Source organism: Vibrio rotiferianus CAIM 577 = LMG 21460, assembly GCF_002741985.1.
GTDB lineage: Bacteria > Pseudomonadota > Gammaproteobacteria > Enterobacterales > Vibrionaceae > Vibrio > Vibrio rotiferianus.
The window spans coordinates 1-52,525 of the sequence record NZ_APHW01000025.1 but is presented as its reverse complement, the minus strand read 5'-3'; the positions used below and the strand labels follow the sequence as shown (position 1 = coordinate 52,525).

Genomic DNA, 52,525 nt, shown 5'->3' with positions numbered 1-52,525 from the left:
AAACCGCTTGTTGCGCTGGTAAACGTCGTCGCCTAATACTTGCTTTAGATGTATCAAGCAAAGCTTGCTCTATCCATTCAAGTTGAATGGCATTAACTACAGACTCGTAGTTTTTACCATCCTCTATTGTTTCATGAGCCAAAACCAACTCTTGAGCAAACATAAAAAATCCCCACTAACGTTGTTAGTGGGGATTATCATACGATCCCAAGATCATTCAAGTCTCTAAACCGATCAGCATTAAGGCAATGGCCTCGCTTTTTTTATATCCCAATGTTCTAAAGTTCTAGCAGAGTGTTACTGCCAGCAAGGAGCAGACGTTTAAGTTCGCTACCTGCAAAGCCAAAGGTTAACTCGGGTAAACCTGGTGTATAGAGTAGCTCTTCATGTTGATAGAGTGCCGTATCGACAATGATGATGACGTGCTCCGGCAACCCTATCGGACACACCGCACCGGGTACACAACCTAGCTGCTCAATCATTTCATCGTCACTACAAATCGAAGGCCGCTTACCAGTTATGGCTTTGATTTGTTTGGAGTCTAATCGAGAGTCTTTGTCGGTCAGGTAGACTGCATAACCTTGCCCTTTTAGCTTGAGAAAAAGACTCTTAGTATGAGTGCCGGTCCAACCAAGTTGTGCGGCTACTTTGACGTCGGTTTCGAAGTCGAGAATGGCTTCGTGTTGCCATTCTCGAAAGGGGATAGAGAGCGCGTTGAATCGCTCTCGGTTGAGTTGATAGATTTTTTGCAGTGACTCCATGTCGTGTTTCTTTCCTATTTGTCTTTACCAGTATTTGGTGACTAACTCATTCGCAAGTACAAAAGCGATAGTAAACATCATAGTAGCAACGGCTATATCGATGCCTTTCTTAACTTTTGGTTTTGAGAGTGTTGGACCTAGTTTCGCTGCTCCTAATGATAAGGTGTAGAACCATACAAACGATGCCATGATAGTGCCTATTGCAAAAGCGATGCGATCGTTGCCTTCGAACTGACCACCGATCGAACCTAAGATCACCACAGTATCCAAGTAGAGGTGTGGGTTTAAAACGGTAACCGCCAGTGCGCCAAGAATCACGGTACGGCGACCGCGTGCAACCACTTCACCTTTCGACTCCGAAGCGTCAGCAGGTTTGAATGCACTCTTTAATGACAATAAGCCGTAAACGCTCAAGAAAGCAATGCCACCTAATGTCACCGATGTCAGCAGGATTTCATTTTGTGACAGAATCGCGCCGCCACCGAAAATGCCGAGCGAAATGAAGAGCATATCTAGGATGCTACAGATGGTGGCGGTCGTCAGGTGATGTTGGCGCTTAATACCTTGGTTAAGGACATATGCATTCTGCGCACCGATTGGAATGATCATCGTCGCACCTAAACCGAATCCTTGTAATAACACCCAAAAGCTCACAACACACCTCAAAAATTAGTTATAAAACAACAGAGGAAGGGAAGATAAAGCTTTTATTGAAATAAGTATAATTAATGATTTTAATATATTATTAGCTTTGCTTATCTCGTGGTTTTGGCGTTTATTAGGGAGGAAAACACGTGCGAGGATTGGACTATAAGTGGATAGAAGCTTTAGATGCGGTGGTACATCAGGGGAGTTTTGACCGAGCAGCGGAGCACCTTTTCGTTTCACAATCAGCCATTTCCCAGCGTATCAAGCAACTCGAAAAATATCTTGCTCAGCCGGTTCTTGTTCGCGAGCAACCCCCAAAGCCGACGCCTATTGGTAAGAAGCTGCTTGGACTTTATCGTCGTGTTAGGCTTCTTGAGCATGAAATTCTTCCTGAGCTGAAAAACGACACGTCGACACGTCCTGTCCAATTATCTCTTGCTACCAATGCAGATAGTCTTGCTACTTGGTTATTACCAGCATTACAGGATGTGATGAAACATCGCCAAGTGGAGTTGAAGCTAACTATCTATGGTGAATCGCGATCGATTGAAAAACTTAGAAGTGGTGAGGTAGCTGGGGCGATCAGTCTAGAATCTCAAGCAATACCAGGTTGCCGAGCAGATTATCTTGGACGTATCGATTATGTCTGTGTCGCCAACCCTGAGTTTTATCAACGCTATTTCTCTGAAGGTGTAAACAATCAAACCTTAGCAAAAGCACCTGCGGTGTCTTACGACCAATATGATGATTTACACAAGAAGTTTTTAACCGAACATTTCAATGTCAGGCCAGACAGCGTGATCCACCATAATATCAGTAGCTCTGAAGCTTTCCTTAAGATGGCGTTAGCGGGCGTGGCTTATTGTTTGATTCCCCGATTGCAGATCACTGACGAACTGGAGAAAGGTGAGTTGATCGATATTACGCCGGGCTTTTTGATGTCCTATCGAATTTACTGGCACCATTGGCAATTAGAGACAGGGGTTTTACAGGAAATCTCTAATGCGATTGTGTCATATGCACAGCAAAATTTGCCCCAGTAACATATTATTTACTGAGTCAGGATTGTGTTAGAAGTGATTGATGATGCTTGGATATTCGCCAGAATTACCTATGATGAAATCATATTAATATGGATGGATTTGTATAATGAAACTATCGTCTTACCTGCTCGCTTCAGCATTGAGCTTAACTAGTTTATCTGTCTTTGCGAACGCACCAGAGTTTGCTCACGTAACTACCACTGGATATGGTGAAGTGGTCGCCACCCCTGATATGGCGACTTTTTCGGTAAAAGTCGTTGATACGACAATGACGGCTGAGCAAGCAAAGCAGTCAGTAGACAAGTCGGTTGATGAGTTCTTGAAAAAGTTATCTGATGCAGGCCTTTCAAAAGACAATGTGACGAGTTCGAATCTATATTTGGCGCCGCAATATCATTACCCTAAATCAGGTAAAGCTGAGCTTGTTGGTTACCGTGCATCACGCAGTATCAATGTAAATGTCAATGATCTCGCAAACCTGAATAAGTACTTGGACATGGCGTTAGAGTCCGGTATCAACCAAGTTGATAATATTCAGTTGAAAGTGAGCAACCAGGCTGAGTATCAGCAAAAAGCACGCATGGCAGCAATTAAAGATGCGAAAGAAAAAGCGGCATCATTGGCTGTTGGGTTTGAAAAGAAACTTGGCGATGTTTGGCAGATTTCATATAACCAAATGAATGGACAGCCAATTTTAATGCGATCAATGGCGATGGATGCGAAGCAAAGTTCGAATAGCTATCAAGACTCGACTTTGGTTATTCGTGATCAGGTGGATGTGGTTTACAGACTGAAATAATACTGACCTCAGTAACGATGGCTAGAAAACAAAAGGCAGGGTAACCCTGCCTTTTGTGTATTTACTGGTCAGCAATTAGTGAAGAATACGAGCTCGAATGGTGCCTTCAATGCCCTTTAGTTTCACCAGCGCTTCTTCTGAGCGGTGAGTTTCAACATCAATAACTACATAACCGATATCTGCCGCTGTTTGTAGATACTGACCCGCGATGTTAATGCCTTCTTCTGCGAAGATGGTGTTAATTTGCGTCAAGATACCTGGGCGGTTTTTGTGGATGTGCAATAGACGTGAACATTCACGGTGCTCAGGCAATGATACTTCTGGGAAGTTCACGCTTGATAGCGTTGAGCCGTTATCAGAGTATTTCGCCAGTTTACCCGCAACTTCTATACCGATATTCTCTTGTGCTTCCTGCGTTGAGCCACCTACGTGCGGTGTTAAGATAACGTTGTCGAACTTTTGTAGTGGCGATTCAAATGCATCTTTATTCGTCTTCGGCTCTACAGGGAATACATCAATTGCAGCACCTGAAACATGGCCTGACTCTAGGCTATGGCATAGCGCTGGAATATCAACCACTGTACCGCGAGCTGCGTTGATAAAGATCGCTCCTGGCTTCATGCGAGCAAACTCCTCTTCACCCATCATATTCTTGGTTTCTGGTGTCTCAGGAACATGAAGAGAAATAACGTCACACTTGTTGAGCAATTCGCTCATTGTGTGAACCTGTGTTGCATTACCTAATGACAGCTTATTCTCGATGTCATAGTAGTAGACACGCATCCCCAAGTTTTCTGCAATGATACCTAGCTGAGTACCAATGTGACCATAACCGATGATGCCTAAACGTTTACCGCGCGCTTCGTATGAGCTGTCCGCACTCTTCTTCCAAATGCCACGGTGAGCTAAAGCATTTTTCTCTGGGATACCACGCAGAAGTAATAAAATTTGCCCAAGTACTAGTTCAGCTACGCTTCGAGTATTTGAGAAAGGTGCATTAAATACGGGGATACCACGTTTTGATGCCGCACCTAGATCAACTTGGTTAGTACCGATACAAAAACAGCCAATCGCAACCAGTTTATTTGCCGCATTGATCACTTCTTCCGATAGGTTGGTTCGGGAGCGGATACCGATAAAATGCACGTCTTTAACTGCTTCGATCAGTTCTTCTTCCGAAAGGGAGCCTTTGTGATATTCAATGTTGCTATAACCAGCTGATTGAAGAACTTCAACTGAAGAAGGGTGGAGTCCCTCTAATAAGAGGATCTTAATCTTTTCTTTTTCCAGTGAAACTTTGGCCATTTTTCTCGTCCTTAAATGGAAAGGTGGGCTAATGTGGCGCACATAAAGCAAAACTACTAAAAAGGGGATAATTAACAGTTTTGTCGGAAGACAAACGTTTCCTTGTGCGTCTTCTGTTCAATAAAGTAACAAAAAAAATTTACTTTGGGTAAGAAAATTACGGAATAAGGCATGCTTTTCTTAGAAAAAGGAAGAAAAAACGGCGCCCTAGGGCGCCGTCTGTAATGAAATAACAGAAAATTCAGATCATCTAATGATTTATTCTTCTATTTTCGCACCTTCTGGTGTTCCTGTGATAACCACATCTGCACCACGGTGAGCGAATAGACCAACCGTTACTACACCAGCAATGCCGTTGATCTTGTCTTCCATCTCTTTCGGGTTCGTGATTTGCATGTTGTGCACGTCTAGAATCACGTTGCCGTTATCAGTGATAACACCTTCACGGTATGCAGGATCACCACCGAGCTTCACCAACTCGCGAGCAACGTAAGAGCGTGCCATTGGGATAACTTCTACTGGAAGTGGGAATTGGCCAAGTACGTCAACTGCTTTTGTGCCGTCAACAATACATACGAATTTATCTGAGATAGCCGCCACGATTTTTTCACGCGTTAGTGCTGCGCCACCGCCTTTGATCATGTCACGAGCGGCATTGATTTCATCAGCACCATCAACGTAGACATCGAGTTTAGCTACATCGTTACACTCGTAAACTTCAATACCAAGTTCTTTTAGACGCTCAGTAGAAGCAACAGAGCTAGACACTGCGCCTTTAATATCGTCTTTGATGCTACCTAGGGCATCGATGAAGTGATTCACGGTAGAGCCAGTACCAACACCGACAATGCTGCCTTTTTCAACATATTTAAGTGCTGCCCAACCAGCCGCTTTTTTCATTTCATCTTGAGTCATGCCTATCTCCTGCATAGATGTTCTTTAACGTTTGCGGCGTGATTATAGCGGTAACGTGCTAGATTTCCCATTGCCAGATTTGGCTTGGTGTCACGATCTTTGGCAAAGGAATGTCCCAACTTTCAACTGGCAAGCGCTCAACATGCTGGCAATCGTGGGCGATACCGATAGGTTTTGCACCTTCGCCTGTGCTAAACCAGTGCGAAAGTGTTCGGTCGTAATAGCCGCCGCCCATTCCTAGGCGGTGCCCAACACTGTCAAAGCCTACCAAAGGCGTGCAGATTAAATCGAGTTCGCGAACTGGTTTGATATGGCGAATATCAAGTGCAGGTTCTAATATTCCGTATTTGTTGTACACCAACTGGTCATTATTTAAATACTGCAGGAAGAGTAATTGACCTTTGGAAAAAGGATGAATCACTGGCAGGTAAATCGACTTACCTTGCTGCCATAGCCATTCAATGAGAGGTTTGGTATCTAATTCACCATCAGCAGAAAGATAAATTGCGATGTGCTGTGCGCTTTGTATTTCAGACAATTGTGAGAATTGTTTAAGGAGATCAAGTCCAGCTTGGAACTGAGTATCACTGCACAGTGCGTTGCGTTTTTCGCGGATGAGTTTTCGAAAGTCTTGTCGTGATAGATCTGACATGGAGAGGATACCCCAGGGTGCCGTTGAGGATTGTGGCCCTTGAACCAGCTGGTTCAAGGCGGATCAGCAATGATAACCGTAGGCTTCTCGGTGCATGCCAAGCTTGCTCAATAGCTATCAAGTACTAACCCTTTGGTATTGCTTATCGGCTCAGGGACTTAAATCCTGCTGACGAACACCCCAGGGTAAATTTGGTAATTACTGCTGTCCTTGCTTTACTTTGCTAAGTGCATCGTCTAACGATGCAGTGAGCTCTTCCATTCGCTCAGTGATTTCTTGCTGCTGGCCATTAGCTTCATAGGATTTAGTTTGAAGTTCGTGGCTAATATTCAATGCAGCAAAAGTCAGTAGCTGAATTTCATTGCTTACCTTAGTACGTTCTTTCATCTCGTTCAATCGACGATCGAGATCTTTTGCCGCAGCAATGAGCGATTCTTCTTGTCCAGCAGGACAATTCACTCGTGTCATTTTGCCAAGAATTTCAACGTCGACCGCTTGGTTGCTCATGATGAATAAACTCTGTTATCACGCTATCTAAGGTATTGTTGTCTACAACTACCGAGGGGGAAACTATAGGAAAACCTCTATTAAGATTCAAGCATTTCCCTCGTTAGATTGTTAAATGATGAAGTGATGACACAGGAAATGGGCAAATTGGATAAATGGTGGTCAAATTTGAAATTGATTGCCGTTTCAGCGAACTATGCTTGATGGTAGGATATATCAAAACACGATTATGAAGAATGAGCCAAGATTATGAGTGAAATCACCCTCCCTGAATACCAATCCATCGCTGCTGAGCTAAGTTCCGCAAGTCTTGCAGTAACGCCGGCAGAATTACACGGTTTACTTGTTGGTATGCTAAGCGGTGGATTGGCGATCAACGACCAGACCTGGCAACCAATTTTGTTTGATTACACTAATGATGGCATGGGGTGGCCGACAACCGCACTTGCGTTAGCACAAAGTATATTCAAAGTGACTGTAGATGAACTCACTGGTACGTCAATGGAATTATCTTTGCTGCTTCCTGATGAAGTCGGTGAAGAGGGCTTGTTCGCTTTAGCGGATAGCGTATCAGATTTCGTTAATCACTTTATCTCTGGACTTGGCCTGGCTGGAATTGCCTTGAACAAAGCGTCCGATGATGTAAAAGAGGCATTGGCTGATCTAGAAGAAATCGCGAAGTTAGGCATTGATGAAGATGATGACCTAGGTGAGCAAGCTCAATTGCTAGAACAAGTGATTGAACACATAAAAGCGTGCGTACTTACTATTCATGCTGAATTCGGAGCTCGTCCAGAAAGTAATGAAAACAAACCAACGATTCATTAAACACATCGTTTCCAATCATCGAACAGCTTCTAGAGGTTAGCATGAGGCAATATGACGTTGTAATTGCTGGTGGTGCTATGGCAGGTGCTACGCTTGCATTAGCAATCGATCGTTTATCCAAAGGTGCGCTGCAAATAGCAGTAGTCGAGCCTTTTAAAGCCCTGTCGGAAGAACATCCGGGGTTTGATTCTCGCTCGATTGCCCTGTCTTACGGCACGGTCAATATTCTGCGTCACTTACAGTTGTGGTCTGCCATCGAGCCTTGTGCTACCCCAATTGAACATATTCATGTTTCTGACCGCTCTCATGCGGGAATGACCGAGATTACCAAGCAAGAAGTTGGCGTTGAAGCGCTTGGTTACGTAGTGGAACTCGCCGATGTCGGCCGTGTCTACCAAGATCTTTTAGATAAGAGTGAGGCGATCACTCTGTTTTGCCCTGATTCGGTTGCGAACATCGAGCGTGAGCAAGACAAAGCACACATTGAACTGAGCAGCGGTGAGAAGCTGGAAGCGAAGTTGCTGGTTGCTGCCGATGGCGCAGTATCACAATGTTGTCAGCAAATCGGTTTAGAGCTGTCTGAGCATGATTTCGACCAAGTGGCAGTGATTGCGAATATTGTGACGCAAGAGCCTCATCAAGGTCGCGCTTTTGAACGTTTTACCGAGAATGGTCCCGTCGCACTACTGCCGATGAGTGACAACCGTATGTCGTTAGTGTGGTGTTTGCGTCCTGAAGAGGCGCAAACCGTGGTGAACTTGTCCGATGCAGAGTTTCTTGAGCGCTTGCAGAGCGATTTTGGCTGGCGACTAGGAGCGATGCAAAAAGTTGGACAACGCGCGAGCTACCCACTTCTTCTGCGTCATCGTAAGCAAAACATTTCGCACCGCTTTGCTATTGTCGGCAATGCTGCACAAACGCTACACCCTATTGCAGGGCAAGGCTTCAACCTTGGTATTCGCGATGTGGCATCGCTAGCGGAAGAGCTCGTTAAGCAACGCCAAGATGTAGGCTGTTATCAAGGATTAATGCGATTTAGCCAACGCCGTGAAGACGATCGCAGCGAAACGATTTGGCTAACAAGCTCTCTGGTGCATATTTTCTCAAATGATTTACCTGCGATGCGAATCGGGCGTAACCTTGCCCTCGCAACGATGGATAACCTTTCTACTTTTAAGCAGCCGCTGCTACGCCATACACTTGGCTTAGTGAAACGATAAACGGCAACGAATTAGGTAACAAAAAGCAATGATGCAAAGTGTAGATATCGCCATCATCGGCGGTGGAATGGTAGGTTTAGCATTGGCTGCCGCTTTTAAGGATAGTGACGTGCGTGTAGCCGTTATCGAAGGCGCAGTACCAAACGACACCTTAAATGAACTGCCAGACGTTCGCGTATCGGCGTTAAGTCGTTCAAGTGAAACTATCCTTCGCAACCTTGGTGCATGGCAAGGCATTGAGCAGCGTCGAGCGTCACCGTACTACGCGATGGAAGTATGGGAGCAAGACAGCTTCGCCAATATCGCATTTGATGCGCAAAGCATGGCTCAGCCGGATCTCGGTCATATCGTTGAAAACCGTGTGATTCAGTTAGCGTTGTTAGAGCAAGTACAAAAGCTGGATAACGTAACGCTGTTTATGCCTGCTCGTTGTGCAACACTTGCGGTCGGTGAGCAAGAAAGCTGGCTAACGCTCGACAATGGTCAAGCTATGACAGCTAAGTTGGTCGTTGGTGCAGATGGCGCAAACTCTTGGCTACGTAACCAAATGGATATCCCTCTGACACATTGGGATTACGGTCATAGCGCACTTGTTGCGAACGTAAAAACCGCTGATCCGCACAGCAGCGTTGCGCGCCAGATCTTTACACCGCATGGTCCATTGGCGTTCCTTCCGATGTCTGACCCACACATGTGTTCGATTGTTTGGTCAACCGAACCAAATCGTGCAGAGCAACTGTTGGCGATGAACGAACAAGAGTTCAATAAAGCATTAACTAGTGAGTTTGATGTGCGTTTAGGTTTGTGTGAAGTGGTTGGCGAACGTGCGGCATTCCCACTTAAGATGCGTTACGCACGTGACTTTGTGGTTGAACGCGTGGCGTTGGTTGGCGATGCAGCGCATACCATTCACCCACTTGCAGGGCAGGGGGTAAACCTTGGTTTATTGGATGCAGCTAGCTTAGCACAAGAAGTGTTGGCGTTGTGGAAACAAGGACAAGACATTGGATCCAAACGTAACCTGCGTGGTTACGAACGCTGGCGTAAAGCTGAAGCAGCAAAAATGATAGCGGCAATGCAAGGCTTCCGTGACCTGTTCTCCGGTGAGAATCCTGCCAAGAAGCTGGTTCGTGGTATTGGTTTGAGCCTAGCAGGGCAACTGCCCGGTGCAAAAGACGAAATCATGAAACGTGCATTGGGGTTGAAAGGCAATTTGCCGGAACTAGCGCGTCAATAAACGCCTCTCTCGCTTGGCGAATAAAAGACACAAAAAAGGCTGGTTAATCCAGCCTTTCTTATTACATCGATGTTTTAAGCTAAGCGTATGCGCATCTGAGCTTCATAATCTCTTGGTTAATCTCTTTTACTGCCTGAAAGTGACGCTTCTCAGCTTTCTCTGGCAGTATCAATTTTCCGTTATCAAACTCGAACTTACCGACTCCGTAAATATAGATTCTTCCCTTAAAAAGACGACTTATGTGTTTAGCAATCATACCTGGTGTATAGCGCTTAAACAGTCTCATATTTACTCTTCCTTATCTCTTACCTAGCGTTAGTATTCTACTTTTCTGACGCAAAAATTATTGTGACAGCAATGGTATTAAGTACAGGTTAGAACGATGGCTTTAGATATTTGTGCTGTCATCGACAATTTGACAGTGTCATATCTTATTTAACGTGAGGATTACCCCAAAAAAATATGTACGCCGGAACCAACTTGTTCTCTTTTCTCCTTCAAGTGTGAGCATTAAGCAATAGCTTTGTTACAGAATTAAGAATAGAAGGAAAATGATTGTTTGCTGAAGGTTTTAAATTGGCCATTAGCGTGCACAAACTAAAAGGCTACTCACATAGCAAACGTTTCTTATTTATAGAGTTAGAGATAGAAAGCTGAGGTAAGTTCAAAAAAAAGCCCGCAATGGCGGGCGAATAGTCACAGATGCATTACACAAAAGTGGATATCTGACGTTATGAACATTGTCACTTGGTCAGCAGATTCACTTTACGTTGGCTGAGTTGTTGTTGAAAACTTAACCAACAAATTCAGCATATACGAGTTTTTCACTTGTGACTATTTATGTTTTAAAAATGACTAAAGATTCTCTGGTGTAATCGGAGAGATATGAGTGAGATCACGCAGGAGTGAGAATCCTGCGTTTGATTACATGTTAGCGGCAGATATCAGCCATGGTTGGTTGGCACAATTGGATTAGATCATCGATGGACAGCGCTAAGCCTGCCATGCGATCACCACTACTGATGGTGATTTCTGTTTCTTCGAGCAAGCTTGGGTCGAATACGATCGGCATATAGCGCTTCAATAGCAGTGGAGTGACAGTGCCAATCTTGTACCCTGTTATGGCTTCTACGTCCGCTTGATCAACACACGTCATACGACGACATTGCAGTAGGGCGCGTACTTTCTTTGGATCAACACTGCGGTCACCTGGCGCGCAGGCAAGTGCGTATTGGTTCCCCATATCGCGCAAAAGGATTGCTTTGACCATTTGAGAAGGGCGAATGCCGCGCTGTTGCGCGGCATCTTCAATGGTCATTGCAGGTCTTTGATGAGGAAGAAGGCGGAATTCGATGTTCTGGTCCGCTAAAAACTGCATCAAAGGGGTATGAATGGTATTACTCATCGTCAAGGCTGTACGGTAGCGCTGCGATTTCCCATTCACACTCTGGTTGAGCAACCAAGCGCAGACGAGTGTCATCGTCTAGGTTGTTTGGTAATACAATGAGACCCATCGCTTGGTTGTCGCTGAATTGGTAATGTGTGAGCAATGCGCCTACTGAACGCCAGTTTTCACCAACACTACGCTCCAATTCAATCGCACCTTCACCTAAGGCTTCAGCGGTTGCACCTTTAACAATGTACATTGCACGTTTGTTGGTGCCGCGGTATTTCGCACGTGCTACGGTTTCTTGACCTGTGTAGCAGCCTTTCGTAAAGCTGATACCACCGAGCACTTGTACGTTTAGTGCTTGCGGAATGTGCTCGTTTTGAGCGTCTGCTGCCACGTATGGTAGTGCAGCTTCAATATCGAAACGAGTCCAAAGCTCATTTGTGGTCAGTGTTGCTTGGCTGTTTTCAACTATAGATTGTGCTGCGTCTGCTGTAAGCGCAAGCAACCAACGGTTTGAAGCTACTTTGACAGCTGTGCCGCCTTCAATTGCAAGTACGTCGCCGGAATCAGCATTTAGTGTTGAGATGAACGCATCTGCATTCTCACCAGCAACACCCAGTACTACTTCGCTTGATTCTTCGATGGTCACCTTCGAGAATACCGCGTATTTTTTGATTTCTTTCAGTTCCACTTCAATCGCTGATTTCGGCTGAACCATTGCGTAGCCATCGTTATGGTGGAATAGGCGGAAAACACTCCATACTTTACCTTTCGCATCACAATGTGCACCCAATGTTGATTGGTCTTTCTCGAGAGAAACCACATCGCAAGTAACTTGACCGTGTAGGTAGGACTTCTTGTCGTCACCGACCATGGTGATCATGCCCAGGTTATCCAATAGCGAGATAGACAGCTTAGGTAGTGCGTCTTGTGTCGATAAGTTCAGCGGTGAAAAGCGAGTTTGCCATTCCATGATTACAATGCCTTTTGAAGATATTTTTCAGCTATGTTAATTGCAGAATCGGCATTTGTCAGCACTCAATATACCCACTCAATTTTGAGGTGTTTGACTCAGTTGAACGTTTGTTTACTAAATGCGATCAGGATTTGCAGTGACTTGGCAATATATTGTGACCCGCACACTAGTGACGTCGCACATCCCTTGTTACACTCCGCACTAAGAACTACACATCTATGAAGGAATACTGAATGTACACTGCGGAAGAAAAGGCGCGTATTAAATGGGCTTGTCGTCGTGGCATGCTTGAGCTTGACGTGGTGATTATGCCGTTTTTTGAAGAGTGCTTTGATGCTCTGAGTGAACAAGAGCAGCGTGATTTTGTCTCACTACTAGAATGTGATGATCCAGATCTATTTACGTGGGTAATGGGGCATGGTCGTAGTGAAAACCTAGGTCATGCGTCGATGGTTGATAAAATTGTCGCTCACAACCTCAGCAAAGTTCGTTAATTGCACCGTTACCTCCTCATTAAGTGCCCAAATCTTAAATCTGATGGTTTTATCTGGTTTGGTTTGGGCGACTGTCCTTTCTAATATTCCACTCTCATTATCTATTTATTTGTTATTACTGGTTCTTCAGTATCACTATCGTACTGGCTTTGTGGCAAAGCCTAGCTTAGGCCAGTGGTTTATCCATCGAAATGGCATTGTGAAATGTGAAAGGTTGACCTCTTCATTGATGAAAGTGGATCTATCGGCCAAAGCTCTTAAGGTTACGTTTGTCACTGAATGTGGTAGGCGGGTAAATGTGTGGCGAGATGGGTGTGACGACCGGCAATATCGGCAACTCTGCCTGATTCTCAGACAGTGGCAAAGGGGAGTCAAAGCTCCCGCTTAGTACTATTTGTTAGGAGTTAGGATCGTCGGGCCACTATTTTCTAACTGATTTGGATAATCCAAAGTGTAGTGCAGGCCTCGGCTCTCTTTTCGTTGCATTGCACAGCGCACCATTAACTCAGCCACTTGCAATAGGTTACGCAGTTCTAGCAAGTTGTTTGATACACGGAAATGGCTGTAGTACTCATGCGTCTCTTGTTGCAACATTTGAATTCTACGAAGTGCGCGTTCCAAGCGTTTATCAGTACGCACGATACCCATGTAATCCCACATGAAAAGTCGTAACTCATGCCAGTTGTGTTGGATAATGACTTCTTCGTCGCTGTTGGTTACTTGACTCTCATCCCAGCATGGGAGCTTAGTGGTGATCTGAACCTCGGTATGGTGTTTAAGAATATCTTTGGCTGCTGACCATGCGTACACCACACACTCTAATAGTGAATTTGAAGCCATACGGTTTGCACCATGCAAGCCCGTGTAGCTTACTTCACCAATCGCGTATAGGTTCTTTAGGTCGGTATGGCCGTTTTGATCAACCATTACGCCACCACACGTGTAGTGTGCGGCCGGAACAATTGGGATTGGTTCTTTGGTCATGTCGATGCCCAAATCCATCAATCGAGAGTAGATGGTTGGAAAGTGCTTGGTAATGAAATCAGCAGGCTTATGACTGATGTCTAGGTACATGCAATCGGCACCCAAACGCTTCATCTCAAAGTCTATAGCGCGAGCGACGACATCTCGTGGAGCAAGTTCTTTACGTTCATCGAAGTCCGGCATAAAGCGAGATCCATCTGGTCGACGTAAATATGCACCTTCTCCACGTAGAGCCTCGGTTAGCAGGAAGTTACGCGCTTCTGGGTGGTAAAGACAGGTTGGGTGGAACTGGTTGAATTCCATATTAGCTACACGACAACCTGCTCGCCATGCGATGGCAATGCCGTCCCCGGAAGATACATCTGGATTAGAGGTGTATTGGTAAACTTTTGAAGCACCGCCAGTGGCAAGTACCACAAACTTTGCTTTAACAGTTTCTACCTGTTCTTCGTTACGGTTCCAAATGTAAGCACCGATAACTTTGCTCTTGTCTCCCCCGACTTTATCTTCAGTGATCAAGTCGAGCGCGTTATGACGCTCAAAGACATGAATGTTTGGGTGATTGTGTGCGTTGTCTTGCAATGATGTTTGCATTGCCATACCAGTTGCATCGGCAGCGTGCAAAATACGGCGACGGCTGTGACCGCCTTCGCGAGTTAAGTGATAACGTGGTTCATCGTCGGAGTCATCATCTTCACGATCGAACGGCACGCCACCATCGATTAACCACTGAACGCACTCTTTGGAATTTTCGGCGATAAATTTTACAGTATCTTCATCACAGATACCGTCACCCGCGATTTGGGTGTCTTCTACATGAGATTCGATAGTATCGGATTCATCAAATACTGCTGCGATACCACCTTGAGCATAATACGTTGCGCCTTCACTTCGTGGGCCTTTGCTCAATACGATAACCTTACAGTGGTTGGCAACTCGCAATGCTAACGACAAGCCTGCGGCACCACTCCCTACCACTAACACATCACATTCGTGTTCACGGTTCATGTTCATAAAACTTTTCTGATCCCAAGCTAAGGTAAAAGGGTTACCTTGTGTATTGTTTGCACTTCATGTGCATTCCATGTTTACGACATCCGTCGCCAAAAGGCTAAAATCATTGCAAATGTTATTGGTGGCTTGAGCCACTCTTCTTTCTTTGTGTAATTACGTACGCTTTGTTTGTAATCACAGGGCGCAGACGCTCTCTAATTGGAGGTCTTGCCTTGTTTGCTTTAGCTATGCAAATGAAAAGTAATAGTTTGTCAACGCCATTGCTTTTCTGAACTTGACCCAGCACAATCTAGGGTAAAGTTCGTCCATTATACCAAGTCACACTCAGATGCATGCCTGTTAGCGCATCGTGTAAGCAGGGCTTTGGGAGCGTAATAGGATATCGACATCACGTTGTGAAATTGCCATGACGAAAAAATTGAAAAACCATGGAACTTCTCATTCACACCAGAGTCACAATAGTGCTCAAGTAAGCAGTGGTGTCAATACTACGTTTTGCATAATTAGTACCCATATCTGAGAAGAGTAGGGGCATAACAAATAGGAGTATCCGCTCGAATGAACGAGCAGCTGACCGATCAAGTATTGATTGAGCGAGTTCAGAATGGCGATAAGCAAGCATTCAACCTGCTGGTAACTAAGTACCAGAACAAGGTATGTAACCTTATTTCCAGATACGTAAGTAATCCTGGTGATGTTCCAGATGTAGCACAAGAAGCATTTATTAAAGCTTACCGAGCTATCCCGAGTTTTCGTGGAGAAAGTGCGTTCTACACATGGTTGTACCGCATTGCTGTGAATACTGCGAAAAATCACATCGTAGCTCAGGGGCGCAGACCTCCAGCAACGGATGTTGATGCTGAAGAAGCTGAATTTTATGAGACAGGTAACGCTTTAAAAGAAATTTCGAACCCTGAGAACTTAACGTTGTCCAAAGAATTGCAACGGGTAGTGTTCAGTGCAATTGAAGCTTTACCTGAAGATTTAAAGACAGCAATGACTCTACGTGAGCTAGACGGCTTAAGTTATGAGGAAATTGCTGAAGTAATGGATTGCCCGGTGGGAACGGTACGCTCTCGTATCTTCCGTGCTCGTGAAGCGGTGGAAAAGAAAATCAAACCTCTTTTACAGCGCTAGTACAAGTTAACTATGGTGAAAATAATGGCTGACAAAGAAAAACTTTCAGCTCTCATGGATGGTGAACTGGTCGATAAGGCTCTTATCAAAGAGATAGAGCAAGACCATGATAGTCTAGAGGCTTGGCAACATTATCATCTGATTGGTGATGTCATGCGAGGTGAAGCACCAGCAAAGCCTGAGTGGAATATTGCTGAAAGCGTAGCGTTAGCATTAGAAGATGAGCCAGCACATCGTGCCATCGATACGCACAGTGCCAACGTAATCTCAATTGGTGATGCACCTAGAGAGTCACAACCTGAACCACAACAAGCTAAGCGTCAGCTTCCTGCTTGGTTAACGCAGTTTGGTCAAGTTGCAGTGGCTGCCTGTGTGTCTTTAGCGGTGATACTCGGTGTTCAGCAATATGGAGGGAGCGATCCGTCACTTCCGCAAGCTGAACAATTACCAGTCTTGCAGACTATTCCATTTGCCGGTAGTGCAGAACCAGTGAGTTTAACTCGTGAATCCGTAGAGCGTTCTGTTGGTGAAGCGAATATGCAAGAGCAACGTAAACGCGTTCATGCTATGCTGCGTGACTACGAATTGCAGTTAAGAATTAACAGTGAAGCTTCTGAGCAAGGTGCTTCCCTGACTCCGGATATTGAATGAAGAAACTTCTGATCAGCGCTTGCGCTCTGTTCAGTATGATGACTCCACAAGCCTTTGCTGGTGACAAGCCAGCGGAGGCTTTATTGCATCAAATGAGCGAAGCGAGCCAAACCCTAAGCTACGAGCTCTCATACATCCTTATCAAAAAGAACAGCATCGAGCCTTTGTTGTATCGTCATGCGCCACATGGTGAAGAGCAATATGCTCACTTAGTCTATCTAAGTGGTCCTGTACGTGAAGTGATTAGACGTGGGCGAGAAGTCAGTTATGTCGAGACTGGTGCAGAACCTTTTACCATTGAATCAGGTAAAATGGTGGCTCCGATCATGCCTATGCTGAACACTGACATCGATGAGCTCAATTTGTATTATGACTATGTACAAATCGGCCGAGCGCGAGAAGCGGGAGTACCTACACAAGTACTGAGAATTGTACCGAAAGATGGCTTACGTTATTCATATGTGCTTTGGATAGATGAAAAAAGTAAATTGCCTTTGCGTGCTGATTTAGTTGATCGTGATGGTGAGATGCTTGAGCAGTACAGGGCGATTTCTTACACGGTAAATCCAAAAATTGCCGAGTTAATGAGTGGCCTACAAGATGTTCAATTGCCAGCCGTATTAACAATGCCAAAAGGCGATATAGGTACGAGTAATTGGCATGTTGGTTGGACGCCAGAAGGTTTTCAGCCTAACGAGTTGAACCGCTACCGCATGGCTGTGACAGACCAAATGGTGGAGAGCCAACTATATTCTGATGGCTTATTCAACTTCTCTGTTTATGTTGCTAAAAAAGACCAGCACTCCTTAAAGGGACAACTGGTTCGTCAAGGTCGTCGTACATTGCATAGCTTCATTAAAGGTGAACATGAGATTTCTGTTGTTGGTGATATTCCCCCTGCAACAGCGCAAAGAATTGCGCAGTCGGTTACTTTTGATGTAACAAAGAGTGAACAACCATGATGACTGCACTTGCTACCGTGACGGGTGTTCATCGTCACGGTCAGCAATATGATATCGATCTTAGCTGCGAGCAACAAACCAGTTGCAGCAGCTGTTCGTCGCAAAAAAGTTGTGGCACAGGCGTGGTGACCAAAGCAATGGGAAATAAAACATTGTCATGGCATTTGCGCACTCGAAAGTCCGTTAAAGTTGGTCAGGTTGTGGAAATAGGTTTTCCTGAATCAAGCCTTATCAAATCAGCCATGGCAGTCTACCTCCTCCCTCTTTTTGGTTTGATTATTGGCGCTATTATCGGCCACTTCCTGTTAGCGCCTCTTACCTCTGGTGGTGAGGGAATCGTCATTCTATCTTCAGTGCTATTTGCTGCTGGTGGTATGTGGCTTGCAAAACGCGTGTCACGTCCACTGGAAGACGAGTCAAAACGGCAAGTTACTTTGATTCGAGTTCTTGGTGAGCCCATTCAATGAGTCCTACACTCTAAATAAGGTGCGCCCGTTAACGAAATTGGGTAGAATCTGCCAACTTGATTGAAATGCCGTCAAACGACAGCTTTCTTATGTCCCTATTTGTAAAGAGTTAGTCACCCATAAATCTATGAAGCACATTCGTAACTTTTCGATTATCGCCCACATCGACCATGGTAAGTCGACCCTATCTGACCGTCTAATCCAAGTTTGTGGTGGATTAAGCGATCGTGAAATGGCCGCACAGGTTCTTGATTCTATGGATCTTGAACGTGAGCGTGGTATCACCATTAAATCTCAGAGTGTGACGCTAAACTACACCGCTAAAGACGGTGAAACGTACCAGCTGAACTTCATCGATACTCCGGGACACGTTGACTTTGCGTACGAAGTATCACGTTCTCTAGCCGCTTGTGAAGGTGCGCTACTGGTGGTTGACGCAGGTCAGGGTGTAGAAGCTCAAACGCTAGCTAACTGTTACACCGCGATCGAAATGGATCTTGAGGTTGTGCCAATCCTAAACAAGATTGACCTACCAGCAGCCGATCCTGAGCGTGTAGCGGAAGAAATTGAAGAAATCGTTGGTATCGATGCAATGGAAGCAACCCGCTGTTCTGCGAAGACAGGTCTAGGTGTTGAAGACGTTCTAGAAAACATCGTATCAGCAATTCCAGCACCAGAAGGTGATCCTGAAGCGCCACTTCAAGCACTGATCATCGACTCATGGTTCGATAACTACCTTGGCGTTGTCTCTTTGGTTCGTATTAAAAACGGCTCACTGAAGAAAAACGACAAGATTAAAGTAATGAGCACAGGTCAAACTTGGGGCGTAGACCGCCTAGGTATCTTTACGCCTAAGCAAGTGGACACTGATGTTCTAAATACGGGCGAAGTAGGCTGGGTTGTTTGTGGTATCAAAGATATCTTAGGTGCTCCAGTAGGCGATACGCTGACACTGGCGAAGAACGGCAGCGAGAAGCCACTACCTGGCTTTAAGAAAGTAAAACCTCAGGTATACGCAGGTCTGTTCCCTGTATCCTCTGACGATTACGAAAACTTCCGTGACGCACTAGGCAAACTAAGCCTAAACGATGCATCGCTATTCTATGAGCCAGAGAACTCAGCAGCACTTGGCTTTGGTTTCCGTTGTGGTTTCCTTGGTATGCTGCACATGGAAATCATCCAAGAGCGTCTAGAGCGTGAATACGATCTTGACCTAATTACAACGGCACCAACCGTAGTTTACGAAGTAGAGCAAACTAACGGTGAGACAATGTACGTTGATAGCCCGGCAAAACTGCCAGCGGTTAACGACATTGAAGAGATCCGTGAGCCTATCGCGCGCTGTAACATCCTAGTACCTTCTGACTACCTAGGTAACGTAATCACACTTTGTGTTGAGAAGCGTGGTGTGCAAGTGGATATGGTTTACCACGGTAACCAAGTTGCGATTACTTACGACATCCCAATGGCGGAAGTAGTACTGGACTTCTTCGACCGTCTGAAATCGACATCACGTGGTTACGCGTCTCTGGATTACAACTTCCAACGTTTTGAAACATCGAACATGGTACGTGTAGACGTTCTACTGAACGGTGATAAAGTGGATGCGCTAGCACTGATTACGCACAAAGATCAGTCTCAGACTCGTGGTCGTCAGCTTGTTGAGAAGATGAAAGAATTCATCCCTCGCCAGATGTTCGACATTGCGATCCAAGCGGCTATCGGTAACCACATCATTGCGCGTTCTACAGTGAAGCAGCTACGTAAGAACGTAATCGCGAAATGTTACGGTGGTGACGTGAGCCGTAAGAAGAAACTTCTGAAGAAACAGAAAGAAGGTAAGAAACGTATGAAGCAGATCGGTAACGTAGAGCTGCCTCAAGAAGCGTTCCTAGCCATTCTTCACGTTGGTAAAGACTAGAGTTGAACTATCTCGTACTCTTGTCTGTCATAAGACGTTAGATAGTAAAATAAGTGAAAGGGTTTCGGCTCTTTCACTTTCGTATTTTTAGATAAGGGAATTTAATGGCGAATACATTCTCACTGATTCTAGTTATCGTGACTTTGGTAACTGGCGTAGTTTGGCTACTGGAAAAGTTGGTGTTTGCGAAAAAACGTCAAGCGAAAGTAGCAGAGATTCAAGCGCAAACGGCAAACGGTCTGGATGCAGTGACACTGCAAAAAGTAGAAAGCCAACCTTGGTGGGTAGAGAATAGTGTCTCTATTTTCCCAGTAATTGCATTTGTTCTGGTATTACGTTCTTTTATCTATGAACCGTTCCAAATCCCGTCAGGCTCAATGATGCCAACTCTACTTGTCGGTGATTTTATCTTGGTGGAGAAATACGCGTACGGATTGAAAGATCCAGTGTGGCGTCATCAGCTAGTAGAAACAGGCAAACCTGAGCGTGGTGATATCGTTGTATTTAAGTACCCACCACAGCCAAACATTGACTACATTAAACGCGTTGTTGGCTTACCTGGTGATACGGTTCGTTATTCTTCAGACAAGCAAATTTGTATTCAATCGAAAGGTGAGTCAGCTTGTAAGCCAGTTAAACTGAGCAATGTTGAAGAGAGTCAATTTATCCAAAATGGCATTCCTCTGATTCAGATGAATGAAAAGTTGGGTGACGTTGAACATCAAATCTTGGTTAACCCTATCGTCCGCAACCGAGTGGAGAACTACTACCCTCGTAGCGGCACAAGTGAATGGGTTGTACCTCAAGGTCAGTACTTTGTTATGGGTGATAACCGTGATAATAGTGCGGACAGTCGTTTCTGGGGCTTTGTTCCAGAGGCTAATTTAGTCGGTAAAGCTGTCGCGATTTGGATCAGCTTCGAGTTTGAACGTGGCGCAGATAGCGTTCTACCTTCTTGGATTCCAACTGGTGTGCGTTTCAACCGCATCGGTGGTATTCACTAACCATTTAAATATCGAGAGAGTATGAATTCTCCAATTGAGAAACTAGAGAGAAAGCTCGGCTACCAATTTAAGGATGCTGGGCTTATCAACTTGGCGCTGACTCACCGCAGCGCCAATAGCAAGCACAATGAACGTCTTGAGTTTCTGGGCGATTCAATTTTAAGTTTTGTCATCGCTGATGATCTGTACCATCGTTTCCCGAAAGTGAACGAAGGTGACATGAGTCGCATGCGCGCGACTTTGGTTCGTGGGCACACATTGGCGGAGCTAGGTCGTGAATTCGATCTAGGAGATTATTTAAAATTAGGTCCAGGTGAATTGAAGAGTGGCGGTTTCCGCCGAGACTCTATTCTAGCCGATGCGGTAGAAGCCATTATTGGTGCAATTTACCTTGATAGTGATATTGAAGTTGTACGCAGTATTGTACTGAGCTGGTACAACTCACGTCTTGAGGCAATCAAGCCTGGCGTATCACAAAAAGATCCGAAAACTCGCCTACAAGAGTTTCTGCAAGGTAGAAGAAAACCACTACCTGTCTACACAGTGACTAATATTAAAGGTGAAGCGCACAACCAAGAATTCACGGTTGAGTGTGACGTAGCAGGTGTGGATAAGCCTGTAATCGGTAAAGGCACCAGCCGCCGCAAGGCAGAACAAGCGGCTGCAGAAACGGCACTTGAGCAATTAACGAATGGCTGATAACGAATTCGATATCGATGCGTTCTTCGCATCAAACGGTGAATCAACTTCACCAGAAAACCAACATTGTGGCTTTATTGCTATTGTTGGTCGTCCAAACGTAGGTAAATCGACACTTCTGAACAAAATCTTAGGGCAGAAAATTTCGATTACATCTCGTAAACCGCAAACAACTCGTCACCGCATCATGGGTGTCGACACTGATGGTGATTACCAGGCGATTTACGTGGATACACCAGGACTTCACATTGAAGAGAAGCGTGCGATTAACCGTTTGATGAACCGAGCGGCTAACTCATCTCTGAGTGATGTGAATCTAGTCTTCTTCTTGGTTGATGGTACACATTGGACCAAAGATGACGAGATGGTGCTAACTAAGCTTCAGAAGTCTAACTTCCCAGTTGTACTTTGTGTAAACAAAGTAGACAACGTGCAAGATCGCAACGAAGTGATGATGCACATGGCGGACATGTCTAAGAAGATGGACTTTGTTGACGTTGTGCCAATCTCTGCAAAGCAAGGCAAGAACATCGACGTACTACGTAAGCACGTTCGTGACCACTTACCTGAAGCTACACACCACTTCCCGGAAGAGTACGTTACTGACCGCTCTCAGCGTTTCATGGCATCAGAAATTGTCCGTGAAAAGCTAATGCGTTTTACTGGTGAAGAACTCCCTTACTCGGTAACCGTTGAAATCGAACGTTTCGATTACAACCCTGAAACCGATGGCTTCCACATTAACGCCCTGATTCTTGTTGAACGTAACGGTCAGAAGAAAATGGTGATTGGTAAAGGCGGCGAGAAGATCAAAACTATTGGTCGTGAAGCGCGTCTAGATATGGAAGAACTATTCGGTCGTAAGGTTTACCTAGAGACTTGGGTAAAAGTGAAATCTGGTTGGGCAGACGATGAACGTGCACTACGCTCACTGGGTTACATCGACGATCTATAAGTTTGGTTGCTTGTAAGTTTGGTAACGAAGACACTTCGTTCCAACATCGACTAAAATATAATATCGATTAGAATAAGGAGCCGCTTGGCTCCTTATTTTTTATTACCGACTTAGGCATACAGATTGAAATGAGCAACCAGTCTTCAGAAGGCTTTCAACGCTGCTTTGTATTGCACCGACGCCCTTATAGTGAATCGAGCTTAATTCTTGATGTATTCAGCGAGGAATATGGCCGTATCACATTGATGGCGAAAGGCGCACGCAGCAAACGCTCCAATCTTAAAGGGGCATTACAGCCCTTTACTCCGCTATTGTTGAAATGGTCTGGCAAAGGTTCGATGAAAACCTTACGTCAGGCAGAGCCGATCAGCCTTGGTTTACCGTTGTTTGGGATAAACCTTTACTCTGCGATGTACGTAAATGAATTGGTTGGACGCGTGCTGATGGCAGAAGTGCCGATGCCTGCCTTGTTTCATGACTATTTACATGCCTTAACTGAGCTGGCTCAGAGTGATAACCCTGAGCCTGGACTTCGTCGTTTTGAATTGGCCCTTTTGTCTTCGATGGGGTATGGCGTTGACTTCTTGCATTGTGCCGGGACAGGCGAGCCAGTCGATCCTGAGATGACTTACCGTTATCGCGAACAAAAAGGATTCATCGCTTCGGTAAGGCGCGACAACCTAACATTTCTAGGGAATGAATTGATTGCAATCAGTGAGCGGCGATTCGTCACTAAAGAGCAATTAAAAGCGGCGAAACGCTTTACACGTATGGCCTTAAAGCCGTATCTTGGCGGCAAACCTTTAAAAAGTCGTGAATTATTCATTCAGACATACAGAGCACGGAGTAATGGAAAATGAGCTCAATCTATTTAGGCGTTAATATCGACCATATTGCCACTCTACGTAATGCGCGTGGTACTAAATACCCAGATCCGGTACACGCAGCAGAAATCGCAGAGCGTGCTGGCGCAGACGGTATTACGATTCACCTACGTGAAGACCGTCGCCATATCTTGGATCGTGACGTTCGTATTCTGCGTGAAACCATTCAAACTCGTATGAACCTTGAAATGGCTGTTACTGACGAGATGGTTGAGATTGCATTGCAAACTAAGCCTGAGTTCGTTTGCCTAGTACCAGAAAAGCGTGAAGAGCTGACGACAGAAGGTGGTCTAGACGTTGTTGGTCAGCTTGAAAAAGTGAAAGCGGCAACGCAAAAACTGACAGAAGCGGGTATCAAAGTCTCACTGTTCATTGATGCTGACCGCCAACAAATTGATGCAGCAAAAGCATGTGGTGCACCTTACATTGAGCTTCACACTGGCCACTACGCAGACGCGACGACAGAGGAAGACCAGCAAGATGAGCTGAAGAAGATCGCAGCAGGCGCAAGCTATGCTGACGACCTAGGTATCATCGTAAACGCGGGTCATGGTTTGACTTACCACAACGTTGCTCCTATCGCTGCTCTACCAGAAATCTATGAGCTAAACATTGGTCACTCGATCATTGGTCGTGCGGTGTTCGATGGTCTAGAAAAATCTGTGGCTGAAATGAAAGCCATCATGGTTGAAGCTCGTAAATAGTCAGATTGAAGTATGGCTATTCTAGGCTTAGGTACCGACATCGCAGAGATTGAGCGCATTGAAAAAGCGCTTGGTAGGACAGGTGAGCCGTTTGCACAACGTATTCTGTCGCAAGGCGAAATGACAAAGTTTGCCGAGCTGAAACAAAAGGGACGCTACCTTGCTAAGCGTTTTGCAGTAAAAGAAGCGGCCTCAAAAGCGTTAGGTACAGGCATCGCAAAAGGCGTAACATTCCATGACTTTACGGTTTCTAATGATGAGTTTGGAAAGCCAGTGTTAACCCTATCTGGCGTAGCAAAGCAAATGGCAGAGTCGATGGGCGTGAAGCATGTCCATCTGTCGATATCTGATGAGCGTCATTACGCGGTTGCGACCGTGATTCTAGAATCCTAACTCACCTGACGGCTGTTAATTAAAAAGCGAATATGAAAAAGCCAGAGTCGATGCTCTGGCTTTTTTATTGATGCGATTTCGAATTAGGTGCGCTTATGTCTACTGCTCGATATAAAGCTTTGCTGTTGTAGTGACTTTAATCATCTCATCTTGCAGTTCGAACATTTCCGGCTCGATGTCTTCGATACTCGCACCCGAGCGCAGGGCTTGTTCTAAGGTTGCACACAGTGACTTCAACCTCGGTACGCCACAGTAAGAACTGCTACCATGAAGTTTATGCACCACATGGATAAGATCATCACGCGAAAAGTCTTCTTGCTCTAAGGCTTGATCAACCACTTCTTCCACCTCTGGAATAAAATCAATCAGCATCCGTAGCATATCTTTAGCGAGGTCTTCTTTATTCGCACTTTGCTTTAATGCCGCTTGCCAGTCGATGATGACATCTTGTTGTGGCTTTTCTGGCGCTGATGGCTCAGTTTCCACAACTGGTTCGACATAAGAAGGCGCGATCTTGTCGACACTCTCAGTGCAGGTATTTGGGTTCCAGTGGACCAAAACCTGTTGCAGCACATGCTCTTCAATTGGTTTGGTCAGGTAATCATCCATACCCGCAGCCAGTAGTCGGTCACGCTCGCCCGCCATGGCGTGCGCAGTGACTGCAATCACTGGGGTGTCTTTGTTCAGTTCAAGCTCTTTAATGTGCTGACAAGCGGTCACACCGTCCATCAATGGCATTTGAATGTCCATGAAGATCAGATCATATTTCTTCTCAGTTGCGAGATTCACCGCTTGCTGACCATTGCTGCACGCCGTTACCGTTTCTACACGCTCTTTCAGTAGCGCAGAGATCAGCTTCAAGTTAGCTGGGTTGTCGTCGACCGCAAGTACAGTCAGTGGTAGACGTTCATTCTCGACGGGTTCAATTGGTGCAATCACCGCTTGAGGCGTTTCGACATGGTCAGTGATCAGGCTTTGCAGAAGCTTACGACGTGATAATGGCTTGGTCAGACATTGGATCTGATGATCGTTCATCACTTGATCTGCCAGTGCCAATTCCGTACTTGGCGTACCCATGATCACACTCGGAGCCATGCGTTTTGCTTGCTCAATCCATGTCGCAACGGATTGTTCGTCATAGGTTTGGTTGGCAGCCAAGTTCAACAAGACGTAATCGTAGTTTTCGTCGTTCTCTGGCAATGAAGAGCGGTAGGTCACCAGAATGCCTTCTTGGCTTAGGATCTGCTGAGTCACTGATGCCGCTTGCATGTTTGGCTCAACCAACAGCAATTGCTTACCTGTCAGCAGTTCGACTTCAATTAGATCGCTCATTGGCATTTCTGTTGAGCTCAGACGCAGCGTAAACCAGAAAGTTGAACCTTGGTGTAGGCGACTGGTTAAGCTGATTTCACCGCCCATTTGGCTCACCAGTTTCTGAGTGATAACCAGACCAAGACCAGTACCGCCGTAGCGACGTGAAATGCTCGCATCTGCTTGGCTAAACGCTTGGAACAACTGCGCTTGCTGGCGCTCGGAGATACCAATACCAGTATCGCGCACCATGAACTGCAGCTCGACCGAATCACCGGATTGTGAGCGCATCTCCACACTGATGTCGATGTTACCGCGCTCAGTAAACTTGATGGAGTTCCCGACCAAGTTAGTGAGGATTTGTTGGATACGAAGTGGGTCACCTACCAAGCCTTGTGGGATCTTCGGATCCACTTTCAAGGTGATTTCCAGTCCTTTCTCGTGCGCGCTGGTGGCTTGTAGATTGATTACTTCTTCTAAGCTCTCACGGAACTCAAACGGAATGTTTTCCAGCGCTAGCTTACCGGCTTCCAGTTTCGAGAAGTCGAGGATGTCGTTAATGATGTTAAGTAGGTTGTTCGCCGACTTCTCAATCGTCTGCAAGTAATCCGTTTGGCTGTTTGATAGCTGTGTCTTCAGCATCTGGCGGGTAAAGCCAATCACACCATTGAGTGGAGTACGAAGCTCGTGAGACATGTTCGCTAAGAATTCGGATTTCACGCGTGCCGCTTCTTGCGCACGTTTCTTCGCGATATCCAACTCCACGTTCTGGATCTCTAACTGCTCAAGAGTTTCACGCAAGTCTGATGTCGCTTGGTCTATACTGTGCTGCATCTCAACGTGATATTCCGACAGCGAGACCGCCATGGCGTTGATACCGTTTTTAAGTTGGTCTAACTCACCGTGCATTTTTCCTTCGATACGAACATCAAGGTGACCACGGCGAATGCGATCCACAACGTTTTTCATGTGGGTGATCGGCTGGGTTACATCATGCATGAGGCGAGAGGCAAACACACTCGCGAGACCAAGGCCGAGAATCAATACCAAGAACGCAGAGAACACCTCTTGGTATTGCTGCAAGCGAAGGGACGAAAGATCCATTTCCACCGCGATGTAGCCAATGGCTTTAGTGCCTTGGTTCTCATTGGAGAATTCTGATAGGTAATGACCTTCAGATAGAATAGGAACACGTAAGATGAGAGAGTTCTCAAACAGTTCCGAGTCGCCTAACTGAGGGATCGGCTTGTCTTTTGGAAACATCAGAGCTTCAAAATTGGGGTGGAAGTTAGAAGTAACAAAAAGCTCATGATTTTCATCGAACACCGCGATACTGCGAACGAGTTTAGAATTTTTGCGGTGAGCGTAACTGATAAGGCGACGAACTGCTTCGCGACTTTCGGAAAGTAGGTGAGTTTCACTGGCAATGGCAAGCGGTTCGATAATGCTATTACCTGTGGTGATAACTTGTTTCTCGAGGTCTTGGTAGCGATTAAATGAGAAAAAACCGCTCAGTAATAAACCAATAATGAGAGTGGGAGCGAGAGTTAGTGTAATTACACGTGCTCGTAAGCCATATCTGGTCATGTTATCTAATTACATCGGAGTCTGGATATGGGAAAATAACGCATTATTTCTCAAGCGCACGATAAAGCCTTGAGCAAAGAAGTGACGTCACCGGATAAACGGTAAGCATAATCAAGTCACTCGAATCACACAATGGCTGCAATCTAGAATAGTGAAGCAGTAGAGCAATTAGACACAAATCAGGCACAGAGCATGGCACGTATCTTTCAACCTAAAAAGAAAACGCAACTGAATACCCGTCACCAAGCGGTGCAAGTAGAGCGTTTGGATCACCACGGCGCGGGCATTGCTTACCTTAAGAAGAAACCATTGTTTATTGATGGTGCGCTACCGGGTGAGGAAGTGGTAACCCAATTGGTGGAAGAAAAGAGCAAGTTCGCTCGTGGTAAGTTGATTAAAATCCTTAAACCGAGTGACGATCGTGTAGAGCCATTTTGTCCGCACTACCATGAATGTGGTGGTTGTGACCTTCAGCATTTGAACTATGACCAACAATTGACGCATAAGCAGCATACGCTTCGTCAGTTGATGAGAAAATTAGCCGGCAGTGATATCGAGTTAGATGCGCCTGTATTGGGTGACTCTCTTGGCTACCGTCGCCGTGCTCGTGTGAGTCTATTTGTAGATAAAAAGACTCGTCAGCTGCACTTTGGTTTCCGCAAGAAGCAAAGCAAGCAAATCGCGCAAGTAACGGACTGTCCGGTTCTAGCGCCTGAGTTGAATGTGCTGTTGCCAGAAATCTACTCGACGCTAAAAGCGTTTAAGAAGCCAGAACAACTTGGCCATGTAGAACTGGTGCTAGGTGACAATGGTCCATGCATTACATTGCGTCACTTAAGTAAATTAACAGATGAAGAAACCAACTCATTGGTGGAATTGGCGAAGCGTCATCATGCATCGCTTTACCTGATGCCTGAAACGGACCAGCTGGATTTAATTGAAGGTGAGGTACCTTTTTACCAAGAAGCCGGTGTCACTGTGCCATTTACGCCCAATAACTTTATCCAAGTGAACCAAGCGGTAAACCAGAAAATGGTCGCTCAGGCAGTGGAGTGGTTAGACCCGCAAAGTGACGAGCGAGTGTTAGATTTGTTCTGTGGCCTAGGTAACTTCAGTTTACCAATCGCAAAACGTGCAAAACACGTGGTTGGTGTAGAAGGCGTGGCAGAAATGGTGGAAAAGGCAGCAAGTAATGCATCCTTGAACCAAATCAATAACGCACAATTTTATCACGCTAACCTTGAGCAAGATTTTGAAGGCCAAGTTTGGGCTGCCGAACAATTCGACAAAGTGCTGCTCGATCCAGCACGTGCGGGCGCGAGTGGGATCATCGATCAAGTTTCAGCGCTTGGCGCACAGCGTGTAGTTTATGTTTCTTGTAATCCTGCTACCCTTGCAAGGGATAGCCAGAGCTTGCTTGAGCAAGGATATCAACTAACCAAATTAGGTATGCTGGATATGTTCCCTCATACCAGTCATCTAGAATCGATGGCATTGTTTGAAAAGTCTTAGTTTTTAAGACTTTGGCTACTTACTTGTGGTGGGTGGTCAATAAGCCAGCCTTTAAAGCTTGGCACTAGAACTAACCTGGATAGTGTTAGTCAAACCACACAAATATAATAATTAGGATGATGAAATGGTTGCGGTAAGAAGCGCGCATTTAAACCAAGATGAACAGTTTGAACTCGAAAACTGGGTGGCTAGCCTAGGGCAAGAGAAGAACACAGCAAAACGCTTAATTGAAGTGTATCGTGATTGCCAATCCATTTTGGCGAATCACGAGCAGGCTGAGCTTTTGTTGTGGCGTGGTCGAGAAATGATAGAAATCTTGATCACTTTATCGATGGATAAAGCGACACTCGTCGCTGCGCAACTGTTTCCTTTGGTCTCAAGTGGTGCTTTTGATAGAGAAGCGCTAGAGGAAAAATACAGCAAAGAGATCATTAAGCTGATTGATGGCGTAGAAGAAATGGCAGCCATCGGACAGCTAAATGTCACAATGGAAGGCGGAGCAGCGTCCTCTCAAGTGGATAACGTTCGCCGCATGTTGCTAGCGATGGTGGATGACTTCCGCTGTGTGATCATCAAATTGGCAGAACGCATCTGCAACCTGATTGAAGTTAAAAAAGCGCCAGACGAAATTTGTCGTGCTGCGGCAAAAGAGTGTGCAAACATCTATGCGCCTCTGGCAAACCGCCTTGGTATTGGTCAGTTGAAGTGGGAAATCGAAGATTACGCCTTCCGCTACCAACAACCAGAAACCTACAAGCAAATCGCGAAGCAATTGGCTGAGCGTCGTATTGTCCGTGAACAATACATCAAAGACTTTGTCGACGACCTTACTCAAGAAATGACCGTATGCGGCATCAACGCAGAAGTCAGTGGTCGTCCAAAGCACATCTACAGTATCTGGCGCAAAATGCAGAAGAAGAGTCTGGCGTTTGATGAATTGTTTGACGTACGTGCGGTACGTATCATCGCTGACAAACTTCAAGACTGTTATGCCGCTCTGGGTGTGGTTCACACCAAATACAAACACTTACCAAGTGAATTCGACGATTACGTTGCGAACCCGAAACCAAACGGCTACCAGTCTATTCACACCGTGATTCTTGGCCCTGAAGGCAAGACGATCGAGATCCAGATTCGTACTAAAGAGATGCACGAAGACTCCGAGCTAGGTGTCGCAGCACACTGGAAGTACAAAGAGGGTGCAAGCAGCCGCAGTGGTTATGATGAGAAGATCACATGGTTGCGTAAGCTACTTGATTGGCAAGAAGAGATGTCTGACTCTGGTGAAATGTTGGACGAGCTGCGTAGTCAGGTGTTTGATGATCGCGTGTATGCCTTTACCCCACGTGGTGACGTTGTCGACCTACCAATGGGCGCAACACCGCTCGATTTCGCTTACCACATTCACTCCGAAGTGGGGCACCGTTGTATCGGCGCTAAAGTAGCGGGTCGTATCGTACCGTTCACCCACAAGCTGCAGATGGGCGACCAAGTCGAAATCATCACTCAAAAAGAGCCAAACCCATCACGTGACTGGTTAAACCCATCTCTGGGCTTTGTAACATCCGGTCGAGCGCGTGCGAAGATTAACGCATGGTTCCGCAAGCAAAGTCGTGAGAAGAACTTAGAAGCAGGTCGTGAAATATTAGAGCATGAGCTGACTAAAATTGGCGCGACACTGAAAGACGCTGACAGTTACGCTCTGAAGCGTTTTAACGTAAATAGTGCCGATGAGTTATACGTTGGTATCGGTAGTGGTGATTTGCGTATTAACCAGATCATCAACCACATCAACGCGTTGGTGAATAAGCCAACCGCAGAAGAGGAAGACCAGCAAGCGCTAGAAAAACTGCAAGAAGCAGAAAGCAGAGCTCCAGCGCAAAGTCGTCCGAAGAAAGATGCGGTAGTGGTAGAAGGTGTCGATAACCTAATGACGCACCTAGCGCGCTGTTGTCAGCCAATACCAGGCGATGAGATCTCAGGCTACATCACCCAAGGCCGCGGTATCTCGGTTCACCGCAGTGACTGTGAGCAGCTAGAAGAGCTTCGTCATCACGCGCCAGAACGTATCATCGATACGGTTTGGGGTAGTGGCTTTGTCGGTTCTTACATCTTAACCGTTCGCGTCGAAGCAATGGAACGAGGTGGCCTACTCAAAGACATCACCACCTTGTTTGCGAACGAGAAAATCAAAGTCACCAGTATGAAGAGCCGCGTCGATTACCGTACGCAAATGTCGATCATGGACTTTGACCTTGAAGTGACCAACCTTGAAGTGTTCTCGCGCGTTTCGAAACGTGTTGAGCAGATCAAGGATGTGATGTCGGTTAAACGCTTAGGCTAATTTTTACGTCGTATTTGGCTTTCTAGCGGCGTTAGCTGCACTTATATCCGGAATGCCGGCCCAGCCCCATCTCATAGACAAGCTATGCTCATGGGTCTCATAAGTTTGCTGCCTTGCCAGAAGAACCAACTACTTAGTAAAAACAGTTAGAAAACAAATTAAAGGTGAGTGGTTTTGGCTGCTCACCTTTTTCTTTAGATAGAAAGGTTTACAGGAACAGAAAATGAGTCATCCAATTGAACAGTTAGAACAAATCATGGCGAAGCTGCGTGATCCAAAAAGCGGTTGCCCTTGGGACTTAAAGCAGACCTTCGACACTATTGTTCCGCACACCATTGAAGAAACCTATGAAGTGGTGGATGCGATTCAAAACCGCGATTGGCCGAACTTGCAAGAAGAGTTGGGCGACTTATTGTTCCAAGTGATTTTCTACAGCCAAATGGCGAAAGAGCAGGGACTGTTTGATTTTTCTGACGTGGTCGAAACGGTTAACGAAAAGCTGACTCGTCGTCATCCGCATGTTTTTTCTGACGTAGAGTTCGAGTCGGATGATGAAATTAACGCAAACTGGGAGGCGGAAAAAGCTAAAGAGAAAGCACAAGTAGGCAAAGCTGAAGAAAGTATTCTAGACTCAATACCAAACTCTCTACCTGCGCTTTCCCGTGCCACAAAGATCCAGAAAAAGTGCGCCAAATATGGTTTTGATTGGGACTCGCTTGGTCCGGTTGTTGGAAAAGTGCAGGAAGAAATTGAAGAGGTGATGGAAGAAGCGCTTCAAATTAATCCGGATGAGGAAAAGGTTGAGCTTGAATTAGGCGATCTTTTATTTGCAACTGTGAACCTGTCGCGTCACTTAGGGAAAGACCCAGAAGTGGCACTGGCAAAGGCTAACTTAAAGTTCTCGAAACGCTTTAAAGGCGTGGAAACTAAAGTTGCAGCGCGTGGTAAGCAGCTCACAGACTTTACGCTAGATGAGCTTGATTCTATGTGGGATGAAGTGAAGCTAGATGAACAAAGATGAAAATACATGAATACGCGACTTTGATTTGAAGCAAAAAATAAAAAATTGCAGTGTGATAGATTTCACGTTGTGGCGTTAAGGAGCTTCTGGTATATTTACGTCCCGTCCAGAAGCACTCCATTTCCCTCATTCAACCAATTTCAGGTTAAACATGACGACAAATTACATTTTTGTTACTGGCGGGGTTGTATCCTCTCTAGGTAAAGGTATTGCAGCAGCATCTCTTGCAGCTATTCTAGAAGCTCGTGGTCTTAAAGTGACTATGATGAAGCTTGACCCTTACATCAACGTTGATCCAGGCACAATGAGCCCAACTCAACACGGTGAAGTGTTCGTTACGGAAGATGGCGCAGAGACTGACCTTGACCTTGGTCACTACGAGCGTTTCATTCGTACCAAGATGACCAAGCGCAACAACTTCACTGCTGGTCGTGTTTACGCTGACGTTCTACGTAAAGAGCGTCGTGGCGATTACCTAGGTGCAACTATTCAGGTTATCCCTCACATCACTAACGCTATTAAAGACCGCGTAATCGCAGGTTCTGAAGGCCATGATGTTGCTATCGTTGAAGTCGGTGGCACAGTAGGTGATATCGAATCACTGCCATTTATGGAAGCGATTCGTCAGCTTGCAGTAGAACTAGGCCGTGAACGTGCTATGTTCATGCACCTAACTCTAGTTCCTTACCTAGCAGCTGCGGGCGAAGTGAAAACTAAGCCAACTCAGCACTCTGTTAAAGAGCTGCTATCTATCGGTATCCAACCAGATATTCTTGTTTGCCGCTCTGATCGTATGATCCCAGCGAACGAGCGTAAGAAGATTGCGCTATTCTGTAACGTTCCTGAGAAAGCGGTAATCTCAATGAAGGACGTAGATTCAATCTACAAGATCCCTCAACTTGTTAAGTCTCAAGGTCTAGATGACCTAGTTTGTGCTCGCTTTGGTATCAACGCACCAGAAGCTGATCTGTCTGAATGGGAACAGGTTATCTACGAAGAAGCGAACCCAACTGGTGAAGTAACTATCGGTATGGTCGGTAAATACATCGAACTACCAGACGCTTACAAGTCAGTAAACGAAGCACTTAAACACGCAGGCTTGAAAAACCGTCTAAACGTCACAATTAAATACGTAGACTCTCAGGATGTTGAGACGAAAGGCGTAGAAGTACTTGAAGGTCTAGATGCAATCCTAGTACCTGGCGGCTTCGGTGACCGTGGTATCGAAGGTAAGATTCGCGCAGCACAATACGCTCGTGAAAACAAAGTACCTTACCTAGGTATCTGTCTAGGCATGCAAGTAGCACTGATCGAATACGCGCGCAACGTAGCGGGTATGGAAGGTGCACATTCAACAGAATTTAACAAAGACACTAAGTACCCTGTGGTAGGTTTGATCACTGAATGGGTAGACGGCGAAGGTAAAGTTGAAGAACGTACTGAAACGTCTGACCTAGGTGGTACGATGCGTCTTGGTTCACAGCTATGTCACCTAGAGAAAGGGACTAAAGCTCGTGAACTATACGGTAGCGCGACTGTTCATGAACGTCACCGTCACCGTTACGAAGTAAACAACGTTCTTCGTCCGCAAATCGAAAAAGCAGGTCTGAAAGTATCTGGCCTATCAGCGGACAAGAAACTAGTGGAAATGATTGAGAACCCAGCTCACCCATGGTTTGTAGCGGCTCAATTCCACCCAGAATTCACCTCGACGCCTCGCGATGGTCACCCACTATTCGCAGGTTTCGTGAAAGCTGCAGGTCAAAACGCTCGCGGCGAATTCGAGAAGTAAAAGGATACGGGCAGCGGCGAAGGTTGTGCTGCTGCCCTTTAAAATTGACATTTATATTTGAAACGAGAGGAAACATTAATGTCTAAGATCGTTAAAGTTCTAGGTCGTGAAATCATCGACTCACGTGGTAACCCAACTGTAGAAGCTGAAGTACACCTAGAAGGCGGTTTCGTAGGTATGGCAGCAGCTCCATCTGGCGCATCTACTGGTTCTCGCGAAGCTCTTGAGCTACGTGACGGTGACAAAGCACGTTTCCTAGGTAAAGGTGTTCTTAAAGCTGTTGAAGCTGTAAACGGCGCAATCGCTGAAGCTCTAGTTGGCAAAGACGCTAAAGACCAAGCTGCAATCGACGCAGTAATGATCGAACTAGACGGCACTGAAAACAAATCTAAGTTCGGTGCGAACGCTATCCTAGCTGTTTCTCTAGCAAACGCTAAAGCTGCAGCAGCAGCTAAAGGCATGCCTCTATACGAGCACATCGCTGAGCTAAACGGTACAGCTGGTCAGTTCTCTATGCCTCTACCAATGATGAACATCATCAACGGTGGTGAGCACGCAGACAACAACGTTGACATCCAAGAGTTCATGATCCAACCAGTTGGTGCTAAGACTCTTAAAGAAGGTCTACGTATCGGTGCTGAAGTATTCCACAACCTAGCTAAAGTTCTTAAGTCTAAAGGCTACAGCACTGCAGTTGGTGACGAAGGTGGTTTCGCTCCTAACCTTAAGTCTAACGCTGAAGCTCTAGAAGTTATCGCAGAAGCTGTTGCAGCTGCTGGTTACGAACTAGGTAAAGACGTTACTCTAGCTATGGACTGTGCTGCATCTGAGTTCTTCGACAAAGAAGCTGGCATCTACAACATGAAAGGCGAAGGTAAAACTTTCACTTCTGAAGAGTTTAACCACTACCTAGCTGAGCTAGCTAACCAATTCCCAATCGTTTCTATCGAAGACGGTCTAGACGAGTCTGATTGGGCTGGCTTCAAGCACCAAACTGAACTACTAGGTGACAAGCTTCAACTAGTAGGTGACGACCTATTCGTTACTAACACTAAGATCCTTGCTGAAGGTATCGAGAAAGGCGTAGCTAACTCTATCCTTATCAAGTTCAACCAAATCGGTTCTCTAACTGAGACTCTAGCTGCAATCAAGATGGCTAAAGACGCAGGTTACACAGCAGTAATCTCTCACCGTTCTGGCGAAACTGAAGATGCAACTATCGCTGACCTAGCGGTAGGCACAGCTGCAGGTCAAATCAAGACTGGTTCTATGAGCCGTTCTGACCGTGTTGCTAAGTACAACCAACTTATCCGTATCGAGGAAGCTCTAGGTGAGCGCGCTCCTTTCAACGGTCTTAAAGAAGTTAAAGGTCAAGCTTAATTCTTAACTGAATTAACAGCTTAACTTAAAGCTTTTGAAAACACCCTGCCTCGGCGGGGTGTTTTTGTATCTGACATATGGGAACGCTTTGCTTCGAGAGGCGGGAACGGGCTTCGCCCTTTGGGAACGCTTCGCTTCCCTTGGATATATGAGAACAGACTTTGCCTTTTGATGTTTTTCGCTCATGTTCATTTGTCATTCCCTAGAACGACGAAGGAGAGAGTAGGGAATCTCTTTGTTTCATTTTGCTGCTTTTTTCCTGTAAGGAGCGTGTGAGTCTCTTTTTCTGCCCTAGAGCCAATCACGCATTTATGCTATATATGTCACCTTATCTAATCCCTTCCGGTACAGAATGTTAGCAACGATATGCGAATCTTTGTCATAGCCCTTACGTTACTGTTTGGCTGGCTTCAATATACCCTTTGGTTTGGCAAAAATGGGGTGTCTGACTACTACACAGTAGAAGATGAAATTGAAGTGCAGCAGCAAGTAAACAGCAAGCTGCAAGCTCGTAATAACGAGATGTTCGCTGAGATTGATGACTTACGACAAGGTCTTGATGCAATCGAAGAACGTGCACGTCATGAACTTGGTTTGGTTAAAGATGGCGAAACCTTCTACCGAATTGTCGATGAGGAAGAGCATTAATATGTTGGATACTAATACTCCAACCCATATTGCTATTGTGCCTGCCGCAGGTGTTGGCAGCCGCATGAAAGCAGATCGTCCAAAACAATATTTGTTGATTGACGGTAAAGCGGTACTGGAACATACAGTAGAGAAACTGCTTTCTCACCCAAAAGTTTCTAAGGTTGTCGTGGCTATTACCGACGGCGATCCATACTACCCTGAACTGTCCATTGCTGAGCACCCTGATGTGATTCGTGTTGCTGGTGGCAAAGAAAGGGCAGACTCTGTGTTATCAGGGCTAAACTATGTAAGTACACATCAGGAGAGCGAGTGGGTCTTGGTCCACGATGCTGCAAGACCGTGTGTATTAACATCCGACATTGACCGTTTGATTGATGTTTGTAGCGCTCACCCAACGGGTGGCATCCTCGCATCTCCAGTGAGAGACACAATGAAGCGAGCAAACACCGCACAAGACATTGATCATACGGTAGATAGAGAAGCATTGTGGCATGCACTGACTCCACAAATGTTTAAAACTCAGCAGCTTACCCAAGCGCTGGCTGACGCATTAGAACAAGGTGTCACCATTACTGATGAAGCTTCGGCTTTAGAGTGGTTAGGCGAAAAGCCGGCACTGGTTCAAGGGAATGCGAATAACATAAAAATTACTCAGCCAGAAGATCTTGCGCTAGCCGAGTTTTATCTCAGCCGTGAGCGCGGCGAATAAAGAAAGGATAGAAAATGATTCGAATTGGTCATGGTTTCGACGTACATAAATTCGGTGGTGAAGGTCCAGTAATCATTGGTGGTGTAGCGATCCCTTACGAGCAAGGTTTGATTGCGCACTCTGATGGTGATGTGGCGCTGCATGCGTTAACGGATGCGCTGCTTGGCGCGATTGCTGCTGGCGACATTGGCCGTCACTTCCCAGACACGGATGACAAATGGAAAGGCGCAGATAGCCGTGAATTATTGAAAGACGTTTACCGTCGAGTCAAAGAACAAGGCTACCGTCTTGGTAATGCAGATGTCACTATCATGGCACAAGCGCCGAAGATGGCACCGCACATTGACGCAATGTGTGCAGCTATTGCCGAAGACCTCGAAACCGACATTAGCAACATTAACGTAAAAGCGACGACGACAGAACGTCTTGGTTTTACTGGACGCAAAGAAGGCATTGCAACGGAAGCAGTTGTACTTCTGTTTAAGCAATAATTAGCAATTTGCTCCTCTAAGCTGTGATATCAGCGGAAATACATCATGTCAGACATTTTATCTTCATTGGCTTACCTAACAGGCAAGCCAGTTGCATCTGCAAAAATCAAAGCGCAACCAGAGCACTTTCAGGTTCGCGAAGATTTAGGTTTTGCCTTTACGGGTGAAGGCGAGCACTTAATGGTTCGTATCCGTAAAACAGGTGAGAACACCAGTTTTGTTGCTAACGAACTAGCAAAAGCCTGTGGTGTTAAGTCGAAAGACGTTAGCTGGGCGGGCCTTAAAGACCGTCATGCTGTGACCGAACAATGGCTAAGTGTGCATTTACCAAAAGGTGAAACGCCAGACTTTTCAGCATTTTTGGCGCAATACCCAAGCATCGAAATCCTTGCAACGGATCGTCACAATAAAAAACTTCGTCCGGGTGACCTGGTAGGGAACGAGTTCGTGGTTACTTTGTCTGAAGTGACAGATGTGACGGATGTTGAGCTACGCCTTGAAAAAGTGAAGCAAGTGGGTGTGCCAAACTACTTTGGTAGTCAGCGTTTTGGTAACGATGGCAATAACCTAGAAGAAGCACGTCGATGGGGACGCGAGAACGTTCGTACCCGCAATCAAAACAAGCGCAGCATGTACTTGTCTGCGGCTCGTTCTTGGATCTTCAACCGTATCGTTTCAGCTCGATTAGAGAAAGGCGTGTTTGATAAGTTCATCGACGGTGATGTTGCGCAGACAAGTTCTGGCACTCAGTTGGTTGATGCAAGCAACATAGCAGATCTACAAGCGCAATTTGCTGAAGGTCAAGTGGCAATTACCGCAGCCCTAGCGGGTGATAATGCGCTGCCAACTCAAGCGGATGCCCTTACCTTAGAACAACCATTCTTAGATGAAGAGCCAGACTTGATGGCTTTGATTCGTGGTAACCGTATGCGCCATGACCGTCGTGATATTGCACTTAAACCACAAGACTTAGCTTGGACGGTCGATGGTAACAACATCACATTAACGTTCTCGCTAGATGCGGGTTCTTTTGCGACTTCAATCGTGCGTGAGTTGGTCATCGAAGAAAAGGTAGAAAGAGAATACTAATGGAAATGGATTCACACAACGCGAAGCCATTAAGAATACTGCTCAGCAACGATGACGGTGTTCATGCTCAGGGAATTCATGCTCTTGCTGATGAACTAAGAAGCATTGCTGAAGTGACGATTGTAGCCCCAGACCGAAACCGTTCTGGGGCGTCTAACTCGCTGACGCTAGAGCAACCACTACGAGTGACCGAGATTTCGCCGAAGACTTTCTCTGTGCAAGGTACTCCTACAGATTGTGTGCACTTCGCGCTGAATGAGTTGATGAAAGATGACTTGCCAGATCTTGTGTTGTCAGGCATCAATCACGGAGCAAACCTAGGCGATGATGTGCTGTACTCCGGTACGGTTGCTGCGGCGATGGAAGGACATTTTCTTGGCGTGCAGGCGATTGCTTTTTCTCTAGTCGGTAAACAACATTTTGAATCGGCAGCTAAAATTGCTCGCCAGTTGGTTGAGCAGCATCTGATTCGCCCAATCCCAACCAATCGTCTATTGAATGTAAATGTACCTGATCTTCCGTTTGAAGAGCTTGGTGAGATAGAAGTGACACGCTTGGGTGCGCGTCATCACGCTGAGAATATGATTAAGCAGAAAGATCCGCGCGGACATGATATCTATTGGCTCGGTCCTCCGGGCAAAGAGCAAGATGCTGGCATCGGTACGGACTTTTACGCGATTGAACATGGCTTTGTTTCAATCACACCGCTGCAGGTCGATCTCACTGCTCACGAGTCGCTGCGCGCAATGGACAGTTGGTTAAAGGAAGAGAATTAATGACTAACCCACATGCTGACAGGTTGATAGCATTTCTTATCTCCAGTGGCATCAGTGATCAACGTGTGTTGGATGCGATTTATCGACTGCCGCGTGAGAGTTTTGTCTCACAAGCAATGATGCACCAAGCATACGACAACAATGCACTGCCGATTGGTCAGGGGCAAACCATTTCTCAGCCTTACATCGTTGCAAAAATGACAGAGCTGCTCGATTTAAAATCGGACAGCAATGTTTTAGAGATTGGCACGGGGTCGGGCTATCAAACGGCAGTTCTTGCTCAAATTGTGGATCATGTCTATTCCGTTGAGCGAATCAAATCTCTGCAATGGGACGCTAAGCGTCGCCTGAAGCAATTGGATATTTATAACGTCTCGACCAAACATGGCGATGGTTGGCTCGGATGGGAAACGAAAGGCCCGTTTGATGCGATTATCGTGACTGCAGCTGCGGAAAGTGTTCCCCAAGCGCTTTTATCCCAGTTGAAAGACGGCGGTAAGATGATCATTCCCGTTGGTGAAGAAGAGCAGCAGCTATTAAAAATTGAACGTCAGGGTGAACAATATCTGTCAACCGTAGTAGAAATGGTAAGGTTTGTGCCATTAGTTGCAGGTGATTTGGCTTAAAGGTTAAAGACTAGGTGAAGAAGTTATTACATCGTTTTGGTATTAGCTGTTTGTTAGCTGCGGGACTGGTTGGTTGCGCGGCTCACTCGCCTGCACCTGTCTCAAGCATAAATAAAGATTACTCAACGGTAGAGCGCGGTAGTTATCGAGGTAGCTACTATGAAGTAAAGAAAGGAGATACCCTTTATTTTATAGCTTACGTCACAGACAAGGATGTAAAAGATCTGGTTCGTTACAATGAACTTGCAGCTCCTTACACGATCTTCCCGGGCCAGAAGTTAAAACTTTGGGCTCCGAAATATAATTCACCTAAATTTGGTCATAAAGTGGAACCCGTTGTTCCACCTGTGGTTGTAGCGACCCCAAGCCCAACCGTGACAAAAACAACACCAGCCAAGACATCAAATTCAAGTAAAAGCTCTAGTCAGAAGCCAACGAAAGTTACACAAAAACAGCCTCCAAAGAAGGTTGAACAATCGAAATCAAAAGAGTATGTTGGTTCAAAAGGTAACCAAAATGTTAAGAAGCCAGCGCCTACAACTACAGCAAAAAATGACAAAGTGTCTAAGTGGTTGTGGCCTACAAAAGGGAGAGTAGTTAAGAATTTTTCAGCGGGCGAACAAGGAAATAAAGGCATCGACATCGCAGGACAGCGTGGTCAGCCTATCGTTTCAACCGCAACCGGCACAGTTGTGTATTCTGGTAATGCGCTAAGAGGTTATGGCAACTTAATTATAGTTAAACATAACGAAAATTATTTAAGTGCATACGCTCACAACGATAGATTGCTGGTTTCAGAAGGACAAAGTGTTAAAGCTGGACAAAAAATCGCGACGATGGGTAGTTCGGGTTCGAAATCGGTCAGACTTCACTTTGAAATTCGTTATCAAGGTAAGTCCGTTAATCCAAAACGGTATTTGCCTTAAAACTTTGAATAACAACTTGCGACATCATTTAGCGACATATTGAGTTGTCATGTCTTGCTAACTCGCCAGGGGGAGGCGTTATGAGTATCAGCAACACAGTAACCAAAGTTGAAGAGTTTGATTATGACGATGCAGCAGTAGGCCGCATTAATAACGAACTTGTAAAATCACCATCCAAAAAAGAGAAGAGCTCGCAAAGAGAGGAATTCGATGCGAGTAATAAGAGCTTAGATGCAACACAGCTTTATCTAGGTGAAATTGGCTTCTCACCTCTACTTACAGCAGAAGAAGAAGTACTTTATGCTCGACGTGCATTGCGTGGCGATGAAGCTGCTCGTAAACGTATGATCGAAAGTAACTTGCGTCTGGTAGTGAAGATCTCTCGCCGCTACAGCAATCGTGGTCTTGCACTTCTTGATCTCATCGAAGAAGGCAACCTAGGTTTGATCCGTGCGGTAGAGAAATTTGATCCGGAAAGAGGCTTCCGCTTCTCAACTTACGCAACGTGGTGGATCCGCCAAACGATCGAGCGTGCGTTGATGAACCAAACTCGTACCATTCGTCTGCCAATTCATGTGGTTAAAGAGCTGAACATTTATCTGCGTACCGCGCGTGAACTTTCTCAGAAGCTCGATCATGAACCAACAGCAGAAGAGATTGCTGCACAGCTAGATATCCCGGTAGAAGACGTAAGCAAAATGCTTCGCCTTAACGAGCGTATTAGTTCTGTTGATACACCAATTGGTGGTGACGGCGAGAAAGCGCTGTTGGATATTATTCCTGATGCCAACAATTCAGATCCTGAAGTTTCCACTCAGGACGACGACATTAAATCTTCATTGATCCATTGGTTAGAAGAGCTGAATCCAAAACAGAAAGAAGTGCTTGCACGTCGGTTTGGTCTGCTTGGCTATGAGCCATCAACACTTGAAGAAGTGGGACGTGAGATTGGTCTAACACGCGAACGTGTTCGTCAGATCCAAGTGGAAGGCTTACGTCGACTACGTGAGATCTTGATTAAACAAGGTCTGAACATGGAAAACTTGTTCAACGTAGAAGATGATTAGGTAGAAGCGCTGTAGAGGCGAGTTCAGAACAAACCAAAGGCTATGGGTGACCATAGCCTTTTTGCGTTTTACTGGATAAGTTTAGGAACTAGAGCATCTTCTTCAAGCGGTAAAGCTCTTCCAGTGCCTGGCGAGGCGTTAGATCGTCAGGATCAATATTCGACAATGCTTGTTCAACATCACTTGGTTCTGGGATCAAGCTGAGTTGGTTTGCCACATCGACCGTACTAGGGCGAGGCGAATCATTGCCTTGACCTAATTGTTCAAGTTGCGATAGCTTGTTACGCGCATTCTTAATCACTGGCTTTGGAACACCTGCTAAACCAGCAACCGCTAGACCGTAAGACTTGCTTGCCGCTCCTTCTTGAACTGCGTGCATAAAGGCAATGCTGTCTCCGTGTTCTACCGCATCAAGGTGAACGTTGGCTAAGTTTGGCAGTAGGTTTGGTAGCTCAGTCAGTTCGAAATAGTGCGTTGCGAACAGCGTCATTGCACCAATCTGAGTTGCAAGCCATTCTGCACTTGCCCATGCCAAAGAAAGACCATCGTAAGTACTGGTACCGCGACCGATCTCATCCATTAGCACCAAGCTGTTCTTAGTTGCGTTGTGAAGAATGTTGGCTGTTTCGGTCATTTCAACCATGAAAGTTGAACGGCCAGAGGCCAAATCATCAGACGCACCGATACGAGTAAAGATACGATCCAAAGAGCCAATATGAGCCGATTCTGCAGGTACGTATGAACCAATGTGAGCCATCAAAGCAATCAATGCGGTTTGGCGCATATAGGTCGATTTACCACCCATGTTTGGACCAGTAATGATCAGCATTTTACGGTTTGAACTTAGCTCAATAGGGTTGGCAATAAACGGCTCGCTGGTTACTTGCTCTACGACAGGGTGACGACCGGCTTGAATGCTGATGCCCGCTTCTTTATCCAAAGTTGGGCGACAGTAATCAAGTGAATCTGCACGCTCGGCTAGGTTTTGTAGTACGTCTAACTGAGAAATCGCCGAAGCAAGGTTTTGCATCTTCTCAAGGTTTGGCATCAACAAATCAAACAGCTCTTCCCACAGCTTTTTCTCTACTGCTAGCGCTTTTGATTTAGAGTTCAGTACCTTATCTTCATGCTCTTTCAACTCAGGAATGATGTAGCGTTCTGCATTTTTCAGCGTTTGGCGACGCACATAGTGTGGTGGAACCAAGTGGCTTTGACCACGACTTACCTGAATGAAGAAGCCGTGTACAGCGTTGTAGCCAACTTTTAGGGTGTCGATACCATGACGTTCGCGTTCGTCAGCTTCGAGTTTTTCTAGATACTCGGTTGCGCCATCTGCGAGTTTACGCCATTCATCAAGCTCAGCGTTGTAGCCCTCTGCAATCACGCCACCTTCGCGAATAACCACTGGTGGATTTTCTTTGATTGCGCGCTCGAGTAAATCACATACCTCATCCATTGGTGCAGCAAACTGAGCCAGCTTTTTAAGGTATGGGTGAGCCAGAGAAGAAGTGACGGTTTCCAACTCTGGCAGTTGCTGCATTGCATGACGTAGACGAGCCATATCGCGCGGACGTGCCGAGCGAAGCGCCAAACGAGCGAGGATACGTTCAATATCACCAATCTGTTTGAAGATTGGTTGAATGTCGGTGAACAAGCTCTGATCTTTGATCTCACCAATCGCATCAAGACGGTTGTTAAGAGTATCGACACAGCGCATTGGTTGATGCAACCAACGTTTTAGCATTCGGCTGCCCATTGGAGTCGCACAGTGATCGAGCACTTCGGCTAACGTATTATCAGTTCCACCAGATAGGTTTTGCGTCAGCTCTAAGTTACGACGTGTTGCCGCATCAAGAATGACGGAGTGATCTTGGCGATCAAAGGTCAGTGAGCGAATGTGCGGTAGGGCAGTACGCTGAGTATCTTTTACGTATTGGATCAAACAACCCGCAGCACACAGACCGAGTGATGCGTGCTCAACACCAAAGCCTACCAAGTCGCGCGTACCAAATTGTTGGTTCAACTGTTGTTTAGCGGTATCTAGCTCGAACTCCCAGACCGGGCGACGACGGTTACCGTTACGGTTCGACATCAAATGTACGGGTTCAAAATCTTCTGGGAAGAGTAACTCACGAGGTGCGGTGCGTTGCAGCTCAGCGGCCATCGCTTCTTCGGTTTCCGGCTCGACTAGTTGGAAGCGACCCGAAGTTACATCCAATGTCGCGTAACCGAATTTACCGTTGTGATGGTAAATCGATGCAATCAGGTTATCGATACGCTCAGACAGCAGCGCTTCATCAGTCACAGTACCTGGCGTAACAATGCGTACTACTTTACGCTCAACCGGGCCTTTACTTGTCGCTGGATCGCCAATCTGCTCACAGATCGCCACAGACTCACCAAGCTGAACAAGTTTAGCTAGATAACCTTCTACCGCATGGAATGGAACACCAGCCATCGGGATAGGTTCACCTGCCGATGCACCACGTTTGGTCAACGAAATATCAAGCAATTGAGATGCGCGTTTAGCATCGTCGTAGAAGAGTTCGTAGAAGTCGCCCATGCGGTAAAACAGCAAGATTTCTGGGTTCTCAGCCTTTAGCTTGAGATATTGCTGCATCATCGGAGTGTGTTTTTGTTCAGCTTTCACAGGTAAGTACTTTTGTTTATTTCCGTAGCGGCTTAGGATACGTGAATCCCTATCAAGTAAAAAGAGACAAAGGGCATTTTTGGCTATGGAAAGAGCAACAAAATTGAGTGCCGATCTCGGCGCATTATTGGCTAAGCATGGACATGTTTTAACCACGGCAGAATCATGCACGGGTGGCGGTGTTGCAACCGCTATTACTGACATCGCTGGTAGTTCAGCATGGCTTGATCGAGCGTTCGTTACTTATAGTAATGAAGCGAAAATGGAGATGCTTGGCGTACAGGCTTCAACGTTAGAAGCGCACGGTGCAGTGAGTGAGCCTGTTGTGATTGAAATGGTGCAGGGCGCAATTAAAAACTCCAACGCGACCATCGGCGTATCCATCAGTGGTATTGCTGGTCCGGGAGGAGGCAGTGAAGATAAACCTGTCGGAACGGTCTGCTTTGCTTTTGCTGATAACCAAAGTTGGCAGCAAGTCGAAACCATGCATTTTACTGGTGATCGTGCAGAAGTTCGCAAAAAAGCGGTCGAGCATGCACTGACTCAATTGCATCAACATCTGATTTAGAATTTGTGAAATTGTCTTAGCCCAGCGTTGATAAGGGCTAGAGCAAATCACAGCTTTAGGTCTGCCAAATTTTTTTCATACAGGTATAGACACTGTATGAATCAACAGTATAATAACTTTCATTGCTGAGCAGTTCTTCTGCTTAAGAAAAATGAATTACTATTCGTCGCCCAAAGAAGATGAATAAATCGGAGAAAGTAATGGACGAGAACAAACAGAAAGCGCTCGCCGCTGCGCTAGGTCAAATTGAAAAGCAATTCGGTAAAGGCTCTATCATGCGCCTTGGTGATAACCGCGCAATGGACGTAGAAACCATCTCAACGGGTTCTCTTTCTCTTGATATCGCTTTGGGTGCTGGTGGTCTACCAATGGGTCGTATCGTAGAAATCTACGGTCCAGAATCTTCAGGTAAAACAACGCTAACTCTTGAGTTGATTGCTGCTGCGCAACGTGAAGGCAAAACTTGTGCGTTTATCGATGCAGAGCACGCTCTAGATCCTGTATACGCAAAGAAACTTGGCGTTGATATCGATGCACTATTGGTTTCTCAGCCAGACACTGGTGAGCAAGCGCTAGAAATCTGTGACGCACTTGCACGTTCTGGTGCTATCGACGTTATGGTTGTCGACTCAGTTGCTGCACTAACACCAAAAGCAGAAATCGAAGGCGAAATGGGCGACAGCCACATGGGTCTTCAAGCACGTATGCTTTCTCAAGCGATGCGTAAGCTAACGGGTAACCTAAAGCAATCTAACTGTATGTGTATCTTCATCAACCAAATCCGTATGAAGATTGGTGTGATGTTCGGTAACCCTGAAACAACAACAGGTGGTAACGCACTTAAGTTCTACGCTTCTGTTCGCCTAGATATTCGTCGTACTGGCGCAATCAAAGAAGGTGACGAAGTAGTAGGTAACGAAACGCGCATCAAAGTTGTTAAGAACAAGATTGCTGCACCGTTTAAAGAAGCAAACACGCAAATCATGTACGGCCAAGGTTTCAACCGTGAAGGTGAACTGATTGACCTAGGCGTGAAGCACAAGCTAGTTGAAAAAGCGGGTGCATGGTACAGCTACCAAGGCGACAAGATTGGCCAAGGTAAAGCAAACGCTTGTAACTACCTACGCGAAAACCCAGAAATCGGTAAGACTATCGATACTAAACTGCGTGAAATGCTACTTTCACCAGCACTACCTGAAGCACCAGAAGCCGGTGAAAAATCAGAGCAAGAAGAAGAGTTTTAATCTTCTGATTGAATCATGTTGAACAAAGCCCTGCTATGCGGGGCTTTGTTGTATCTGCTGAAATCAAAACCGAAAACACAAGGGCAGACTCATATCAATTAGGGTAGGTCAGCGTTCAGAACTAGCGCCTATGTAAGCTAGAGTGAGTGGTTATTTACTACGATTGTTATAGAGCCTGTACAGCAAAAATAGTTTTAGGAACACTATGTACCAAAAGCGTCAAGCGCCGACCCTATCCAGCAAAGAAGCGGCTATTCAATTATTGAGCCGTCGAGACCATGGGCAATACGAGCTATACCAAAAGCTGGCTCTAAAAGGTTATGAAGAGGCAGAGATAGAAGCGGCAATCAATTTTTGTCTCGACCATAACTATTTGGATGACCTGCGTTATGCCAAAAGCCAAGTGCGCCAGCATGTTTACAAAGGTCACGGTGAGCGCCGCATTCGTCAAGAATTGAACCAAAAGCGTGTCGCAGAATCCATCATTGATATGGCGATGGCAGAAGAGCCACAAGACTGGTTTGAACTGGCAAGAATGGCTGCTGAGAAGAAATTCAAAGGAATTAAAGCCAAAGACCAGAAAGAGTACGCTAAACAGGTGCGATTTCTGCAATATCGTGGCTACAGTTTTGACCAAATCAGCTACGCGCTGAGCTTTGAGGACGAAGATTCATAGTGAATGACTCACGTTGATTTTTGTTTTACCTTAAATTTTTTCTTCTACCCCCTCTTTTCCGCAAGAAAACTAGTCGTAGCTGATTGCATGATCTACAATACGGCAAAATTCTAACTCGACTATTTTCAGGAAGAGCTGCATGTACATGAGCACTGATGAGGTTCGTAACGCGTTCCTCAAGTTCTTTGAGAGCAAAGGACACCAAATCGTAGAAAGTTCATCGTTAGTTCCACATAACGACCCAACCCTGCTGTTCACAAACGCGGGTATGAACCAATTTAAAGATTGTTTCTTAGGCTTAGAAAAACGAGCCTACACTCGAGCGACTACGGCTCAACGTTGTGTACGTGCTGGTGGTAAACACAACGACCTGGAAAACGTTGGCTTTACAGCTCGTCACCACACTTTCTTTGAAATGCTAGGCAACTTCAGCTTTGGCGATTACTTCAAAGAAGACGCGATTGCTTTCGCATGGGAATTTCTAACTGAAACTCTTAAGCTGCCAGCAGACCGTCTACTAGTAACGGTTTACGAGACAGATGACGAAGCATTCGATATCTGGAACAAAAAAGTAGGCGTTCCAGCAGACCGCATTATCCGCATTGGCGACAAGAAAGGTGGTAAACCATACGAGTCAGATAACTTCTGGCAAATGGGTGACACTGGCCCTTGTGGTCCATGTACTGAAATTTTCTACGATCACGGTGAGCACATCTGGGGTGGCCGTCCTGGCACGCCTGAAGAAGATGGTGACCGTTTCATCGAGATCTGGAACAACGTATTCATGCAGTTCAACCGTCACGCAGACGGCACTATGGAACCGCTACCAAAACCATCGGTAGATACAGGTATGGGTATCGAGCGTATCTCTGCAATCATGCAAGGCGTTCACTCAAACTACGAAATCGATGTATTCCAAGCTCTAATCAAAGCAGCTGCTGAAGTGATCGGTTACGAAGACCTATCGAACCAATCGCTACGCGTTATCGCAGACCACATCCGTTCATGTTCATTCCTGATCGTTGATGGCGTAATGCCTTCAAACGAAGGTCGTGGTTACGTGCTACGTCGTATTATCCGTCGTGCAGTTCGTCACGGTAACAAGCTAGGCGCACAAGGTGCATTCTTCCACAAGTTGGTTGGTGTACTAGCAGACATCATGGGTACGGCTGGTGAAGAGCTGAAGCGTCAACAAGCTGTGGTTGAAAAAGTATTGCGTATCGAAGAAGAAAACTTCGGTCGTACACTGGAGCGTGGTATGGCGATTCTAAACGAAGCGCTAGATAACCTAGACGGTAAAGTGCTAGACGGCGAAACCGTATTCAAACTTTACGACACTTACGGCTTCCCAGCTGACTTAACTAACGACGTTGCACGTGAGCGTGAGTTCGCTATCGACGAAGAAGGTTTCGAGAAAGCGATGGAAGAGCAGCGTCAACGTGCACGTGAAGCAGGTAACTTCGGTACTGATTACAACGCAGCAATCAAAGTTGATACGCAAACAGAATTCTGTGGTTACACAGGCACTAAAGGTTCTAGCTCAGTTGCTGCGATGTTTGTTGAAGGCAACGAAGTAGATTCGCTATCTGCAGGCGACAAAGCAATCATCGTACTTGGTGAGACACCATTCTACGCTGAGTCAGGCGGTCAATGTGGTGACGCTGGTGAAATCCGCACGGAGTCTGGTGTATTCCGTGTTGAAGACACTCAGAAACTAGGCAACGCAATCGCACACCACGGTGTAATGGCCGAAGGCGTTCTAGCGAAAGGTGACGAAGTAGCAACTATCGTTGACGCCGAGCGTCGTGCCGCTATCTCTCTAAATCACTCAGCGACGCACTTGCTGCATGCTGCGCTACGCCAACTTCTTGGTGAGCACGTAACGCAGAAAGGTTCACTAGTGAAACCAGATAGCCTACGTTTCGACTTTTCTCACCTAGAAGCGGTAACGGCTGCAGAGCTGAAAGAAGTTGAGCGTCTAGTGAACGCGCAAATTCGCCGTAACCACAAGGTTGAAACCAACGTGATGGACATTGAGTCTGCGAAGAAGAAAGGCGCAATGGCATTGTTTGGTGAGAAGTACGATGACGAAGTTCGCGTACTGTCTATGGGCGATTTCTCTACTGAGCTTTGTGGTGGTATCCACGCTTCAAGCACTGGTGATATCGGTCTATTCAAGATCACATCTGAAGGTGGTATCGCAGCAGGTATCCGCCGTATCGAAGCAGTAACGGGTGAAGGTGCGCTAGACGCAATCGAAGCTCAAGCGGCTAAGTACGAAGAGAAACTGGCTGAATCAGCACAGAAAGCGAAATTTCTAGAGAAAGAAATCCAAAAACTGAAAGACAAGATGGCTGCAGCAGAAAGTGCAAACATCATGGGTAAAGTTCAGGATATCAATGGTACTAAAGTACTGATCGCAGCTCTAGAAGGCGCAGATAACAAGAACCTACGTACTATGGTTGATGACATCAAAAACCAAGTAGGTAGCGGCGTTATCCTTCTTGCTAACGTAAACGATGACAAGATCGGTCTGATTGCAGGTGTAACCAAAGACCTTATCGGCAAAGTGAAAGCAGGTGACTTAGTTAAGATGGTTGCTGAGCAAGTAGGCGGTAAAGGCGGTGGTCGCCCAGATATGGCTCAAGCAGGTGGTACCGATGTTGCGGCACTACCTGCGGCGATTCAGTCTGTACAGCCTTGGCTAGAAGAACGCCTATAATTATTTAAAACACAATTTACGCTCAATCAATGTTCTTTGATTGGGCGTAATTTTTTTATGGTAACCAAGTGGTTTAATTGACCGTATTTTAACCAGGTCATTTACGCTGCTTGGTTTTTGTTGTAACTACCGCTTATATAATTTTCAACTAGTAGAATATGAGTGGTCCGAATGAGACTTTGGTCTTGGGAAGGTGAAGACTGGTGAAAAAGCCCCTTATCGTGCAAAAGTTTGGCGGAACCTCAGTGGGTTCAATTGAAAGAATCCACCAGGTAGCTGAACACATCATTAAGGCGAAAAATGATGGTAATCAAGTTGTCGTTGTTGTGTCTGCGATGTCAGGCGAAACAAACCGACTAATGGATCTCGCTAAGCAAGTAGATAGCGTTCCAACGGCTCGAGAACTTGATGTTTTGCTCTCTGCTGGTGAGCAAGTGTCGATGGCACTATTGGCAATGACTCTCAATAAATTGGGTTATGCTGCTCGCTCACTTACCGGAGCACAAGCGAACATTGTGACGGATAATCAACACAATGACGCGACGATTAAACACATTGATACTTCTACGATTATGGATTTACTTCAACAAGATCAAATCGTTATCGTGGCAGGCTTCCAAGGTGTGAATGAAAATGGGGATATCACCACATTAGGTCGAGGTGGCTCAGATACGAGCGCAGTGACATTAGCTGGCGCATTAAGCGCTGATGAGTGTCAAATCTTTACCGACGTTGATGGTATTTATACTTGTGATCCGCGTGTAGTAAAAAACGCTCAAAAGATGGCGGTGATTGATTTCCCTTCGATGGAAGCAATGGCCAGCCGTGGAGCGAAAGTGTTGCATCTCCCTTCTGTGCAGTTTGCATGGAAGAATAATGTGCCACTGCGTGTGCTTTCGACATTTGATGTGAACGAAGGCAGTTTGGTAAAAGGAGAGTCAGGCTTAAAAGCCGTCTCTGGTATAGCCATTCAACGTGACCTTGCCATGATTGAAGTCGATAACGAACATTTGTCTAGCATTACAAAGCAATGTCAGATGTTAGGTATAGACATTTGGAATGTGATCGAGGAAGCAGAACGAACAGGTATCATGATAAAACAAGATGCATGTGCCAAGTTGGATCTGGTGTTCCGCGATAAAATCCGTAATAGTGAACTTGTAAGCCTGTTGACCGCTGTGGGGCTAGAAGCCAATGGAATGGTTGACCATGCCTGTGAATTGTTGGCACAGCAAGATATTACGACCAACTTCTGCTCAACGAATGCACTCACTATGATGCTAGTCTTACCACCTGAATGTGTGGATGCAGCAGCAAATATTCTTCATGATGCTTACGTTACATCTAGTGAAGCATTGAACATTCAGCAAAAACATGCCTTTTTGGGCTAATTTTCGGTAACAAGGTAGTTTACGAAAATATAACTTTTGTTGGATAATAGCTTTGTAGCAAGAAAATTTAGAGATTACTCAAGGAGCAAAGAATGCTAATTTTGACTCGCCGCGTAGGCGAAACACTTATGATTGGTGATGAAGTAACTGTAACTGTACTAGGTGTTAAAGGTAACCAAGTACGTATCGGCGTTAACGCTCCGAAAGAGGTTTCTGTTCACCGTGAAGAAATCTACATGCGCATTCAAGCTGAAAAAGGCAATGGCAACGTTGCTTCAGGTAACTACTAAGCCGCTCCTGTTTACAGAGCTTAGTTTGAATGAAAAAGGCTAGCCGATAGGCTAGCCTTTTTAGTTTCTAATAAATGTCATTTTTTAAGAGAAGACTCTCTTTTTTTCATCATAATAGGGTGGTAAAGTTTGTTTAATAATCACTTTGATTAAATCCGCATCGGTTAAGCGATTTTTGCGTTTTTTTTCAAAGAAAGTGTTTGACATATTTTCGGTAAAACGTAATATGTGCCTCCGCAAGACGGTGAGGTGGCCGAGAGGCTGAAGGCGCTCCCCTGCTAAGGGAGTATACGGTTTATCCCGTATCGAGGGTTCGAATCCCTCCTTCACCGCCATTCTTGCAACGTTGATTTATCAACAAAAGTGCGTCCTTAGCTCAGCTGGATAGAGTACCTGGCTACGAACCAGGCGGTCGGAGGTTCGAATCCTCCAGGACGCGCCATATCTCTTTTGAGATATAACAATGAAAACGGTGAGGTGGCCGAGAGGCTGAAGGCGCTCCCCTGCTAAGGGAGTATACGGTTTATCCCGTATCGAGGGTTCGAATCCCTCCTTCACCGCCATTCATTGACTGGCCCGATGGCCTTTTTTTTGTTTCGTAAGAAACTAGTGTGATTTGCTTCACAACTTCTTAGCAAGAAGAACTGCGCGTCCTTAGCTCAGCTGGATAGAGTACCTGGCTACGAACCAGGCGGTCGGAGGTTCGAATCCTCCAGGACGCGCCACTATTTAATAATTCGTTTGATAAACGGGTTATACAAAGTAAAATAAAGATTATTGCGCGTCCTTAGCTCAGCTGGATAGAGTACCTGGCTACGAACCAGGCGGTCGGAGGTTCGAATCCTCCAGGACGCGCCACTCTTTAGGGTTTCCTTGTGAACTCCTGATATTGGTAATACCGATATCGAAAACTGCGCGTCCTTAGCTCAGCTGGATAGAGTACCTGGCTACGAACCAGGCGGTCGGAGGTTCGAATCCTCCAGGACGCGCCACTCTTTAGGGTTTCCTTTGTGAACTCCTGATATTGGTAATACTGATATCGAAAACTGCGCGTCCTTAGCTCAGCTGGATAGAGTACCTGGCTACGAACCAGGCGGTCGGAGGTTCGAATCCTCCAGGACGCGCCACTCTTTAAAGGTTCCTTTGTAA

The 52,525-nt window shown here is 45.8% G+C and carries 48 protein-coding genes, 7 tRNA genes, 1 other RNA gene and 1 pseudogene; 43 read left to right on the top strand and 14 right to left on the bottom strand.

Going from position 1 to position 52,525, the window contains the following annotated elements:
• The 3 genes and pseudogenes from B853_RS12710 to B853_RS12700 all read right to left on the bottom strand — a co-directional run.
• A pseudogene (locus B853_RS12710) lies at nucleotides 1–163 on the bottom strand (transposase domain-containing protein); the annotation flags it as partial.
• A 115-nt stretch (nucleotides 164–278) separates the two neighbouring features.
• Nucleotides 279–761 (bottom strand): YbaK/EbsC family protein, encoded by a 483-nt coding sequence (locus B853_RS12705; protein WP_038885696.1) that lies wholly within the window; start codon nucleotides 759–761, stop codon nucleotides 279–281.
• 24 nt (nucleotides 762–785) lie between these two features.
• On the bottom strand, nucleotides 786–1,415 hold the full coding sequence (locus B853_RS12700; protein WP_038885697.1) for a LysE/ArgO family amino acid transporter: 630 nt from the start codon (nucleotides 1,413–1,415) through the stop codon (nucleotides 786–788).
• Between the two features lie 140 nt (nucleotides 1,416–1,555).
• Between B853_RS12700 and B853_RS12695 the strand changes: the two genes are divergently transcribed.
• On the top strand, nucleotides 1,556–2,452 hold the full coding sequence (locus B853_RS12695; protein ID WP_038885699.1) for a LysR family transcriptional regulator ArgP: 897 nt from the start codon (nucleotides 1,556–1,558) through the stop codon (nucleotides 2,450–2,452).
• 106 nt (nucleotides 2,453–2,558) lie between these two features.
• Nucleotides 2,559–3,251: an oxidative stress defense protein gene (locus B853_RS12690; RefSeq protein ID WP_038885700.1), complete on the top strand. Its 693-nt coding sequence runs from the start codon at nucleotides 2,559–2,561 to the stop codon at nucleotides 3,249–3,251.
• A gap of 75 nt (nucleotides 3,252–3,326) precedes the next feature.
• Here the strand turns inward: B853_RS12690 and serA are convergent, their stop codons facing one another.
• The 5 genes from serA to B853_RS12665 form a co-directional block, all read right to left on the bottom strand.
• A complete protein-coding gene (gene serA / locus B853_RS12685; RefSeq protein WP_038885702.1) occupies nucleotides 3,327–4,556 on the bottom strand; it encodes a phosphoglycerate dehydrogenase in 1,230 nt (409 codons plus the stop codon).
• A 258-nt stretch (nucleotides 4,557–4,814) separates the two neighbouring features.
• Nucleotides 4,815–5,471, bottom strand: a complete 657-nt coding sequence (rpiA, locus tag B853_RS12680) for a ribose-5-phosphate isomerase RpiA (RefSeq protein ID WP_010450312.1) — start codon at nucleotides 5,469–5,471, stop codon at nucleotides 4,815–4,817.
• A 58-nt stretch (nucleotides 5,472–5,529) separates the two neighbouring features.
• Nucleotides 5,530–6,123, bottom strand: a complete 594-nt coding sequence (locus B853_RS12675; protein WP_010450309.1) for a 5-formyltetrahydrofolate cyclo-ligase — start codon at nucleotides 6,121–6,123, stop codon at nucleotides 5,530–5,532.
• Nucleotides 6,124–6,128: 5 nt separating this feature from the next.
• Nucleotides 6,129–6,313: non-coding RNA, 6S RNA (ssrS, locus tag B853_RS12670), on the bottom strand.
• Nucleotides 6,314–6,321: 8 nt separating this feature from the next.
• Nucleotides 6,322–6,630, bottom strand: coding sequence for a cell division protein ZapA (locus B853_RS12665; RefSeq protein WP_010450307.1), 309 nt, complete (start codon nucleotides 6,628–6,630; stop codon nucleotides 6,322–6,324).
• A gap of 249 nt (nucleotides 6,631–6,879) precedes the next feature.
• Between B853_RS12665 and B853_RS12660 the strand changes: the two genes are divergently transcribed.
• From B853_RS12660 to B853_RS12650, 3 genes are read left to right on the top strand one after another with little or no spacing between them, the layout of a single operon-like run.
• The gene (locus B853_RS12660; RefSeq protein WP_010450305.1) at nucleotides 6,880–7,458 is read left to right on the top strand and encodes a YecA/YgfB family protein; all 579 of its coding nucleotides are present in this window, start codon (nucleotides 6,880–6,882) and stop codon (nucleotides 7,456–7,458) included.
• 41 nt (nucleotides 7,459–7,499) lie between these two features.
• Nucleotides 7,500–8,678: a 2-octaprenyl-6-methoxyphenyl hydroxylase gene (gene ubiH, locus B853_RS12655; RefSeq protein WP_038885703.1), complete on the top strand. Its 1,179-nt coding sequence runs from the start codon at nucleotides 7,500–7,502 to the stop codon at nucleotides 8,676–8,678.
• A gap of 28 nt (nucleotides 8,679–8,706) precedes the next feature.
• Complete coding sequence (locus B853_RS12650) at nucleotides 8,707–9,915, top strand: FAD-dependent 2-octaprenylphenol hydroxylase (RefSeq protein WP_038885705.1); 1,209 nt, start codon at nucleotides 8,707–8,709, stop codon at nucleotides 9,913–9,915.
• Nucleotides 9,916–9,994: 79 nt separating this feature from the next.
• Here B853_RS12650 and B853_RS12645 read toward each other — a convergent pair whose 3' ends face one another.
• The 3 genes from B853_RS12645 to ygfZ all read right to left on the bottom strand — a co-directional run bounded on the left by B853_RS12645 (nucleotide 9,995) and on the right by ygfZ (nucleotide 12,281).
• Nucleotides 9,995–10,201: a DUF1107 domain-containing protein gene (locus B853_RS12645; protein WP_005531630.1), complete on the bottom strand. Its 207-nt coding sequence runs from the start codon at nucleotides 10,199–10,201 to the stop codon at nucleotides 9,995–9,997.
• A 645-nt stretch (nucleotides 10,202–10,846) separates the two neighbouring features.
• Nucleotides 10,847–11,320 (bottom strand): aminoacyl-tRNA deacylase, encoded by a 474-nt coding sequence (locus tag B853_RS12640; RefSeq protein ID WP_010450296.1) that lies wholly within the window; start codon nucleotides 11,318–11,320, stop codon nucleotides 10,847–10,849.
• A complete protein-coding gene (gene ygfZ, locus B853_RS12635) occupies nucleotides 11,313–12,281 on the bottom strand; it encodes a tRNA-modifying protein YgfZ (protein WP_038885706.1) in 969 nt (322 codons plus the stop codon). Before ygfZ ends, B853_RS12640 begins: the two co-directional genes overlap by 8 nt.
• A 236-nt stretch (nucleotides 12,282–12,517) precedes the next feature.
• Here ygfZ and B853_RS12630 point away from each other — a divergent pair, with 236 nt between their 5' ends.
• Nucleotides 12,518–12,778, top strand: coding sequence for an FAD assembly factor SdhE (locus tag B853_RS12630; RefSeq protein WP_010450292.1), 261 nt, complete (start codon nucleotides 12,518–12,520; stop codon nucleotides 12,776–12,778).
• 390 nt (nucleotides 12,779–13,168) lie between these two features.
• On the opposite strand, the gene nadB is transcribed toward B853_RS12630, so the two are convergent.
• Complete coding sequence (gene nadB, locus B853_RS12620; protein ID WP_010450290.1) at nucleotides 13,169–14,776, bottom strand: L-aspartate oxidase; 1,608 nt, start codon at nucleotides 14,774–14,776, stop codon at nucleotides 13,169–13,171.
• A 558-nt stretch (nucleotides 14,777–15,334) separates the two neighbouring features.
• Here nadB and rpoE point away from each other — a divergent pair.
• The 11 genes from rpoE (at nucleotide 15,335) to acpS (ending at nucleotide 24,553) form a co-directional block, all read left to right on the top strand.
• Nucleotides 15,335–15,913, top strand: coding sequence for an RNA polymerase sigma factor RpoE (gene rpoE / locus B853_RS12615; protein WP_005449784.1), 579 nt, complete (start codon nucleotides 15,335–15,337; stop codon nucleotides 15,911–15,913).
• Between the two features lie 24 nt (nucleotides 15,914–15,937).
• Nucleotides 15,938–16,564 (top strand): sigma-E factor negative regulatory protein, encoded by a 627-nt coding sequence (locus tag B853_RS12610; protein WP_010450288.1) that lies wholly within the window; start codon nucleotides 15,938–15,940, stop codon nucleotides 16,562–16,564.
• Nucleotides 16,561–17,526: a sigma-E factor regulatory protein RseB gene (gene rseB, locus B853_RS12605; RefSeq protein WP_010450286.1), complete on the top strand. Its 966-nt coding sequence runs from the start codon at nucleotides 16,561–16,563 to the stop codon at nucleotides 17,524–17,526. Before B853_RS12610 ends, rseB begins: the two co-directional genes overlap by 4 nt.
• Nucleotides 17,523–17,993: a SoxR reducing system RseC family protein gene (locus tag B853_RS12600; RefSeq protein ID WP_010450284.1), complete on the top strand. Its 471-nt coding sequence runs from the start codon at nucleotides 17,523–17,525 to the stop codon at nucleotides 17,991–17,993. The genes rseB and B853_RS12600 overlap by 4 nt, the downstream gene beginning before the upstream one ends.
• A 127-nt stretch (nucleotides 17,994–18,120) precedes the next feature.
• Nucleotides 18,121–19,914: a translation elongation factor 4 gene (lepA, locus tag B853_RS12595; RefSeq protein WP_010450282.1), complete on the top strand. Its 1,794-nt coding sequence runs from the start codon at nucleotides 18,121–18,123 to the stop codon at nucleotides 19,912–19,914.
• A 104-nt stretch (nucleotides 19,915–20,018) separates the two neighbouring features.
• Nucleotides 20,019–20,918, top strand: coding sequence for a signal peptidase I (gene lepB, locus B853_RS12590; protein WP_010450279.1), 900 nt, complete (start codon nucleotides 20,019–20,021; stop codon nucleotides 20,916–20,918).
• Nucleotides 20,919–20,939: 21 nt separating this feature from the next.
• Nucleotides 20,940–21,617 (top strand): ribonuclease III, encoded by a 678-nt coding sequence (gene rnc, locus B853_RS12585; RefSeq protein WP_038885707.1) that lies wholly within the window; start codon nucleotides 20,940–20,942, stop codon nucleotides 21,615–21,617.
• On the top strand, nucleotides 21,610–22,572 hold the full coding sequence (gene era / locus B853_RS12580; RefSeq protein ID WP_010450276.1) for a GTPase Era: 963 nt from the start codon (nucleotides 21,610–21,612) through the stop codon (nucleotides 22,570–22,572). Before rnc ends, era begins: the two co-directional genes overlap by 8 nt.
• Before the next feature lie 128 nt (nucleotides 22,573–22,700).
• The gene (gene recO / locus B853_RS12575; RefSeq protein WP_005426504.1) at nucleotides 22,701–23,432 is read left to right on the top strand and encodes a DNA repair protein RecO; all 732 of its coding nucleotides are present in this window, start codon (nucleotides 22,701–22,703) and stop codon (nucleotides 23,430–23,432) included.
• Entirely contained in the window at nucleotides 23,429–24,160 is a 732-nt protein-coding gene (gene pdxJ / locus B853_RS12570) for a pyridoxine 5'-phosphate synthase (RefSeq protein WP_010450273.1), read from the top strand. The genes recO and pdxJ overlap by 4 nt, the downstream gene beginning before the upstream one ends.
• A gap of 12 nt (nucleotides 24,161–24,172) precedes the next feature.
• The gene (gene acpS / locus B853_RS12565; protein WP_038885709.1) at nucleotides 24,173–24,553 is read left to right on the top strand and encodes a holo-ACP synthase; all 381 of its coding nucleotides are present in this window, start codon (nucleotides 24,173–24,175) and stop codon (nucleotides 24,551–24,553) included.
• 99 nt (nucleotides 24,554–24,652) lie between these two features.
• Here the strand turns inward: acpS and barA are convergent, their stop codons facing one another.
• The gene (gene barA / locus B853_RS12560) at nucleotides 24,653–27,451 is read right to left on the bottom strand and encodes a two-component sensor histidine kinase BarA (RefSeq protein ID WP_038885710.1); all 2,799 of its coding nucleotides are present in this window, start codon (nucleotides 27,449–27,451) and stop codon (nucleotides 24,653–24,655) included.
• 192 nt (nucleotides 27,452–27,643) lie between these two features.
• Between barA and rlmD the strand changes: the two genes are divergently transcribed.
• The 13 genes from rlmD to rpoS all read left to right on the top strand — a co-directional run bounded on the left by rlmD (nucleotide 27,644) and on the right by rpoS (nucleotide 41,835).
• Complete coding sequence (rlmD, locus tag B853_RS12550; RefSeq protein WP_038885711.1) at nucleotides 27,644–28,963, top strand: 23S rRNA (uracil(1939)-C(5))-methyltransferase RlmD; 1,320 nt, start codon at nucleotides 27,644–27,646, stop codon at nucleotides 28,961–28,963.
• A gap of 124 nt (nucleotides 28,964–29,087) precedes the next feature.
• Nucleotides 29,088–31,307, top strand: coding sequence for a GTP diphosphokinase (relA, locus tag B853_RS12545; protein WP_038885713.1), 2,220 nt, complete (start codon nucleotides 29,088–29,090; stop codon nucleotides 31,305–31,307).
• 223 nt (nucleotides 31,308–31,530) lie between these two features.
• A complete protein-coding gene (mazG, locus tag B853_RS12540; protein ID WP_038885715.1) occupies nucleotides 31,531–32,328 on the top strand; it encodes a nucleoside triphosphate pyrophosphohydrolase in 798 nt (265 codons plus the stop codon).
• A gap of 151 nt (nucleotides 32,329–32,479) precedes the next feature.
• The gene (pyrG, locus tag B853_RS12535; RefSeq protein WP_005449808.1) at nucleotides 32,480–34,120 is read left to right on the top strand and encodes a CTP synthase; all 1,641 of its coding nucleotides are present in this window, start codon (nucleotides 32,480–32,482) and stop codon (nucleotides 34,118–34,120) included.
• Nucleotides 34,121–34,198: 78 nt separating this feature from the next.
• Nucleotides 34,199–35,500 (top strand): phosphopyruvate hydratase, encoded by a 1,302-nt coding sequence (eno, locus tag B853_RS12530; protein WP_005425372.1) that lies wholly within the window; start codon nucleotides 34,199–34,201, stop codon nucleotides 35,498–35,500.
• Nucleotides 35,501–35,866: 366 nt separating this feature from the next.
• Nucleotides 35,867–36,148, top strand: coding sequence for a cell division protein FtsB (gene ftsB, locus B853_RS12525; RefSeq protein ID WP_005452106.1), 282 nt, complete (start codon nucleotides 35,867–35,869; stop codon nucleotides 36,146–36,148).
• Nucleotide 36,149: 1 nt separating this feature from the next.
• On the top strand, nucleotides 36,150–36,860 hold the full coding sequence (gene ispD / locus B853_RS12520; protein WP_038885716.1) for a 2-C-methyl-D-erythritol 4-phosphate cytidylyltransferase: 711 nt from the start codon (nucleotides 36,150–36,152) through the stop codon (nucleotides 36,858–36,860).
• Nucleotides 36,861–36,874: 14 nt separating this feature from the next.
• The gene (gene ispF, locus B853_RS12515) at nucleotides 36,875–37,351 is read left to right on the top strand and encodes a 2-C-methyl-D-erythritol 2,4-cyclodiphosphate synthase (RefSeq protein ID WP_005425365.1); all 477 of its coding nucleotides are present in this window, start codon (nucleotides 36,875–36,877) and stop codon (nucleotides 37,349–37,351) included.
• Nucleotides 37,352–37,396: 45 nt separating this feature from the next.
• On the top strand, nucleotides 37,397–38,440 hold the full coding sequence (gene truD / locus B853_RS12510; protein ID WP_038885717.1) for a tRNA pseudouridine(13) synthase TruD: 1,044 nt from the start codon (nucleotides 37,397–37,399) through the stop codon (nucleotides 38,438–38,440).
• Nucleotides 38,440–39,216 (top strand): 5'/3'-nucleotidase SurE, encoded by a 777-nt coding sequence (surE, locus tag B853_RS12505; protein WP_071235295.1) that lies wholly within the window; start codon nucleotides 38,440–38,442, stop codon nucleotides 39,214–39,216. Before truD ends, surE begins: the two co-directional genes overlap by 1 nt.
• The gene (locus B853_RS12500) at nucleotides 39,216–39,842 is read left to right on the top strand and encodes a protein-L-isoaspartate(D-aspartate) O-methyltransferase (protein ID WP_010450248.1); all 627 of its coding nucleotides are present in this window, start codon (nucleotides 39,216–39,218) and stop codon (nucleotides 39,840–39,842) included. Before surE ends, B853_RS12500 begins: the two co-directional genes overlap by 1 nt.
• Before the next feature lie 14 nt (nucleotides 39,843–39,856).
• Nucleotides 39,857–40,768 carry a murein hydrolase activator NlpD gene (gene nlpD / locus B853_RS12495; RefSeq protein ID WP_038885718.1) on the top strand — a complete coding sequence of 304 codons (912 nt, stop codon included), beginning with the start codon at nucleotides 39,857–39,859 and terminating at the stop codon, nucleotides 40,766–40,768.
• An 80-nt stretch (nucleotides 40,769–40,848) separates the two neighbouring features.
• Nucleotides 40,849–41,835 carry an RNA polymerase sigma factor RpoS gene (gene rpoS / locus B853_RS12490; protein ID WP_010450244.1) on the top strand — a complete coding sequence of 329 codons (987 nt, stop codon included), beginning with the start codon at nucleotides 40,849–40,851 and terminating at the stop codon, nucleotides 41,833–41,835.
• Between the two features lie 88 nt (nucleotides 41,836–41,923).
• Here rpoS and mutS read toward each other — a convergent pair whose 3' ends face one another.
• Entirely contained in the window at nucleotides 41,924–44,485 is a 2,562-nt protein-coding gene (mutS, locus tag B853_RS12485; RefSeq protein WP_010450242.1) for a DNA mismatch repair protein MutS, read from the bottom strand.
• Nucleotides 44,486–44,570: 85 nt separating this feature from the next.
• Between mutS and pncC the strand changes: the two genes are divergently transcribed.
• The 13 genes from pncC to B853_RS12420 all read left to right on the top strand — a co-directional run bounded on the left by pncC (nucleotide 44,571) and on the right by B853_RS12420 (nucleotide 52,503).
• On the top strand, nucleotides 44,571–45,053 hold the full coding sequence (pncC, locus tag B853_RS12480) for a nicotinamide-nucleotide amidase (protein WP_038885720.1): 483 nt from the start codon (nucleotides 44,571–44,573) through the stop codon (nucleotides 45,051–45,053).
• A gap of 200 nt (nucleotides 45,054–45,253) precedes the next feature.
• Complete coding sequence (gene recA, locus B853_RS12475) at nucleotides 45,254–46,297, top strand: recombinase RecA (protein ID WP_010450238.1); 1,044 nt, start codon at nucleotides 45,254–45,256, stop codon at nucleotides 46,295–46,297.
• A 205-nt stretch (nucleotides 46,298–46,502) separates the two neighbouring features.
• Nucleotides 46,503–46,973, top strand: a complete 471-nt coding sequence (recX, locus tag B853_RS12470) for a recombination regulator RecX (protein ID WP_010450236.1) — start codon at nucleotides 46,503–46,505, stop codon at nucleotides 46,971–46,973.
• A gap of 139 nt (nucleotides 46,974–47,112) precedes the next feature.
• Nucleotides 47,113–49,695 (top strand): alanine--tRNA ligase, encoded by a 2,583-nt coding sequence (gene alaS, locus B853_RS12465; protein ID WP_038885722.1) that lies wholly within the window; start codon nucleotides 47,113–47,115, stop codon nucleotides 49,693–49,695.
• A gap of 203 nt (nucleotides 49,696–49,898) precedes the next feature.
• The gene (locus tag B853_RS12460) at nucleotides 49,899–51,086 is read left to right on the top strand and encodes an aspartate kinase (protein ID WP_010450234.1); all 1,188 of its coding nucleotides are present in this window, start codon (nucleotides 49,899–49,901) and stop codon (nucleotides 51,084–51,086) included.
• A 92-nt stretch (nucleotides 51,087–51,178) separates the two neighbouring features.
• The gene (gene csrA / locus B853_RS12455) at nucleotides 51,179–51,376 is read left to right on the top strand and encodes a carbon storage regulator CsrA (RefSeq protein ID WP_004415691.1); all 198 of its coding nucleotides are present in this window, start codon (nucleotides 51,179–51,181) and stop codon (nucleotides 51,374–51,376) included.
• 243 nt (nucleotides 51,377–51,619) lie between these two features.
• Nucleotides 51,620–51,711 (top strand) — tRNA-Ser (locus tag B853_RS12450).
• A gap of 30 nt (nucleotides 51,712–51,741) precedes the next feature.
• Nucleotides 51,742–51,818 (top strand) — tRNA-Arg (locus B853_RS12445).
• A gap of 29 nt (nucleotides 51,819–51,847) precedes the next feature.
• A tRNA-Ser gene (locus B853_RS12440) sits at nucleotides 51,848–51,939 on the top strand.
• Between the two features lie 85 nt (nucleotides 51,940–52,024).
• Nucleotides 52,025–52,101, top strand: a tRNA-Arg gene (locus B853_RS12435).
• 56 nt (nucleotides 52,102–52,157) lie between these two features.
• Nucleotides 52,158–52,234, top strand: a tRNA-Arg gene (locus B853_RS12430).
• Between the two features lie 57 nt (nucleotides 52,235–52,291).
• A tRNA-Arg gene (locus B853_RS12425) sits at nucleotides 52,292–52,368 on the top strand.
• A 58-nt stretch (nucleotides 52,369–52,426) separates the two neighbouring features.
• A tRNA-Arg gene (locus B853_RS12420) sits at nucleotides 52,427–52,503 on the top strand.
• Nucleotides 52,504–52,525: the final 22 nt, after the last annotated feature.

Coding starts and splice junctions, on each gene's coding strand:
- csrA (WP_004415691.1), top strand. CDS start 51,179: ATGCTAATTTTGACTCGCCGCGTAGGCGAAACACTTATGATTGGTGAT.
- lepB (WP_010450279.1), top strand. CDS start 20,019: ATGGCGAATACATTCTCACTGATTCTAGTTATCGTGACTTTGGTAACT.
- ygfZ (WP_038885706.1), bottom strand. CDS start 12,281: ATGGAATGGCAAACTCGCTTTTCACCGCTGAACTTATCGACACAAGAC.
- lepA (WP_010450282.1), top strand. CDS start 18,121: ATGAAGCACATTCGTAACTTTTCGATTATCGCCCACATCGACCATGGT.
- era (WP_010450276.1), top strand. CDS start 21,610: ATGGCTGATAACGAATTCGATATCGATGCGTTCTTCGCATCAAACGGT.
- truD (WP_038885717.1), top strand. CDS start 37,397: ATGTCAGACATTTTATCTTCATTGGCTTACCTAACAGGCAAGCCAGTT.
- serA (WP_038885702.1), bottom strand. CDS start 4,556: ATGGCCAAAGTTTCACTGGAAAAAGAAAAGATTAAGATCCTCTTATTA.
- B853_RS12630 (WP_010450292.1), top strand. CDS start 12,518: ATGTACACTGCGGAAGAAAAGGCGCGTATTAAATGGGCTTGTCGTCGT.
- B853_RS12610 (WP_010450288.1), top strand. CDS start 15,938: ATGGCTGACAAAGAAAAACTTTCAGCTCTCATGGATGGTGAACTGGTC.
- surE (WP_071235295.1), top strand. CDS start 38,440: ATGGAAATGGATTCACACAACGCGAAGCCATTAAGAATACTGCTCAGC.
- rpoS (WP_010450244.1), top strand. CDS start 40,849: ATGAGTATCAGCAACACAGTAACCAAAGTTGAAGAGTTTGATTATGAC.
- relA (WP_038885713.1), top strand. CDS start 29,088: ATGGTTGCGGTAAGAAGCGCGCATTTAAACCAAGATGAACAGTTTGAA.
- alaS (WP_038885722.1), top strand. CDS start 47,113: ATGTACATGAGCACTGATGAGGTTCGTAACGCGTTCCTCAAGTTCTTT.
- B853_RS12665 (WP_010450307.1), bottom strand. CDS start 6,630: ATGAGCAACCAAGCGGTCGACGTTGAAATTCTTGGCAAAATGACACGA.
- mazG (WP_038885715.1), top strand. CDS start 31,531: ATGAGTCATCCAATTGAACAGTTAGAACAAATCATGGCGAAGCTGCGT.
- recA (WP_010450238.1), top strand. CDS start 45,254: ATGGACGAGAACAAACAGAAAGCGCTCGCCGCTGCGCTAGGTCAAATT.
- eno (WP_005425372.1), top strand. CDS start 34,199: ATGTCTAAGATCGTTAAAGTTCTAGGTCGTGAAATCATCGACTCACGT.
- pncC (WP_038885720.1), top strand. CDS start 44,571: ATGGAAAGAGCAACAAAATTGAGTGCCGATCTCGGCGCATTATTGGCT.
- ispF (WP_005425365.1), top strand. CDS start 36,875: ATGATTCGAATTGGTCATGGTTTCGACGTACATAAATTCGGTGGTGAA.
- nadB (WP_010450290.1), bottom strand. CDS start 14,776: ATGAACATGAACCGTGAACACGAATGTGATGTGTTAGTGGTAGGGAGT.
- rnc (WP_038885707.1), top strand. CDS start 20,940: ATGAATTCTCCAATTGAGAAACTAGAGAGAAAGCTCGGCTACCAATTT.
- pdxJ (WP_010450273.1), top strand. CDS start 23,429: ATGAGCTCAATCTATTTAGGCGTTAATATCGACCATATTGCCACTCTA.
- B853_RS12600 (WP_010450284.1), top strand. CDS start 17,523: ATGATGACTGCACTTGCTACCGTGACGGGTGTTCATCGTCACGGTCAG.
- ubiH (WP_038885703.1), top strand. CDS start 7,500: ATGAGGCAATATGACGTTGTAATTGCTGGTGGTGCTATGGCAGGTGCT.
- B853_RS12690 (WP_038885700.1), top strand. CDS start 2,559: ATGAAACTATCGTCTTACCTGCTCGCTTCAGCATTGAGCTTAACTAGT.
- rseB (WP_010450286.1), top strand. CDS start 16,561: ATGAAGAAACTTCTGATCAGCGCTTGCGCTCTGTTCAGTATGATGACT.
- B853_RS12660 (WP_010450305.1), top strand. CDS start 6,880: ATGAGTGAAATCACCCTCCCTGAATACCAATCCATCGCTGCTGAGCTA.
- recX (WP_010450236.1), top strand. CDS start 46,503: ATGTACCAAAAGCGTCAAGCGCCGACCCTATCCAGCAAAGAAGCGGCT.
- B853_RS12500 (WP_010450248.1), top strand. CDS start 39,216: ATGACTAACCCACATGCTGACAGGTTGATAGCATTTCTTATCTCCAGT.
- B853_RS12640 (WP_010450296.1), bottom strand. CDS start 11,320: ATGAGTAATACCATTCATACCCCTTTGATGCAGTTTTTAGCGGACCAG.
- ispD (WP_038885716.1), top strand. CDS start 36,150: ATGTTGGATACTAATACTCCAACCCATATTGCTATTGTGCCTGCCGCA.
- B853_RS12705 (WP_038885696.1), bottom strand. CDS start 761: ATGGAGTCACTGCAAAAAATCTATCAACTCAACCGAGAGCGATTCAAC.
- rpiA (WP_010450312.1), bottom strand. CDS start 5,471: ATGACTCAAGATGAAATGAAAAAAGCGGCTGGTTGGGCAGCACTTAAA.
- B853_RS12675 (WP_010450309.1), bottom strand. CDS start 6,123: ATGTCAGATCTATCACGACAAGACTTTCGAAAACTCATCCGCGAAAAA.
- recO (WP_005426504.1), top strand. CDS start 22,701: ATGAGCAACCAGTCTTCAGAAGGCTTTCAACGCTGCTTTGTATTGCAC.
- B853_RS12650 (WP_038885705.1), top strand. CDS start 8,707: ATGATGCAAAGTGTAGATATCGCCATCATCGGCGGTGGAATGGTAGGT.
- B853_RS12645 (WP_005531630.1), bottom strand. CDS start 10,201: ATGAGACTGTTTAAGCGCTATACACCAGGTATGATTGCTAAACACATA.
- barA (WP_038885710.1), bottom strand. CDS start 27,451: ATGACCAGATATGGCTTACGAGCACGTGTAATTACACTAACTCTCGCT.
- ftsB (WP_005452106.1), top strand. CDS start 35,867: ATGCGAATCTTTGTCATAGCCCTTACGTTACTGTTTGGCTGGCTTCAA.
- rlmD (WP_038885711.1), top strand. CDS start 27,644: ATGGCACGTATCTTTCAACCTAAAAAGAAAACGCAACTGAATACCCGT.
- pyrG (WP_005449808.1), top strand. CDS start 32,480: ATGACGACAAATTACATTTTTGTTACTGGCGGGGTTGTATCCTCTCTA.
- rpoE (WP_005449784.1), top strand. CDS start 15,335: ATGAACGAGCAGCTGACCGATCAAGTATTGATTGAGCGAGTTCAGAAT.
- acpS (WP_038885709.1), top strand. CDS start 24,173: ATGGCTATTCTAGGCTTAGGTACCGACATCGCAGAGATTGAGCGCATT.